The organism is Prescottella soli (genome assembly GCF_040024445.1).
Taxonomy (GTDB): domain Bacteria; phylum Actinomycetota; class Actinomycetes; order Mycobacteriales; family Mycobacteriaceae; genus Prescottella; species Prescottella soli.
Genome location: NZ_CP157276.1, coordinates 3,084,484 through 3,142,154, shown reverse-complemented (window position 1 = coordinate 3,142,154; position 57,671 = coordinate 3,084,484). Strand labels below are relative to the sequence as shown.

Genomic DNA, 57,671 nt, shown 5'->3' with positions numbered 1-57,671 from the left:
GCGCCGATCGTCGCCGAGACGTCACCGCGGATCCTCGCCGCCGGGATCGACTCGATCGATACCGCCGTCGACGTAGCGATCGATGCGCCGTCCATCGGACGCCTGGTGGTGTTCGACTACGACGACGGGGACGACGAGCAACGCGAACACTACGAGGCCGCGCGGGCCCGCCTCACCTACGCGGGCCGCACGGTGGAGGTCGGGTCGCTCTCCCACGACCTCGGCACCGGCCGCGCCCTCCCCGAGGTGCCCGCCTTCGTCGCATCCCCGGGCGACGACCCCCTGGCGTCGCTGATCTACACGTCGGGCAGCACGGGCACCCCGAAGGGCGCGATGTACACGGCCGACATGATGACGCGGCTGTGGCTGCGCCCGTCCAGCCCCACCGAGGACGTCGACGGCCGCCTGCCCGCGATCCACCTGCAGTACATGCCCCTCAGCCACGTCTTCGGGCTCGGCTGGCTGATCACCACGCTGGCGTCCGGCGGGACCGGCTACTTCGCCGCCCGCAGCGACATGTCCACGCTGTTCGACGACCTCTCGCTGGTGCGGCCGACGGCCCTCAACCTCGTTCCGCGCGTGTGCGACATGATCTTTCGCCGCTACCGCAGCGAACTGGACCGGCGGCACGCCGATGAAGACGATGCCGACAGCGTGAAACACGCTCTGCGCGACGACGTACTGGGGGGACGGGTGCTCGCGGCGCTGTGCGGCAGTGCGCCGCTGTCCACCGACATGCGCGACTTCGTCGAGTCCACCCTCGGCATCCCGGTCGCCGACGGCTACGGGGCGACCGAGACCAGCGGGGGAGTGATGCGCAACGGCACGATCCTGCGCCCACCGGTGACCGAGTACAAGCTCGTGGACGTTCCCGAACTCGAGTACCGCACCACCGATCGTCCGTACCCGCGTGGCGAGCTACTGGTCAAGTCCGCCAACCTGATTCCCGGCTACTACAAGCATCCCGAGATGTCGGCGGACATCTTCGATCCGGACGGCTTCTACCGCACCGGCGACATCATGGCGGAGGTCGCGCCGGACCACCTGGTCTACCTCGACCGGAGGAACAACGTCATCAAGCTCTCGCAGGGCGAGTTCGTGGCGGTGTCGGCACTCGAGGCCACCTACGCGACCTGCCCGCACGTCCGGCAGATCTTCCTCTACGGGAACAGCGAACACTCCTTCCTGCTCGCCGTGATCGTGCCCAATCCCGATGCCGCGGAACGCGATCTGCACACCCTGATCGCCGACGAGATGCGGCAGGTGGCGGAGGACCACGCCCTGAACCCGTACGAGATCCCGCGGGACTTCCTGATCGAATCCGAACCGTTCAGCCGCGCGAACGGGCTGCTCTCGGGCGTCGGCAAGCTGCTGCGACCGGCGTTGAAGGCCCGCTACGGGGAGCGGCTCGAGCACATGTACGCCGAGATCACCGAGGGCCAGGGTGCCGAACTGGACCGGCTGCGGGCCGAAGCCGCAACCCTCCCCACCCTCACGACGGTGCGGCGGGCCGCGGCCGTCACGCTGGGGCTGCCGATGTCGTCGGAGTTGTCCGACGACGTCCGATTCGTCGACCTGGGCGGAGATTCGTTGTCGGCGTTCTCGTTCGCCACCCTGCTGGGGCAGGTGTTCCAGGTGGAGGTGCCGGTGCAGACCATCGTCGGCCCCACCGCGAATCTGGCATCCATCGCGAACTACGTGGACCGCGAACGCCGTTCGGCGTCCACCCGTCCCACGTTCGCGTCGGTCCACGGCCGCGACGCCGAACTGGCCCGCGCCGACGACCTCGAGCTCGGCAAGTTCATCGACACCGCGACGCTGACCGCCGCGCCCGCCCTGCCGGCACCGACCGGCACCGTGCAGACCGTCCTGATGACCGGCGCCAACGGGTATCTCGGTCGCTTCCTGTGCCTGTCGTGGCTCGAGCGCCTCGCGCACAGTGGCGGCACGCTGATCTGCATCGCGCGCGGCGCCGACGCGGAGGCTGCCCGGCGACGCATCGAGGACGCGATCGACAGCGGCGACGCCGAACTGTCGGCGCACTTCCGGGAACTCGCCGACCGCCACCTCGAGGTACTCGCGGGGGACCTGGCCGAGGCGGACCTGGGACTCGACGGATCGACATGGGATCGCCTCGCACGATCGTTGGACCTGATCGTGCACTGCGCGGCGCTGGTGAACCACGTGCTGCCCTACAGCCAACTGTTCGGCCCCAACGTGGTCGGCACCGCCGAGATCGTGAAACTGGCGATCACGACGAGACTCAAGCCCGTCACCTACATCTCGACCGTCGCGGTGGCCGCCCTCCCCGGCGGCGGATCGATGACCGAGGACGACGACGTCCGGCAGGCGAGTCCGGTGCGGCCGCTGGACGATTCGTACGCGAACGGTTACGCGACCAGCAAGTGGGCCGGTGAGGTGCTGCTCCGCGATGCCCACGACCTGTGTGGGCTGCCCGTCGCGGTGTTCCGATCCGACATGATTCTCGCGCACACGCACTACGCCGGGCAGCTCAACGTGCCCGACATGTTCACCCGTCTCCTGTTGAGCGTCGTGGCCACCGGTCTCGCGCCGCGCTCGTTCTACCGACTCGACGCCGACGGCAACCGGCAGCGGGCACACTACGACGGGCTGCCCGCCGACTTCACGGCCGAGGCCGTCACCACGCTCGGCGCCGGCGCCACCACCGGCTACCACACCTACAACGTGCTCAACACGCACGACGACGGCATCTCGCTGGACCTGATCGTCGACTGGCTGATCGAGTCGGGACAGAACATCGAACGGATCGACGACTACGACGAATGGCTGCGCCGATTCCGGTCGGCGATCGAGTCGCTGCCCGAGGAGCAGCGGCGGAACTCGGTCCTCCCGTTGCTGAACGCGTACGCCGTTCCGGCACCGCCGACCGCGGGTGGGCAGATGTCCACCGAGAGGTTCCGTGCCGCGGTGCAATCCGCCGGGATCGGCGCGACGTCGGACGTCCCGCACGTGACGTCCCCGCTGATCGACAAGTACGTCGCCGACCTGAGACGCCTGAATCTGCTCTGATCGTGCGAAACCGGCACCGGCGCGGCCCTATTCGCCGGAAGCCAGCGCTGCGGCCCTGTCCATCAGCAGCTTTCGTTCCCGCTCGTTCCCGGTCAGCCGTGCCGCCGCCTCGAACTCGGCGCGGGCCTCCGTCGGCCTGCCCGCGCGGACGAGCAGTTCGGCGCGGGTGGCGGGCAGCAGCCGGTAACCGGCCAGGCGCCCGTCCGCGACGAGACCGTCGACGATCGCCAGCGCGGCGTCGGGTCCGGTCGCCATCGCGACGGCCACCGCGCGGTTGAGGTCGACGACCGGTGACGGGGCGAGGCGGCCCAGCGCCTCGTACAGGAGCACGATCCGTTCCCAGTCGGTGTCGTCGACCGACGCCGCGACGTCGTGACATTCCGCGATCGCCGCCTGCAGCCCGTACGCTCCGCGGCCGCGCCCGAGCGCGTCGGCGCGGGCCAGCGCGGTGCGTCCGCGCACGACGGCACCGCGGTCCCACCGCCGCCGGTCCTGGTCGGCGAGCAGCACCGGGTCGCCGTTCGCGTCGAGGCGCGCCGGGAAGCGGGCCGCGGTGAGTTCCATCAGCGCGACCAGACCGTGCACCTCGGGTTCGCCGGGCACGAGTTCGGCCAGGCTGCGGCCGAGGCGCAGGGCCTCGCGGCTGAGGTCGGGCCGCATCCACGCGTCGCCGGCACTCGCCGCATGCCCCTCGTTGAACACGAGATACAGCACCCCGAGAACGGCGCCGAGCCGCGCGCCGAACTCGGCACGGTCGGGCACTACGAACGGCACCTTGGCTGCGGCCAGCGTCTTCTTCGCCCGCACGATGCGCTGCTGCACCGTCGACGTCGGCACCAGGAACGCGCGCGCGATCTCCTCGCTCGACAGACCGCCGACCACCTTCAGAGTCAGTGCGACCCGCGCCTCCCGCGAGAGCACCGGGTGGCACGAGACGAACACGAGGCGGAGCACGTCGTCGTCGATACGGTCCGGGTCCCACGGCAATTCGTCGTACCCGTCGTCCGTCTCGAGCTCGTGCGCGATGGTCGCCAGTCGCTCGTCGTAGCGCTCCTGCCGGCGCCAGCCGTCGATCGCCTTGCGCTTCGCGACCGTCGTCAACCAGGCGCCGGGGTTGGCGGGCACGCCCGTCTCGGGCCACTGTGCGAGCGCGTCGGCCAGCGCCTCCTGCGCCAGGTCCTCGGCACGGCCGAAGTCGCCCACCGTCCGGGTGAGCGTGGCGACGATGCGCGCCGACTCGATGCGCCACACCGCCGTGACGGAGCGCCGCGCGGACTCCACCGGGTCCGTGCGGTGCTCCGTCGGGGAATCGCTCATGCGGTCACGCCTTGCGGCCGTCGAGCTCCTCGCGCCAGCCCTCTTCCTTCTGGACCCACTCATTGTCCTGCGGGAAGTCCTCGACACCGGTCACCCGGCGCACCTCGAGCTTCGTACCCGGGCCCAGCGGCGCCCGCTTGGCCCACTCGGCCGCCTCCTCCTTGGACGCGACCTCGAGGATCCAGAACCCGTTGAACAGTTCCTTCGTCTCCCCGTACGGCCCGTCGGTGACCAGCGGCGTCTCGCTGGAGAAGTCGACGACGAATCCTTCCTCGGCATCCGAGAGCCCCTCGCCGGCGAGCAGCACACCGGCCTTCATCATGGCCTCGTTGTACTTGCCCATGTCTTCGATGATCTGCTCGAACGGGATGTCCTTCGACGCCTCGATCGCCTCGTCGGTGACGCGCATGATCAGCATGTACTTCATGGAATCGCTCCTTCGTCCGGGTCGCGAATCGACCCTCTCACCCAGGACGTCGAACGGGAAGACGCCGGATCGACAGGTACGACGAAATTTCTTCGAGCGGCCGCTCGCACCTTGTCCTCGTGCGCGATCAACGCGTCCTCCGGGCCCGGCAGAGTCCACACCAGGACGCACAGCGAGATCGGCATGCCCGGCAGGGTCACCGGACATGGGTCGAGCCGGAAGGATCACGGCACGGTCGTTGTTGACGCCGACATGAACACCCCGGAGCACCACTCGCGCATCACCCGGGAACGCGCCGATGCCGAGCGTCGCATCGCCGCCCTGAATCGGCGTTTCCGAGAGATCGTCGAGGGCTCCGAGTTGACGACCGACGACGACGAGCACGATCCCGAAGGGTCGACCATCGCCTTCGAACGAGCGCAGGTCTCGGCGTTGTTGACAGACGCTCGACTCGAGATCGACGAATTGGACGACGCTCTCCGACGCGTCGAGGACGGCACCTACGGCGTCTGCATCCACTGCGGAAACGCGATCGCGGAGGCCCGACTCGACGCACTGCCCGCGACGCGCACGTGCATCGAGTGTTCGACCCGTAGGGGGCAGTGAGGAGGGTCGGACGGCGGGGCGGAACCACGCACTCGAAGCCGCCCACCCCAGGTCCCGGCGAGCACGGCGGCGCTCAGGCGGTCTCGGCGCCGGAACCCAGCCGGGGGAAGGGCGCCGTGGAGAACACGACCTCCACGGCGACCTCGAAGTAGGCGGCGATCCGCAACGCCAGGTGCAGGCTGGGGCTGTACTCGCCGCGTTCGAGGTAGCCCACGGTCTGATAGTGGACACCCGGCGCCTCGGCCAACTCCCGCCGCGAGACACCCCGCTCGGCGCGCAGCATCGCGATGCGCCGCCGCGGTCTCGACGTGTCGCCAGGACTCGCCGATCTCGACCGTCACCGCCTCGGACGGCAGCAGGACCGAACAAGAAGGACCCACGGCTCAAGGCGCGGCAGCGGTAGGCGGTGGTCGTCTTCACGCAGTGTGCTCGACGCAGCCCAGGCGGGTTGAACGGTGGCGGGTGCGGCGTGGCGATAGCGTCGTGTCGAGACACCTGAATGTGAGGAGAGCGCACGTGCGGTTCAGGCTGGACGATCTGTTGGCTGACGTGCCTGCCGAGCAGGTCGATGACGCTCGGAGCTTCTACGCCTCCAGGCCAGCCGGACGTGGCCCCAGCACTCTCGAGGAGTTGCGGGACGTACGGGCGAGAACGTCCACCCCTTCGCCCGCCGATCCGCCGGCGATCGAAGAGATGGTCGAAGCCACGGGAATGCGTGTGCCGGTGAGGATCTGCGCCCCCACCGACGGCCGGTCGCGGGGCGTCTACCTGGACATCCACGGCGGCGGCTTCTACATGGGCTCCGCAGCGGGAGACGACGTGCGGAACCGTGAGCTCGCAGACGCTCTCCGCATCGCCGTCGTCAGCGTCGACTACCGGCTGGCACCCGAGCACCCGTGGCCGGCCGCACCCGATGACTGTGAAGCGGCGGCGCTCTGGCTCGTCGAACACGCTGATGCCCGTTTCGGATCAACGCGACTCGTGATCGGGGGGCGATCAGCGGGGGCGACACTCGCACTGGCAACCCTGCTTCGGCTAAGGGACCGCGGAGCTGTCGGCAAGTTCACCGGCGCCGCACTGCAATTCGGCACCTACGACTCGAGCGCGCTGACTCCGGCCGGACGTCGGATCGCCGACGAGTACTTCATCCAGGCCTACGCCGGCCATGTGGAAGACCGCACCGTTCCGGACATCTCTCCTGTCTACGGCGACCTCCACGGACTTCCCCCGACGCTGCTGGTCGTCGGGGGCAAGGACGTGTTGCTGGAAGACAACCTAGCGATGGCAGGGCGACTGTCCGCCGCCGGCAACGACGTCGAGCTGCGGATCTACCCCGAGTCACCCCACGGGTTCACCGGCCACCCCACGGGGGTGGCCCGGACGGCGCTCGGCGGCGTCAATTCATGGCTGCTCGAACGGCTTTCCCGACCATAGGATCAGGATCCGACACATCCGGCCATCGCCGATGCACAGGCAACGGTGGTCGAGAGCGAGGGCATCACGCTGGTGCTCCGCCGCAGCGACACCGAGGCCCGCGGTCTCTCAACTGGTCCCGGTCGCCGGGCTCAGCTTTCGTGGTGGACGGTAATGGTGTCGTTCCGATCCCACACGGCGACAAGCAGCTGATCGGTGGGCTTGTCAGCGCCGATTGCGAAGTCGAGGGTGAGGACGCGTTCCGTCGCGGCAGGGTTGATCGTGATGCCGACGAGGACCAGGTGGTCGAGAAAGACCTCGTCGGTAACCACCTCACAGGTGTCGACGTCGAACAAGTCGCACACCATCTCTTCGGGGATGTCCTCGACATGAAACTCGCGAAACGACGACGTTGTCGACCGAGGATCGGTCAGCTCAGCAGTGAAAGCGACGAAGGCCGCAGCGACCAGGGTCTGCATATCGCGGAGAGCCGCTTCCGCCTTGTCGAGTTCGCTCTGGGTCAGAGCCTCATCACCGTGAATCCCATACCAGGCGCCCGATCCGAATCCGTGCACTCCAGCAGGTAGCACGGCACCCACCACAGAGTCGTCGCCGAAATCGAGGCGCCCTACGAACCGGCTGGTCAGTTGATTCATGATCCGATCGTGCCATCCATCAGGGACGCTCGGGACTCGTGCTGTCAGGGTGCGGCGAATCCTGCCGCGCCGAGGACCTTCTGGCCGGTCGGACCGGCAACCAGGTCTTCGAATGCCTTCGCGGTTGCCTGGTTGCCGGAATCGCTGAGCACCACGATGGGGTAGGTGTTGACCGCGCCCGACGATTCCGGGAACGCGACCGTGGTGACCTTGTCGCCGGCTCCGGCGGCGTCGGTGACGTACACCAGTCCGGCGTCGGCCTGGCCGGTGGTGACCTTGCCGAGGACGTCGGTGACCGACGATTCCTCGCTGACCGGGGACAGTGTGGTGCCGGTGGTGTCCTCGACCTTCTTCGTCGCTGCGCCGCAGGGAACCTGTGGGGCGCAGACGACCACGAGGGTGCCGGGCTTGGCGAGGTCGGCGAAGGACGCGATGTTCTTCGGATTGCCGGGCGGGGTGACGATCGTGAGCGTGTTGCTGGCGAAATCGGTCGGCGTACCGGCGGTCAGGCCGGCGTCGACCGCCTTGGTCATGTTCGCCTGATCGGCCGAGGCGAAGACATCGCCGTGGGCGCCCTGGGTCAGTTGGGACACGAGGTCGGAGGATCCGGCGAAGGTGAATTTCACGGCGGTGCCGGGGTTGTCGTGCTCGAACTGTTTGCCGAGTTCGGTGAAGGTCGCTTTGAGGGAGGCAGCCGCGAAGACGGTGATCTCGCCACCGACCGCACTGCCCGAGGCGGCGGCGGTGGTTGTCGCTGTTCCGCTCGAGTCCGAGCTCGAGCATCCGACGGCGAGGGAGGCTGCGGCCAGCGCTACCAACGCGCTGCGGAGAGCGTTCTTCACGATGTTTCTCCTCGGTTCAGTTTCCGAACGTGCGGCGTGGAGTACACCATAGGACAGCACGGGCGGGGTCAGCGCGCCATCGCCTCCGCTTTTGCGGTTTCGGTGCGATTTCGGCTGCGACGGCAGCGGGGTCGGCGTCGACGGTGACGTGCGCGCAACCGTGTCGAGGCTGCAGTGCGAGCCGACGCGCACGACCCCTGCGGCGTTCTCGAGCAGGTCGTAGTCGTTGACGTCGTTGCCGAAGTCGATGTAGGCGGTGTGCCGGACACCAGCACCGTACGGGTCATTCCGGTGTCCCTCACAGCGGAACCGATAGAGAAGTATCGACTGACCGAAGACTGAATTCAGGGGCCGCTCCGCATCGAATTTCGTTGTCGCGCTGCGATATCTTGGCTGTTCGGGCACGTTGCGCGACACCGCTGACGGTGAGTACGGTCGCCGTCAGCGAAGGGGAGTAGTTCCCACACGCCACGTGGTGGCGGATGCGGATGGTCGACACACTGGCGCCCACGGGCGCCCGGTCATCCACCGGACGCGGTGTCCGGCGAGCGAGACCTTCGGCCCGACACCATCGTTGTCGACCGAGGTCTCGCATCGCGATTGCTGTCGAGCGCGCTTCGGTCGCTGGCAAGAAGGACCCGTCATGACCACGGACACCTCGGCGCAGTCGCCCACTCGTGCCGAAGCGAATCGCCGCGCATTGACCCGGTCGTTGCTCGTCACCGCAGTGCTGATCATTCCGGCTCTGATCCTGCGCTTCGGAGGATTGCATCCGAATCCGGTTCTGGCTCTGGCGATCTACGGTGCCGCAGTTGTCGCCGCGAGCTTCCTGCTCGCGTGGGCGGCCGAGGCCGCGCAGATCGACGTCTCCGGCGGTCTGGCGATCGCGGCCCTCGCTCTGATCGCGGTGCTACCCGAGTACGCGGTCGACCTGTACTACGCGTTCACCGCCGGCAGTAACCCCGAGTACGTGCAGTACGCGGCTGCGAACATGACCGGATCGAACCGACTACTGATGGGCATCGGCTGGCCCCTCGTCGTCCTGGTCAGTCTCGCCGTCGCGAAGAAGGTCACCGGCAAGAAGGCGACTTCCCTCGCCCTCGAGCCCAGCAACCGTGTCGAACTCGGCTTCCTGCTGATCGCGGGCGTCATCGCGTTCGTCATCCCCGCGACCGGGCACATCCACCTCGTCCTCGGTGTCGCGCTACTGGCCTGGTTCGGGTTCTACCTCTACAAGCTCACCCGTGGCGATGTCGAGGAACCGGACCTGATCGGGACCGCCGCCGCGATCGGTGAGATGCCCGATCATGCCCGCCGCACCACCGTGATTGCACTGTTCGTGATGGCGGCCGGGGTGATCCTCGCCTGCGCGGAACCGTTCGCGAACAGCCTCATCGACGCCGGCACCGAACTGGCCATCGACCGGTTCCTGCTGGTGCAGTGGCTCGCCCCGCTCGCCTCCGAGGCCCCGGAGTTCATCATCGCGATCATCTTCGCCACTCGCGGCAAGGGCACCGCCGCGATCGCCACGCTGGTCTCGTCGAAGGTCAACCAGTGGACCCTGCTGGTCGGCTCACTCCCGATCGCCTACATGGCCGGTGGCGGCGGGGCGTCCCTCGCCCTCGACGGACGGCAGGTCGAGGAGGTGCTGTTGACAGCCACCCAGACCATGATGGGTGTCGCGCTGATCCTCGCGCTGCGGTTCGGCCGTTACTCCGCCTGGGCGCTGATGGCCCTGTTCCTGGTCCAGTTCCCGATCACCTCGACCCACGGCCGACTCATCCTCTGTGGCGTCTACGCCGCGATCGCGGCCGTGGCCCTCATCGTCAACCGCAAGCACCTGTGGCCGACCCTGCGTGCACCGTTCGTCGACCACGCGACCGTTCACGGCGGACCACTTCACACCAGCGAGCAACCGTTGCCCGCGAATCAGCAGCATGTCGGGTAGCCGAGATCGTTGATCCCGCTGGAAGGATCTTCACCATCCGGGGGAGAAACCTCACTTGACGATTCTCGAGTCCTGGGCGGACGATCAAGGCACTGGTAACTCCCAAAAGCGAGGAGTCAGGATGGCGTCGAGGCAGCCGGATCCTAAGCACTGACTTCGTTACCACTCAATTGGGAGTAGACAGTGAATGGTCAGGCGCGTACAACACTGCAACCAGGACTCGCGGGCTGGAACCGCACCCACTCACGTACGGGCCGACGAGTATCAGGGTGTCCAGTCGCCTATACGAGCACAGGTCCAGTATTCGGGTCGCGACTCGCATACTCAGTCGTGCGGGTGCCCTCTGCGCGCGCCTCTCCAGGAACTCGCGCACCGTCCAACAACATCAAGCGCGCCGCATTAGCTAAGTCCGGGTTTGCGGGTGGGTGCGGATAGTTCTGAGATCGAGTGCAGCACAACACCTCTGCTGATATGACCCGGTTTCGACGGTTCGCTCCATGAGCAGCCGTGCAACTAGGGGTAGGAGCCGCTGATCAATAGCCCTCGGTAGGCGGCCGCTCACACAGCGGCCCTACCTTCGATGGAGAGGAATTAATATGCGCGCCATCCAGATTGAACAGTTCGGCGATCCCGCGCAGGTGCTCCGCGTCGTCGACATCGAGGAGCCGCCGCCACCGGGTCCGCATGAGGTTCTGTTGGGCGTCGAGGTCTCGCCGTTGAACAAACATGACCTGCTGGTTGTCACCGGCATGCTGGCGCGACCGCCCCTGCCCCACGTACCAGGCGCAGAGGGGGTCGCCCGCGTGCTTGCCACTGGCGCCGAGGTCGATGGACTTCAAGTCGGCGATCTGGTCGTGATACCCCTGTATGCCGGTGCGTGGCGTGAGCGGCTCGTCGTGCCCGCCGAAGGCCTGTTCGCACTCCCCGCCGGCGGCAGCATCGAGCAGTACTCGATGCTGGGCAGCAACCCCCCGACGGCAGGGTTGATGCTCAGTGAATGCACCCCCCTGCAGCCCGGTGACTGGGTGGTTCAGAACGCCGCGAACTCCGGTGTGGGACGGTCATTGATCGCGCTGGCCAGACTTCGTGGACTGAAGACGATCAACCTGGTCCGCAACGACGCAACGTTCGCCGAGCTCACAGAGGCCGGGGCCGACGTCGTCCACGTCGACGACCCCGACGCGGTCGGCGATGTTCGAGCAGTGATCGGCGACGCGCGAGTGGCGCTGGCAGCGGAAGCCGTCGGTGGTCCGGGGGTGGCGCGGCTGCTCGAATTGCTTTCCGACGGTGGATGGTTGGTCAGCTATTCCTGGGCCAGGGACGAACCCATGTGGGTCGCCACCTCGACACTGGTCGGCAAGCACCTCACCGTCCGCGGATTCTTTATCGGCGACTTCGACTACCGCGACAAGGTCGTGCCCGTCATTCGTGAGGCGGCACCGCTGGTGGCCGACGGCGCCCTCGTTGTCCCCGTGGCGGGCGTGTACCCCCTCGAGGATATCCAGGACGCGGTGCAACATCTCCTCCGTGGCGGCAAGATCCTGCTGAAAGTGGCGGGGCGATGACGGCGACGAGCGCGCGACGCCTCGGCACGGTGCGTTGACAAGATGTTTACGTGACCAGCCGACCGGCTGAGGTTCCTCAGCCTGCATGAACACCCAACCAATCAGAGTGTCCAACGACTAAAGGCAACTCGCTGAACACAATCGGATACCTTCAGCTCTGCCAACTCACCGGACGACTCACGCCCTCGTTCATTCGCGAATGCGCCTAGCTCGGAGGAACTGAATACCGGAGGAGCGCTCGCTCATGGCGCCGTCGACCACACCCAATGTCGTTTTCATCCTCGTGGACAATTGTGGGTGGGGTGACTTCAGTTGTTACGGCGGGACCGTCCCGACGCCACGGATCGATTCGCTTGCGGCCGACGGAATGCGCTTGAACAACTACACCGTCGAGGCGCAATGCACCCCGACGCGGTCAGCGATCTTGACCGGCCGGCTGCCCGTGCGATCGGGGACCACGAAGGTGCCGCTGCCCGGCCAGGGCGATTCCGGGCTTGCGCCGTGGGAGTACACATTGGCCGAGTTGTGCTCCGACGCGGGCTACGCCACCGGCGCTTTCGGCAAGTGGCATCTGGGTGAAACGCCGGGCCGCTTGCCCACCGACCAAGGCTTCGATGAGTGGTTCGGGATCAAGAACTCCTCCGATGAAGCGGGTTATTCGTCATACACGCGCTTCGGCGAACTGGGCTATCCCGAGCCCCAGTGGTGGGAGGGCGTCAAGGACGAACCGGTAACGGCGGCCGGTGTCTTCGACCGGCAGGCCAAGGATCTGGGGGATGAGAAGATCACCGCGCGCACGGTGGACTTCATTCGGCGGCACGCCGAGGCCCAGAAGCCGTTCTTCGCGTATGCCGCACTTCTGCAGATTCATCCCCCCGTCGGCGTGCACCCGGACTTCAAGCACACATCCGGTGGGGGACTGTATGCGGATTGCCTGACCGAGATCGACTTTCGCGTCGGCGAGATTCTGGATGCGATCAACGCCGCGGGGATCGCCCAGAACACCATCGTCGTTTTCAGCAGCGACAACGCCACCAGTCCCCTCAAGTGCTCGGACGGCGGGTCGAATGGGCCGTGGCGGGGTGACTTCTTCAACCCGCCGTTCGAAGGCAGCTACCGGGTATCCGCCCTGATCCGATGGCCTGACCACATCCCCGCCGGACGACAGAGCCAGGAACTGCTCTCCGCGGTGGACTGGCTACCCACACTGGCCGGGCTGGCCGGGCAGTCACTACGGGTGCCAACCGACCGCCCCGTCGATGGTGTCGATGCCGCCGAACATTTGTTGGGTAAGCAGGACACCTCGGGGAGGGATGCGGTCCTGTATTTCGGTCTCGACGGCCGGCTGATGTCGGTGAAGTGGAAGAACTTCAAGGTCGTTTTCCGCAAGTCCGACGCCATCGGTGAACCAATCACCGACGTACAGCTCCCGATGGTATTCAACCTCATCGGAGATCCCGGGGAGCGCTTCAATCTCTGGGAGGTGTCAATGGACATGGGCTGGGTGATGCGCCCGGTATTGGAACAGATCGCGCAATTTCAGCAGAGCGTGGCCGAGTACCCCAACATCGCGACAGGCGAAGACTTCAAGGGCTATACATCACCGCCGTGACGGAATCGCCTGGCCGCCGTCGGGAGTGCGGCCAGTCTGCTACGGCCGCTAAAGTAACGCTGCTCCGCCGCTGTTCAACTAGCTCGCGAGGCCAGCAGAGCGAGCTGTCGGCTCCGGATCTACTTGTCCAATTGTCCTGAGACTTTCAAGATCTTCCATGACACTTGTCCCCGAACTTCCGTGCGAAGATGTCCGTTTCCACAGACCGCTTCGAGATCGCTCCGAGAGGTTGCTATCCGTTGGCGATTGCCCCTGCTATTTCGCGCGCGAGGGCGCGTTCACCGTCTGTATTCGGATGAACCGGTACCGGCTGCGCGGAGTAGACCAGTGGCTCGATCCACCTCTCTCCCAATGGCTTACAACCGTCGTGCCCTTCCGACACCTGAGCCGTGGCGACGAACGCCGTGCCCGTTTCGGTGGCCGCTCGCGCGATCGCGTCGTTGAGCGTGGCCTGGAGGTCACGCAGATACGGGACGTCGCCCGGTGCAATCGGATACTGCGGGAAGCAGCCGTCGGCCGCCGGCAGCAGCCACGGATATCCGACAACGATCACGTGGGCTCGCGGCGCGCGGGCATGGACGTCGTCGAGAGCCTGGACGAGAGCCGGGTAGGTCTGGCTGACAATCGGTTCGGACAGGCTCGCGCCGTATCGGGACTTGCACGGCTCAAACGCGCCGGGACTCGCCGCGAAGGCAGCGACGCAGGTTGCCATTGCGCCGACGAAGGTGTTGTTGTTGTTCCCGCCGATCATGACGGTCACAAGCTCGGTCGACGGGGACAGCGCGTCGAGTTGGGGCCGCATGCCCGAATACTGTGGCCGGTAGAAGTCTTCGGTCTTGGCGCCGCCGCAGCTGACGTCGGTGAGTCGATAGCCTGATTCCGCAGCAATGATGTGCGCAAAGTTCTGTTCGGACTGCCAACACTGGGGCAGCTGTCCGGACGCCATCGGAGCGACGCCCGATCCCGCGCTGAAGCTGTCGCCGAGATTCACATACTCGATACCGCGGGGAAACGCGGCGGCCGGCGCCGCCAGGGCGACAGCGTGAGTCGCCATCCCTGAAGCGGCGGCAATCGCGGCCGCCATCGCCTTCAATCGTCTGCCTGTGGTTCTTGGTGCCATTGTGTGTCTCTCCCATTCGGATCCGATCTGCCGGGACGACTGATCGGATGGACTCGCGCGCACCGGCTGCCACCCCAGATGATGACCGCATACGGCACACAACGTTCTGATCGCAACGCCTGAGGGAACTGGTCGAGCTGGACTGCTACTCCACTATCTCGATCCGCAGAGTGAGGGGACGATCAGCGGACGACGGGCCGACCTGAAGGTCGTACGACCCGGGTCGGTGAGCCCACGATCGGCGGCTCTCGTCCCAGATTTCGAAGGCCCGGCGCGGCAGCGTGATCGTCGCGGTGGCGGTGGCGCCGGGCGATGCCTCGACGGTCGCGAAGCCTACGAGCGCCCTGGCCGGCCGCCCCGCCTCCGCATCGACCGGGGCGAGATAGACCTGCACGACCTCGCGGCCGCGACGAGATCCGGTGTTGCGGACAGTCACGCTGATGGCGTCGCCGTCCCGCTCGACGCCCTCGTACGCCCAGCTCGTGTAGCCGAGGCCGTGCCCGAACGGGTACGCGGGCACGGCGTCGGACCGATCCCACGCGCGGTAGCCGATGAACAAGTCCTCGGTGTAGACGAGCTTGCCGTCGACGGGCGTGACGTCGGTGACCGGACAGTCCGCGAGCGTGGCCGGCCAGGTCGTCGGCAGCCGGCCGCCGGGCTCAGCAAGCCCGACCAGCACGTCGGCGAGTGCGGCGCCGGCCTCCTGCCCGGGGAACCAGCTCAGCAACACAGCCGCAACGTCGTTGCGCCACGGCATCTCCACCGGCGAACCCGCATTGACGACGACGACGGTCCGCGGGTTGGCGGCTGCGACGCGTGCCACCAATTCGTCCTGACGCCCCGGCAGGTTCAGCGTGGTGCGATCGAAGCCCTCCGACTCCACCTGTTCCGTGGTGGCGACGACGACGACGGCGACGTCGGCCTGCTTCGCGGCCTCCACCGCCTCGGCCATCAGCTGCTCCGGGTCCTGCTGCGGCTCGCGGTGTCCGAGACTGAAACTGACGATGTCGATGGGCGAGCCCTCCATCTTCACCGGCGTGTGCTTCAGGACCACCTCGACGGGTGTCCCGGCAGCCAGTTCGACGGCGCCGCGATCCTTCGGCGCACCGAAGAACAGCTCGAAGGGATCTGTGCTCTCGAGCGCCTGGTCGCCCTCGAACAGGGTCTCGTCCCCGACCGTCAGGGTGAACTGTCCGAGACCCTTGGTGCCGAAGCGGTGCGAGCCGCTCGCGCGCGGCGTGAAGGTGCCGAGCACCTCGATCGTGTGCAGCGCCGCGTAATCGATGCCTTCGGGGAGGGTGCCCATCCACGTGACCATGCCGCTGGGCAGGTCAAGTTCGCGGAGCAGTGTTCCGTCGGCGTCGTAGCACCGGGCGCGCAGCTCAAATCCCCTTTCGGCCGCGCCCATCTCGTCGCTCAGAGTCGCGCCGACGCTGTAACTGAGCGCCCCTTCGGGCAGCGCGGCCGTCAGCCCGTCGAGCGGGGAGATCACGGACTCGGGGAAGACCATCGCAGAACCGCCGCCGAGGACGCGGGCGTCACGGGCAGCTAGTCCGATCAGGGCGACAGTGGTGTCGGCCGCGTCGATCGGCAGGACCGGCGCATCCCCGCGTGCGTCATTGCGTGCGAGGACGAAGGAACGGCGCGCGATGTCGCGCGTGAGCGCACGACCGTCGACCGCGGCGGGGAACTCGGTCACCGCGGCAGGTGCGCCCTCGAGCACGCCTGCCCTCGCCGCCAGCAGCAGGACGCGGCGCACGGCGTCGTCGACCACCGACTCGTCGACCTCGCCGCGATCGACCGCCGCGGCCAGCAGCTCGCCGTAGATGGAGCGAGGGCCGGGCATCGCGATGTCGAGACCGCCCAGAATCGCGCCCACGGTCGAGCGCGTCCCCATCCAGTCGGAGACCACGCAACCGTCGAATCCCCACTCGCCGCGGAGTATCCCGTTCAGCAGCTCGTCGTGCTCGCTCATCGTGGTGCCGTTGACGCTGTTGTAAGCGGACATGATCGCCCACGGTCGGGCATCCCTGACGATCGTTTCGAAGGGGGCGAGGTAGAGCTCGCGCAGTGCATTCGGGGAGACGATGTTGTCGACGAAGAAGCGGTCGGTCTCGGCATCATTGGCCACGAAGTGCTTGACAGTGGTGCCGACTCCCCCGGACTGCACACCGCGAACGTAGGCGGACCCGATTGCACCGGTGAGGAACGGGTCCTCGGAATAGGCCTCGAAGTGCCGGCCGCCGACCGGCGTGCGGTGCATGTTCACGGTCGGGGCGAGCAGCAGGTGCACGCCCTTGCGGCGCGCCTCCTGCGCGAGCAGCACTCCCGCCCGGGCGACCAGTTCCGGATCCCAAGTCGCGGCCATAGCGGTGGGCGAGGGCAGCAGGATGGACGGGTCGTCGGGGCTCCAGAACACTCCGCGCACGCCGACCGGCCCGTCGGACATCACCAGGGAGTCGAGTCCGATCTCGGGGAGGGCGGGCAGCGACCACATGTCTTGCCCCTGGAGGAGGCGGGTCTTCGCATCCAGGTCGAGCTTGACGAGCGCCGATTCGACGGCCTCGAGTGTAGCTTCGTTCTCCATCATCAATTCCTCGTCGTCGAACGGTCACGGCAACCGCCGATCCGGCACCATCAGCGTGAAACTGTTTGGCGAACCGATCAATTCGCCGATATCGGCGCGGATGCTGCCGGCGGGGTGCAAGAAGCGCCGAGCCCCCGATCTCGCGATCGCACGACGCGGGGGTTGCGGTGTGGCGGCAGGGTGGCGCCGCGGCGGTTCGATACTGACACGATCGCCTAATTAGAGATAGGTGTTGATATACGACCGTTACATTTCTCGCCGAGAGACTGCAGGACGACAGCGCCGGCGAGGCTCCGAGGAGGAATGAAGTCACACTCGGCAGATGCCTGGTGCGGCAATCTCAGCGACGCACGTCGCGTCGAACACCCCTCAATGAGAGGTACGCACCAGCTGTAGTTCCCTAGTGCCGGGCGGCGTCGTCCCCGGTACGGTCACCGGCGGCGAGCAGGGCTACGAAGTCGCGGAAGGCGGCGGGCATGTCCACGTCGTCGGGAGCGAGGAGCCACTGGATCTGCAGGCCGTCCATGACGGCGACCAACAGCGGTGCCGCCTGTTCCGGCTCGAGCCCGCCGGGCAGCCGGTCGCCGAATTCCCTCCGCAGCAAATCGGCGAACACCTCGCGGGCACCGGCATAACGCTCGGTGAAGAACTCCCGCGCCGGATGCGCACCGATTGCACTCTCCGCCGCCAGCGCGGTGAAAGTCTGTACGACACCGGGGCGTTCGGCGTTGTACTCCACGACCTGCTCGAGGTGCGACAGGTCGGCATTCGCCGCCCCCGCGAGGACTGCCGCCACATCCCACCGGTCACGAGCCTCGAGAACACCGATCAGGAGGTGCTCCTTGCTGGGAAAGTAGTGCAGAACGCCCGGCTGGGTCAGTCCGACGCGCTCCGCCACCGCGCCGAGCGTCGTTGCCCGATAGCCCCGCTCGGCGATCACGGTCATCGCCGCGTCGAGGATGGCCTCGCGCCGCGCTTCGGCCTTGGCTGCCCGACCGCCCCGCTGTCGCTCCGTCACAAGACGAGCCTAACGACGGAGGCATTCGACCTGTCGGGTGGCTGGCGAGCGCAAAAATTATAACGATAAAGTCACAAACCCTAATCCGAGCTAAGCGAACCGCCTATCCTCTCGATCCATGACAAGTCGCTTGCGTCAATGTCTCGTCGTCCTCGTGACCGCGATCACGGCAATGGTCGCGTCGGGTGTCACGGCGCAAGCCGGTGGAATCCCTGCGTCGGCCGCGGGGCCCACCAGCACCGTCGAATCCACGTTCTCAGCGCCCGGACCGTGGGAAGTGGCTAAAGAGAAGGGGTTCAGCTGCTGCGACTCCTCCGGCAACCGGTTCGACATCTGGTACCCCACCGACCTCGGTGCGAACGGGGTCCGGCACCCGATCATCACTTGGGGCGACGGCACGTTTGCGCATCCCTACCAGTACGACTACCTGCTCTCGCATCTGGCATCCTGGGGTTTCGTGGTGGTAGCACCCGACAACACCAACACCGGTTCCGGCCAGGAGATGCTGGAAGCAGTCGACTTCCTCGTTCACCAGAACAGTGACCCGTCGAGCATCTTCTACCAGAAACTGGACACCGACAACATCGGTGCGATGGGACACTCCCAGGGCGCGGTCGGCACCCTCAACGCCGCCATCCGTGCCGGCGGCACCATCAGGACCGCGGTCCCGATCGAACTCCCGGGCCAGTACATGTGCACGCTCGGCCTACCGAAGCCGGAGGGAATGACCATTTGCACGGACCCCCGGCAACTCACCACCGGCTCGGTCCTCTATGTCAACGGCTCCGGCAGCCCCATCTCGCCGTCCACCCAGCCGCTCCCCTGGGAGCAGATCGGACCGCAGTCCGCCGAGGGCTACTACGGCGCCACCCCGGACTCGGTGGAGAAGGCGCGGGCGACTCTGAACGGCCCGAACCACAACGATATTCAGGGCCAGCCCGGCTGCCCCCCGAACGACCCGGGCTGCGTCAGCGGTGTGCAGGGGTTCCTCGGCGTTCTCACCGCCTGGAACATGGACAAACTGCGCGGCGATGCGCACGCACACAGCGCCTTCGTCTCCGGGACCGGTGAGCTCTTCAGCCAGACCACGTGGAGCAACCAGGCGAGCAACATCACCGGCTGATACCGGACGCGTCAGTGTTGCCGGCGCCGGAGATCGGCGAAACCACATGATGCCGCGGGCGGATGTGGCCCAGATCTGCGCACCGAAACCCCCGCGTGCGCACCAACCCAAATCTGACCCGCGCCGCCACCGGGACATCGAAGTCCGGGGCCTCCGTCCCGGGCGGACGCAAGATCTTGATGTTCCTCGGCGCCGCGAGCCGAGACCCGCGCCGATCCGAGTCCGGCCCAGTGGGCGACATTCATATCCTGCTCCCAGCCATGTCCCAAGAGTGGGGCAGGCCGTTCGGAAGTCAGAAGTTGGCCGATGGCCGTGACGAACCCGCGTCGAGCTCGGCCCGGTTCACCGTGACCAGTAGCGCCAACGAGTCGGCGATACGGGCGCAGAATGCCTCGGCGTCGACAAGTCCATTCGTGAGGCCACGCACAATGGTGACGGCAACCAAGAGGTCGAAGGCAGTGTCGGCGGCCGCGGTGATCGCCTCGATGGAACGGCCGGGGAAGGCAGCGGCCACCCGTTCCGTGAGGGCCACTCGCGCAGGATGCTCGGATCTGCGGACGAGACGCTCGTAGGCGCCGTCATCGTGGTGGTAGGCGGACAGCAGGCCGGGGATGGCCGCACGGGTGGCAGGTTCCGCGATCTGGGTGAGGAACCACCCTGTCCACGTAAGCAAGTCGTCGCGCAGGTTCGCGGTGGTGGCGGGCAAGGAGGCATCCTGAATGCCGAAAACCGCGTCCTCGATGATCGATTCCTTTGTCGCCCATCGGCGGTAGATCGCCGACGTGCCCACCCCCGCGCGGCGGGCGATCGCAGTGATGGTCGTCTTCTGGTATCCGGTCTCGACCAGCAGTTCGCGGGTTGCAGCGAGGATGGAACGGTCCACGTTGGGGTCACGCGGACGCCCCACACCGACTGCGCTGGTCCGGCGATCGCTGCGTTCGTTCACAAATCCGGACAGTACCGGACGAGTTTCACCGAAACCATTACGTTGCGGAGCGCTCCGCAATAGATTCCGAGTAGGTCAGTCAGCCATCCACCGAAAGGACGACATCCGATGATCACCCCGCACGACGAATTGCTCATCCACCAGCTCCCCACCACCCTCGACCACGTCTCGCAGAGCGACCTGCGCTGGACCGAGCGCATCGTGATGTACGGCTTCGACAAGTCCGGCGAGATCAGCATCATGACCGGCCTGGCGAAGTACCCGAACCGCAACGTGCTCGACGCCTACGCGATGGTCACCCGCAAGGGCGAACGGGCCCGCGTCGTCCGGATGTCCACCGAGCTGAACCCCCAGACCGGAGCCCTGAACGCGTGGAGCGTCGGGCCGTACACGTACGAAATCGTCGAGCCGCTGCGCAAGGTGCGCTCCACCGTCGAGTCCAACGAGCACGGCCTGAGCCTGCAACTCGACTTCACCGGCGACTTCCCGGTCTACGAGCAGACCGCGGCCTTCCACCGCAGCCGCGGCCGGGTCCGCGAGGACGCCCGCCGCTTCTACCAGAACGGCACCATCACCGGCTGGATCGAGATCGACGGCGAGCGCATCGAGATCGACCCCGACAGCTGGTGGTTCGGCCGCGACCACTCGTGGGGCGTGCGCCACGGCGGCGGTGGCGGCAGCCTGCCCGAGGGCGGCAACATGCAGCCCTCGGAGGTGCCCGCCGGCGTCTTCTACTACATGGGCATCTTCCAGTTCGACGACGAGGTGGTGCACTTCGCGCAGCGCGAGACGCACACCGGGGAGCGCTGGCAGTTCGAGGGCGAGGTGCTGTTCCCGATCGACTCGGGCAAGGACCCGCTGCCGATCATCGACGTCGAGCACGACCTGGACTTCCGCGACGACCTCCGCGTCGTCAAGTCCGGCACGTTCACGGTGCACCGCGCCGACCGCTCGACCGACGTCATCGAGGTCAAGCCCGTGTGCGACTTCTGGCCGGGCCTGGCCGGCTACGACGAGTACAACGGCTACGCGTCGGGCATGTACCGCGGCAAGGACTTCAGCGACAGCTTCGACGTCGACATCACCGACGTCGACGAGATCCGCAAGGTGAGCATGCTCAGCGAGACCCTCTGCGAGGTCCGGATGGGCGACAAGGTCGGGCACGGACTGGTGGAGATGGTGTTCATGGGCGTGAACCCGCGCTACGGCTACACCGACTGGAGCGCCAACCGGTCCGGCGTGAACAATGGCTGAGCGAGTCGCGCCGGAGGATCTGGCGGACGCCCTCGAACCAATTGTCCAGCAGCGCATTCCGGGCGCACAGGACGCGAAGATCGTCAACTGGAAGCGAACCGAGCGCGGGTTCTCCACCGAGACCTACCTGTTCGACCTCGAGGGCGCCGAACACGAGTCGGCCGGGTACGTCTTCCGGCGCCCGCCCGAGGTCTCGCTGTTCCCCGACTACGACCTGCGGCGCCAGTTCCTGGTCACGGAGCGGCTCGCACCGACCGCTCTCCCGGTCCCCGCCGTCAGGTGGATCGACGCCGGCGACAACCCGCTCGGCACCCCGTACTACGTGATGGACCGCATCGGAAATGCCGAGGCGCCCAGCGACTTCCCTTCCTACCACACCGCCGGCAACTACTTCGATGCCGACGAGCAGGGCCGAGCGAGGATGTGGTGGGAGTGCGTGGAGACGATGGCGCGGGTGCATCTCCTGGACCCCGACGAGCTCCGACTCGGGTTCCTGGCGATGCCCAAGTTCGGGGACAAGCCGGTCGAGCAGATCGTGAACTACCTCGACTGGGCCGTGCGCTGGGCGGCGCCGGAGCTGCCCCCGGTCATGGACCGGGCCCTGGCCTGGCTCCGTGAGAACGTCTACGAACCGGAACATGTGACGCTGGTGTGGGGCGACGCCCGCATGTCGAACATCCTGTACACGCCGGACCTTTCGGTCGCCGGCGTACTCGACTGGGAGATGGCGTATGTGGGCGACCACGAGGCCGACCTGGCCTGGGTGCTGTTCCTGGACTGGGCCTGCAGCGAGTACGAGGGACACCCGAGCCTGCCCGGAACCCCGACGCGGGAGGAGACCGTCGCCCGCTACGAGGAACTGACCGGCTGGAAGGTGCAGAACCTGCGGTACAACGAGGTACTCGCCGCGGTGCTGCTCTCGGTGCCCTTGCTGCGTCTCTCCACGCATCTGCAGCTCGGCGAGAACGTGAGCATCACCGGCTTCTGCATGCACCGCCTCGAACAGCTACTCGCTGACGTCTGAAACCATGTAAGCCGTTGTGCACGTTCTCCGATGCGCGGCTGATGGTCGAGGGCACCGTGTACCCGACCGACGCGGAATCGTGTGGCGTGACGCACCGGAGGGTGTTCGGTGGCAGACGATCTGGACCGTCGGCATTGATGCCGTCCCGCGGGACGAATGGTCATTCGAGACGAAGGGTTCCATTCTGGCCGAGGTTCGTCGATTCGTCAGCCTCCTGGGGTGCGCGCCCCAGGAGGCTAGCCAGAAGGGCGGATCTTGATGAAGCGCACCCACACGAAGCCATCGATCGGCCAGTCGAGCATCCGCTGGAGACCGGCATCGTCACCGTCACGCGCCACCTCAACGCGCAGAAGTCTTCCGAGTCGATGAACTAACCACGCGCAAGCGTGCGTGCAATGTGGCCGGGTTCCTCATTATCGAGAACGAGGAACCGGCCCGGCAATTCATGGCCTGGAACACACCACGCACCTCCTAAGAAAGAACACCTCGTTGAATACCCATCAGGCAGCACGCGGCAACCGTAAGAAGATGATCGTGCATGCAGGTGAATCGGATGTGGCGCCGACCGCAATGCTCGAACGGCTCACACTGCTACTGGACGCGTTCAACGACACCAGGAGTATGACTCTCGCCCAGATCGTCGATCGGACAGGGCTGCCACGATCATCGGCGCACCGAATGCTCGGACGACTCGTCGACATGCAATGGCTGCACCGCCATGGGCATGAATACCAGCTGGGTACCCGACTGATCGAGCTCGGCTCAATCGCACTCCACCAGAACTCCCTCCGCAGCGCTGCAGCTCCAATTCTCCAGGAACTGCACCGCTCAACCGGCTACCTGATACACCTCGGTGTACTCGATGGCAAAGACGCGCTGTACCTCGACAAAATCGGGGGTCGACTCACCACAGAATTACCCACTCGCGTCGGCCAGCGCTATCCAGCCCACACCTCTGCACTTGGCAGAGTCTTGCTCGCACACCCGCCGAACGATTCCGGCAACACTGCTCGGCTGGATCCTGGCCTGCGGAGAATCCGCGAAGCTGGCGTCGCATACGAACTCAGAAGGGCCGGCAGCATCGCAACGATTGCAGCCCCGATCGGTCGAGCGGGCAGCGTTGTTGCAGCCCTGTCGATTTGCGGACCTTCGACACACCTCGAGTTCGATCATCGGCATGCCGCACCGGTTCGCGCGGCAGCCAGTGCCATCATGCAAACCCTCAACGGACACCGAGGAATCGCTGCCCCGATCCCCCTGGGCAGTCGAGCACGGGCGACGGACACCACGAACCCCAATCACTATCTGCGGTTCGCATGATCCATGCTCATTGAACCGCCAGGATGCAGGTTCAGGAAAAGATCAAATAGCGTTCCAATCGTGCTTCAGGAAAGTAGTCGAGGCGACTCACGCGAGCTTTGGCACACCATCGCGAGGCAGTCGCCGCGCAGCACCCTTAAAGCGGCTCTTCCGACTTGATGGGGGTCTGGCATGACCGACCTGGATCGTGTCGGTGATTGATTGAGGGCTCGCGCCCTTGTTAACTGGGTATTCTCTACGCATCCAGCATCAGCAAAGGCGCGCGCATGCCCCGCGATAGTTCACGCCTGCTCGGGCTCGACGGCATCACCGTCGCCTGCACCCGTCAGTCACGATGGGCGCCATCCAGGGCCAGAAACTGCTAAATCGCAAGAGCCGGTTAGGCGTCCGGCCTGTCGCGCGACAGCCTGAAGCGTCGTCGTGGATGCTGACGACGCGGTAGGGGAAGTCGGACACGCTCGCACCGCGCAGGTGAACCGAAGACAATAGTAGGCCGCGAAGAAGAAGGGCGACTTGATTATGGGAATCTTCTTGAAGATCACTTATGATTCACAAGGAGGGAAGACGGCAGAAAAGGCCACTATAAACCAGGACATCCTGGACGACGTTCTCAATAGCCTGAATGACTACGCCTGGCAGGATCGAATTGCTCCCCAATTGCGGAACCTTGACGCCCAGTTCAGCCACATTGCACTCGGCCTGATCCTGCGGTTCTATCACAAGATCAATGTCGAGAAGGGCAACCTGAGGTCGCTTGCTCGGTATATCAAGAAGGACGACAAGCTTCTGGTCGATCAGATGCTCGTCGTAGACGAGTATGAGGATCTATCGGAAGGGGAGACGAGGGCACAGCTTTGCGACGATATCGTGAGTCATCTCGAGCAAGCCCTCATGAGGTACAGGGGCCGCTTCCAAGACTTTGATGCCGTTGCGTTCATTCCGTTGCTCAGAGAGAGATTTGAAGAGATCAAGCAGCAAGGAAATCGCTAGCCGCCGTGACCAACACCGCCCGTGACGTGATGATCGAAGCCGCCGCCCGAGCAACGTACGAGGACGCCGTCGTCGACGCCTCGACCTGGCTCGACCGGGAAGGATTGGGGGCTAGGCAGATTGGGGGCTGGGCAGGAAGTGTGGCGAGAGGCCGTGATCACTGTCGTCGACGCGATCCTCGCCGAGCCGATCGTCTACCTCGCGAATCCGGCGACGTTCCGCCCGCGGCTCTCAGACGTACTCAGCGAAGCACTTCGCGACGCCGGACTGTCGGTGACCGTCAAGACGCTCCGGGAGATCCCCGGCGACAAGCTGCCGTCCGGCGTCCACGACCCCGGCACTCATGATCGGGCCCCTGGCCCGCGAGCACACCGTCTCGGTCGCCTTCACCGACGTGGATCGCAGCGCCCTGCGCCCGCTGTTTGGTGACGGCCCGCCACGCAGCGCCCGGTCCTGCGCCAGCGCTGCGCCAACCTTCCCCGCAAACGACAGATGAGGAAGAAGAACCGATGAACGACCTGCACCTGCCCGCCTGCGGACTGTTCAGCAAGTGGGGATTCCACGACGGCGGCGTTGTCTGGGAGTGGATCGGCGACGCCGAGGACTCCGGACTCGTCGAGCCGAATCAGCTCGACGTCGACACCCACACGGTGCTGATCCAGCTCGTGACCGAGCACCTGCTGCCTCTGTTGCCCGGGCCGTTCACGACCTGCCACATCGACACCATCCACAACCCGATCCGTGTCGCCACCTGGCGCGGTGAGCAATGGGACGACTACGCCGAGAACGCGCCCCCCGAGGTCGCCGACATCACGGTGACCGTTCCCGGCCGGCTCGTGCTGCGGGCGCTCGTCGAGCACCTGGACGGCCCGGTCCCGGACGAGGTGATGCGCGCGCTGCTCGGCCTGCCCGACGTCCGCCATCTTCTATCGAGGTCGATTTGCAGCGAAGATTGACAGGACGCGCCCGTGCACTTCGACCGTGGTCGGGCATGTCGGACGCGCCTGTCAATGTAGGTGTGTCACCGAACCCAGAGGCAAGTCGTCGCATCCGTCAGGATGTGAGCATGGAACACGCGCAAACGCACGCGGACCGGATCGCCGAGATCCTGACCGGCCTCGACCGACTACGAGCAGCCGATCTGAAGACCACTGTCGTCTCGCTCGGCGATCGCGAGGTCATCGGCTACAGCTGCCGCATCCACGGGGCAGCCGTGCATCGCTACGAGCTCGCTGCTCCCGCGGACCCCGCCGCGCTCGCGGCATTCGAGAACCGACTCGGCGTCGGACTTCCGGCCGACTACCGCGCGTGGATCACCCGGGTGGGCGACGGCGGAGCCGGACCGATGCTCGGGCTGTTCCCGCTGGCGCAGGAGGCCGAGGACGCCGCGATCGACTACGCCTCGAACTTCCCCTTCACCGCCGAGCGACCCTGCGCGCCCGCCGCCGAGGACTCCGAGTTCCAGTGGTCGGAGAACATCCGCATGATCCACCGCGGTGCGACCTTCCTCGCGAACGAGGGAGACGGCATGTACAACCTTCTGATCCTGCGCGGCCCGGCCGCGGGGCAGGTGTGGTGGCACAGCTACGAGCACGCCGCCGCGCTGCCGGTGCTCCACCCCGACACCCGCGAACCGCTGACGTTCCTCGACTGGTACGAACTCTGGCTCGCCCGCGCCCTCGATCCGGACGTGGACGAGGTGGGGAGCTTTGCCGAGTTCGCCAATCACGGCACGAACCACGCCTGAGGTGTCGCCTTCCCGCCCTTCAGCGCGGTTGCGACGACGATCGCCGGGTGTCCTTCGTGCTGGTCCATGGGCGCTCGTCGTTGGATCTGGCCGAGTGTGGCCCTCAATGGGGCGCCCCATATGCCGACCGATGACCGGTGCATCCTGATAGCCGGCCATTGACCGGGACTCGCTGATCTGGGTATCCGCGGTCTAGTGTCGATCCCGAGCCTGGGCGCTGAACGGAGCGTAGGACGTAGCCCCTTCGCATCCTGCCTAGTTGATCCAGCGACGCGTTTCGCTAATCATCGCCGCATCTCGACAATGCGTTAGCATCTGTAGGTTCCGGATCAACTTGTCCAACGTTCCTGCGACTTTCAAGATCTTCCACGAGAAATGTCCCGCAGATTCCGGCCGCAGATGTCCATTCCCTCCGATCCTGGCTATTCAGGTGCCCAAGGTCACGGTCTCGACCACCTGAAGAGTGATCGTTGCCGGACCTTCACCGGACTAGGGCCCTCTGAACTGGTGAACGTTGGCGGAGCAGCAGGCGATAGCGGTCGGGAGGACATGCACCGGCTGCGGAGCTTTCTCGCGTCGTTCACAGTCCTGCACAGAGACCTAGGCGAGGAGGATCTCCAACCGGCGCAAGGGTATTGATTCCGCTGACGATTGACGGATTCGGCGGTTGTTCAGCCGAGTCGGCTGCCCGATTCACCTTGCCCCAGGCCGCACCCGATGACCGGTAGCGTCCGGCCAGGGGCCGCGTGCGTTGGCCGCGACGCAGGTGATCCGCCACCCGTCGGAATCGGTGAGGCAGAGCTGCGCACCGGGATGCGGGCATTCACGGCGGATGATCACCCGCATCCCGTCCGTCCGGTCCTGCGGTCCGGGGCGGGTGGCGCCGGTCGGGTCCGGCATCCACGCGCTCAGCTCCGCGAGATGCGAAATCCCGAGACTAGGCGATCGCTCCAGCGGCCGCGGCCGCGACCGTGTCTAGTGCCGGGTAGATGGGGTACTCGACGCCTGAGAGGTACTGGACGGTGCGAACCACCTGGCAGGAGTAGCCGAACTCGTTGTCGTACCAGACGTACAAGATGGCGGTGTCGCCGTCGACGATCGCGGCGTTCGCGTCGACGATGCACGCCGCACGCGAGCCGATGAAGTCGCTCGACACGGCGTCGGTTGCTGAGGTGTAGTCGAGGTTCCGGCTCAACGCTCCGGTGAGCGATTCCTGGTGAAGGTGCTCCAGCACTTCTTCTTTGGTCGTCTCGCGACCGAGCTGAAGGTTGAGGATCGCGACGGACACATCCGGCGTGGGCACGCGGATCGAGTTGCCGGTGATCTTGGCCTTCAGGTCGGGAAGCGCCTTCGCAATCGCGGAGGCCGCGCCCGTCTCGGTGAGGACGAGGTTGAACGGCGCCGATCGGCCACGCCGGTCGGCCTTGTGGTAATTGTCCAGCAGGTTCTGGTCGTTGGTGAACGAGTGCACGGTCTCGACGTGGCCCCGCACTACACCGAACTCGTCGTCCATGGTCTTCAGCGGCGGCACGATGGCATTCGTGGTGCATGACGCACACGACACGATGCGTTCGTCCGGATCGATGTCACGGTGATTGACGCCGTGCACGATGTTGGGCACGTCACCCTTTCCGGGCGCGGTCAAGACCACCTTCGCCACACCGGGGCGCAGGTGCTGCGACAGCCCGTCGCGGTCACGCCAGATACCGGTGTTGTCGATCAGGATCGCATTGTCGATGCCGTACTCGGTGTAGTCGACACTCGTCGGATCGTTGCTGTAGATGAACTTGATGACGTTGCCGTTGGCGATGAGCGTGTCGTTCTCCTCGTCGACCTTGATCGTGCCGTTGAACTGGCCGTGCACGGAGTCGCGGCGCAGCAGTGATGCGCGCTTGACCAGGTCGTCCTTGCCACCCTTCCGGACCACCACGGCACGCAGGTTCAAGCCGTTGCCCGAGCCGGCCTTCTCGATGAGCAGTCGCGTGACGAGTCGACCGATACGCCCGAATCCGTAGAGGACGACATCCTGGGGCTGCGCGGGGCTCGCCTGGGCACCACCGACCAGGTCGGCGAGGCTCTCCGCGACGAACTCGGGGATCGGCATTCCGCCACCGTGGGCCTGGTAGGCGCTCACCAACAGGCCGAGGTCGATCTTCGACGGCCGCAGATCGAGGTCGGTCAGCGCCTCGAGGAACGGGAACGTCTCCTCGACGGACAACTCGTCGCCACGGATCTGTCGGGCGAAGCGATGGGTCCGCAGGATCTTGATGACCGACCTGTTCACCAGCGAGCGACTGTGCAGCAGGATGGTCACCGAATGCCTGCGGTGCAGGCCGCCGATGATCGGGATCATCGCTTCCGCGAGAGCTTCCTCGGAGTTCCAATGGGTAAGTTCCGTTGTGCTCACTGCGTTCCTCTGGCTTCCTTGCTCATTGGCGTGCTCGTAGGTCGGACGCCGGACTGGATGAGACGCACGTCATACACCATGTTCCGGAGAGCGACGTGCGCACCACCAAGCATATGGAAGCGCATCCTCGCGGCTACAAGCACCAGGCATCAGGCACGCAACGGTTGCCGCTGCCGCTGCCGCTGTTGGGGAGATGCAGGAAGACCTGCGAGACACGCCGTTGCACTTCGACGAGTCTCGGCCGTGCCGTCAAGGACGTCGCTCAACGCCTACTACTCAAACACCGAATCGGCGAACCAGTCAGCTACACAACACAATTCAGTCATAAAACCGAAAGCCGACTACCTCGCCGACGCGAAGAGCAGTACCTACCGGATATCGGCCGGAATGACCTGCGGCGCACAAGCCAGTTACTCGCTCTCGCCGCGTCCAGCGCCGGCGACCCCGAGGAGCTTGTCCATCTCGCTCTTGCTGGCGAAATGATCACCGCCTTCCGGCTGTGCCGATTCGTCGATAGCGCCCACTGCAAAACTAGTCCTGCAGCCGCCGCTGTGTTCGGCATCAGGCGAACCCAGGTCAGCCGTGAAGGCAAATACCTTGCCACGCCAGGTCACTGGGAACGGACATCTACACGAAGGGCGCGAGGACCAGGCCGCGGGACCTAACAGCAACCGGCATCGCCCTCTACAACCTCGCACGGGCGAACGTGGACCGCCGCCGCCAGATCGCTACGAATCCCCCAGGCAGACGAACCCGACCAGCGCAGGCCGCCCCCTCGACTGTTGGCCTGCGCACATCAGGACACTGAGCGAAGCCGACACCAGTCCGAGTCCGCCGCAGCTCTCCTGCAGTCGCGTCTCGTACGCCGATGGGTTCTCTCATCGGAATACGGAACAGGTGCTTGTCTCATATTTCGGCGATGGCGACGACGACGACTGTAGGTTCCGGATCTACTTGTCCGAGCCACCTGGGATTTTCAAGATCTTCCACGACACTTGTCTCACGTAACTCCGCGCGAAGATGTCCTTTTCCACAGCTCTGCTCCGAGTCGATGACAGATCATCACGGCCACGCCTACCCTCAGTCTCCACCGTCACCGTTCCGCAGCCCCACGGAACCACCACCGCGGACGCCGCCGGCACTCGGTGCCGGTTCCTGCCACCCGATCCGTGTCTCGGGCAGCCCGGCGATCGACGCGAACGCGCCGACTTCCGGTTTATACGGCGTGGCGGCGCGCACTCGAGCCGACGTTCCCCTGAACTGGGGTTATGCATGTCTTTGAGCAGTCGACGGTGCGCGGGAGATGTCTCGTTCTTCGTGCCGCCCCGCTAGCCGGGTGCACTTCACGCGGTGGTGTCACCACGGTGCGGGCGGCGACCGATCCGCCCGAGCGGTTCCGCGACTCCAAGGGCACAGATCCCTGACTGCGCCGTCTCGTGCCCCGATTGTGCGTGTGGACCGAGACCGGAAGCGAAGCGCGGTTTTGACCGGCCCCGGGTTCGATGGGCTTCGCTTCGGCCGGGATAGCGCTTCAGGTTCGCAGACGTCCGTCGGCGCGGAGGACACCGGCAGTCATGGACTGCTTGTTCGGACCGCTCTGTCCTGCGGCGGGCCCCTTCCTGTGAACACGGCCAATCACCAACGTATCGGGGGATAGTCGATGTGAAGCATGCGCGGACTAAGCCATTCGACTCGGGTCTGACGTGGAACACGAACCATCGGCCGGCCGCGTCGATGACAATGCGGGCATGCGCGAGGAATGTGCCGAGTGCGGATTCTCCTATTCCCGCAGCCAGGCCCTCGCGTCTGGCCGACTACTCGGGCTCCTCCTGGCGGACGCCCGGTGAAGCGCTCCTCGGTGACCTTGGAGGTCGGAGGCGGGCGGAGGGCGAGGCGCCAGGATGCCGGGACGAGATGCGCACGCGAAGGACTACCGGGCGAATGGCGAACCTGAGCGTTGGACTCAGCACCACTGATTCACCGTCGATACCCGCGTGCACGGGCGCGGAGGCGAAGACCTCAAAGTCCGTTGCGCTCCAGGCGCGCCCTGGAGGATGCCGCCCACTGTCCGGTGCGTCGAGAATGACGATGCCCAGAAGGCCCTCACCGAGCGAGGGGCGAGTGCCGAGGACAGGAGGGTCCAACGCGTACGGGTTGTTCGACACCAGCACGACGGCGAGCTGAGCGTGCTGGCGCCCTACGTCGTCGACGAGGCGCAGCGCCGGAGTCCTTGCACCGGGGCCGACCACCCGCTTGGCGGTCTCCACGAGGGTGCGCATTTTGGCGTCGCGATAGGCCGGATGGCGAACCGCCTCACCGTAGATCCCGAGAGAGACGTTGTTCACAAACGCGCGGCCGTTCACTTCTGCCAGGTCGATCCGCCGCTCTACCCCGTCGGTGAACGCGTCGAGCGCGCCCGCCACGTCCTGCCGGTCCACTCCGAGGTCGAACGCGAAGTGGTTGCGCGTCCCGGCCGGGACGCAGATGAACGGCACCCCCTGCGCGGCTGCGGCGGCTGCCACGACCGCCAGAGACCCGTCACCACCAGCCATCCCCAGCGCATCCGCGCCCTGCTTCACCGCCTCGTCGACGCACTCCATGAGGCTCTGGCCCGGCTCGAGGACGACCACCTCGATCCCGCGATCCCGTGCCCGTTCAGCAACCCTCGCCCGGCCCGCCGCACCATCTCCCGATCTTGGGTTGACAAACAACACCGGCCGTAGCGGCGGATTGGCTGCACTCCAGCCATATCGGGTCAATCTCTGCTGGGACGGACCACTACCCGGCCGGGGAAGCGGGGGCATGATCATGACGCCGTTCCCCGAAAGCCACCAGCTACCGACTCCAGCCCCATGCCGCCCTCGTGGAGCCCGCCGCCGGTCGGATCCCGCGACGGACCGTTGACCGCTCGTCGGCATCGGACTGGCACGTCGAGCCCCCTTGGCGGTTTGCTGACCGTGACTACCTACCTTACGTCTCGCGTCTCGATTCCACGGTGATCGATGCCGCCGACAACCGAGGCTCGTGCAACAGCACGACTGCAGGGGCGCGGTCGGGGCCGACTGCCAGCAGTCCGGCGGCGCGAACGGCCGCGTACGTCAGCGGCCGTGACACCCTCCCCACAGACGGCCATGTACGGCCCCACTGACGGCCAGAGATGTCTCCCCGGTGATGTCATGGCTTCGTTCCGTAGGGTGACGGCGCCGCTGTCTGGCTGCCCGAGGCCGCCGCGGCCGGGGTTCGCCGCATTCGCGCCAGGATGCCCGAAGCGGTCACCCTGGCCAAGCCACATCCACCCGACGAGGTCGATCGGACGCTCGGGATCGCTGTGGTCGCAGGGCGTTTCGCCCAGACATGATCCGCAGCCTCGTCACAACCTCGGCCGCGAAGCCGGTGAACCGGCACGCGCCCCACCCAGGACGCGCTGCTTCAAACGCCACTTCCGCGAGGCTCTCGGACACGTCGCCGTCCAAGCCTGCCTCACCGTCGCCCGGGTGATCCGCACCGACCGCGTCATCGTCAACGACATTGGGCATTGGCCGTGAGCCCCAGTGCGGCAGGAGGTATTACCGGTTGGTCGACGCCGCATACGAGCGGCGGGCCCTGGCCGTCTCCAGCAACCGGCGCCTGTCGGGATGCGACGAAAGCATGCCCAAGGCCCTGGCCCAAGCCACCAGCGGACACGGGGTGAAGCCTCTGCGTTGACCAAACCTCGTCGAGTCAGCCAGCCTCGGTGCCGTCGACCCTTACCGCGAAATTACCTGGCCACGGGGAAACAAGTGGCCGGCGCTGTGGCCCGCAACTGGCCGCCAGCGGCGAGTGTCGGATGGCCGTCGAAACACTTACCATGGAGATGCAGCGGAAAGCGTCCAGCGACCTCCGAGACTTGGGAGAAGTCGATGAGTAGTCCGCATACTCAGTCGCCAGACACCGCATCACCGCCTACCGACTCGGCGCAGAGTGACGCGCTCCGTGCGGGTCTGGCGCGGTTCGTGGGTCCATGGTGGATCTTTCTCTTGACCGGGATCGCATGGCTGATCATCGCAATGGTGGTGCTGCGCTTTACCACGACTTCGGTGGTCACCATCGGGGTTCTCATGGGGGCAATCTTCCTCGGGGCGATGATGAACGAGTTCCTGATTGCGGCGGTGTGGTCTCCCTGGCGGTGGGCACGCGTGCTGATGGGTGTCCTGTTTCTCGCCGGCGCGATCTGGGCGTTCGTCAGCCCGCTCGACGCGTTCTGGGCTCTGGCGTCCGTCCTCGGCGTGCTTTTCATCCTGCAGGGAGCTCTCGTTCTGATCTCGTCCATCGAGTCCCGGGTCGTGAACAGTGTCTGGTGGCTTGGGGTGGCCGCCGGCGTCCTCGAAATTCTCATTGGTTTCTTGGTCTCGCAGCAGGTGATCGCGGTGCGCGCAGCGCTACTGATCTTGTACGTCGGGTTTTTGGCACTCTTCCGGGGATTCACAGAGATCGTGGTCGCGTTCGAGTTGAAAGGCGCACAGAAGGACCGTTCTGGCGCAGCGATCGGTGGGCCCGCTCTAGGCGACCGAAGCCACGCCACATCGTGACCCCTGCACACCCGAGCGAATCCGCTACGCGGGTGGGCGAAGGACGCCAGCTCCGAGCTGGCGTAGGGAGAGGGACCGTCCTCGATACCAACTCGCCGATCCCCTTGTCAGGTCGGGCTTCCGGCCAGGCTTCCGCTGCCAAGCGTCAACAGGTTCAGATGAAGACCGTCGTCAAATGATTCAGTCGAAAGGAGTAACCAGAATGGCTCTGTCAGAAGCACTAGCGGCCATGACAGCAAAAGCAAAGGAGGCAGAGGACGACTTCCACACCTCGCAGACCGCCCAGCACGCCACGTTGGAAGAGCAAGTCGCAAGAGCGCGGGCCTCGGCCCAGGAGCGCAACGATGAACTTCGGGCCCGCGCCGACGAGGCCAAGTCGGATGCCTCGTCGTGGTGGCGTGACGTCCAGCAGCAGTGGGACCAGCAAGTCCAGCAGATCCGGTCCAACATCGAAGCGAAACGCGAAGAGCAGGACGCCAAGCGGGCGGCTGTCCGGGCCGACAGTGCCGAGGACGACGCCGCGTTTGCCATCGACATCGCCATGGCCGCCATCGAGGAGGCGGACTACGCCGTCCTCGAAGCGGTTCTCCGGCGCGAGAAGGCGAACGAACTTGCCGCAGCGCACTGAGCGCACCCAGCCGGCCAGGGGGTTCGTTCGCGCGCGCGGCGAACCCCTGTTGGGCCTGACCAGTTCCGCGGAATCAGGCGGCAACTTCTGCCACGCCCCTGGACGTGGTCGGGCGCTCGATCAGAAGAGGTGTCCGGTCAACGAAACGCCGATGACATGTTCATCCGGGGTCACCACAGCAAGAATCGCTCTTCCCCACGGTCTCACCTAAGTTGAGGCCGAACGACATGACATCGAGTTATCCCCGCGCCATGTCCACGAACCGCGAGTAGTGCAGTTGGTGCGCGACGGTGATGGTCGCGGTCGGACCGCCACGGTGCTTGCCGAGGATGATGTCGGCCTCGCCGCCGCGCGGGTCGTCGCGCTCGAAGGCGTCGGGGCGGTGCAGCAGCATGACCATGTCGGCGTCCTGCTCGAGCGAGCCGGACTCGCGGAGGTCGGAAACCTGGGGGCGCTTGTCGGTTCGCTGCTCGGGACCACGGTTGAGCTGACAGATCGCGATCACCGGGACCTCGAGTTCCTTGGCCAGCAGCTTGAGGCTGCGGGAGAACTCCGAGACTTCCTGCTGGCGGGACTCGACCTTCTTGCCCGACGACATCAGCTGCAGGTAGTCGATCACGATCAGCCGGATGTTGTGCTTCTGCTTGAGCCGGCGGGCCTTCGCGCGGATCTCCATCATCGTCAGGTTGGGGGAGTCGTCGATGAACAGCGGAGCCTCGCTGATCTCGCTCATCCGCCGCGCCAGACGGGTCCAGTCGTCGTCCGACATCTTGCCCGAGCGCATGTCCGAGAGCTTGATCTTCGCCTCCGCCGACAGCAGACGCATCACGATCTCGGTCTTGCTCATTTCGAGCGAGAAGATGACGCTGGCCATGCCGTGCTTGATGGAGCACGAACGCATGAAATCCATTCCGATTGTGGACTTTCCAACGCCCGGACGAGCCGCGACGATGATCATCTGCCCGGCGTGCATGCCGTTGGTGATCTCGTCGAGCTCGCTGAACCCGGTGGGCACGCCGAGCGAGATGCCGCCGCGGCTGGCGATGGAGTCGATCTCGTCCATCGTGGGCTGCAGCAGCTCCTCGAGCGGCATGAAGTCCTCGGTGGTGCGGCGCTCGGTGACCTCGAAGATCTCCGCCTGCGCGCGGTCGACCACCTCGGCGACGTCCTGACCGTCCGAGCCGGCGTAGCCGTACTGGACGATGCGGGTGCCGGCGTCGACGAGACGGCGCAACACCGACTTCTCCGCGACGATCTCCGCGTAGTAGGCGGCATTCGCGGCGGTGGGGACCGTCTGGGTGAGGGTGACGAGGTAGGGGGCGCCGCCGATACGGCGCAGCTCGCCTCGCCGATCCAGTTCCGCGGACACCGTGACCGGGTCGGCCGGCTCACCGCGGCTGTACAGGTCGAGGATCGCGTCGTACACCGACTGATGGGCGGGGCGGTAGAAGTCGCCCGGCCGCAGCACCTCGAGGACGTCGGCGATCGCGTCCTTGCTCAGCAGCATGCCGCCGAGCACCGACTGCTCCGCGACCATGTCGTGCGGAGGCTGCCGACCGAACTCCTCGCTCGGCTCCTCCGGGGGTCCCGGGTACTCGGAATGACCACGATCATCTACAACCGCCAACGCGACCGCCCTTCCACGCGACGAAGTCCGACGCCGCCCCGCCTAACGCGACGGACGTGCGGAAGACGTCTTTCACACTCTTTGTACCCGTGCACCCCGACAAAACTGTGCCGCCTCGCGGGCGGCTCGAGAGACACGCTCGCGACGACGTTAGGGGTCGGACAACCCGCCCACCAAACCCACCTGTGTACACAGTTGTGGATGAAGTGGGGACGCACCACGCCAGGATGTTAACCGGCCTGGGGAAAACTGGGGATAACCTGGGGACAGACGAACATCACACTGAACAACTTGCAGGTAGATGGGCGTTTTTCGTTTCACAGCCCTGTGGATGGAAACTCATTCGGCGTGTCGCTCCGGTTGACAGCCCGGGCGTGTTCGGTAAATACCCACCCAACAGGAGCATGTCCCAGCTCACAGAATTGACACTGAGTGGTGCATCTATCCACAGCCCGTCCCCAGAGCGCGAACGGCCCCACGGACTCGAAGTCCGCGGGGCCGTTCGATCGAACGCGTCGACTAAGCGGCGACGACGTTCAGGTGGAACTTGGCGGCAACCTCGGGGTGCAGGTTGACCACGATGAGGTGCTTGCCGGTGGCCTTGATGTGGGCCTTCGGCAGCTCCAGGTTGCGCTTGTCGACGACCGGGCCGCCGGCAGCCTTGATGGCGCCTGCAACGTCGGCCGCGGTGACGGAACCGAACAGCTTGCCCGAGTCACCGGCGGTCTTCACCGACAGCGACACACCCTCGAGGCCCTCGATGGCGGCCTTGAGCTCCTTGGCGTGATCGAGACCACGGACCGCGCGCGCTTCCTGCGCACGGCGGATGCCCTCGACCTGCTTCTGAGCGCCACGGGTGGCAACGATGGCCAGGCCGCGGGGGAGCAGGTAGTTACGGCCGTAGCCGTCCTTGACCTCAACGGTGTCGCCGGGCGCACCGAGGTTGTCCACGTCAGCAGTAAGAATCAGCTTCATGTCGTCCCTCCCTTTCCTTAGCGAGCCGTCGAGACGTAAGGCAGCAGAGCAACCTCACGCGAGTTCTTCACGGCGACCGCGATGTCCCGCTGGTGCTGGACGCAGTTGCCGGTGACACGGCGGGCACGGATCTTGCCGCGGTCGCTGACGTACTTACGCAGCAGCGTCGTGTCCTTGTAATCGATCTGCGTGTTCTTTTCCTTGCAGAACGTGCAGACCTTCTTCTTCATAACCTTGTCGCGCAGCGGCGGCTTCGGCATGTCTATCTCCGTTTTCTGGATGTTCCGATTCGGTACGGATCAGAACGGCGGTTCGTCGTCCGAGCCCTGGGAGCCTCCGAAGGAGCCCGCCTGCGGCGCGCTGCCCCACGGATCGTCTCCGCCCTGGCTGTAGTTACCGGACGCCGGACGTCCGCCGCCGGATCCGCCGGAGGAGCCACCGAAGCCGCCCCCGCCACCACCACGGTTGGCCTTGTTGACCTTGGCCGTGGCGTAACGGAGCGAGGGGCCGATCTCGTCGACCTCGAGCTCGACGACAGTGCGCTTCTCACCCTCACGGGTCTCGTAGGAGCGCTGCTTGAGCCGACCGCTCACGATCACTCGCGAGCCGCGGGTCAAGCTCTCCGCAACGTTCTCCGCCGCCTCACGCCAGATGTTGCAGCGCAAGAACAGCGCTTCGCCGTCCTTCCACTCGTTCGTCTGACGGTCGAAGGTGCGGGGCGTGGACGCGACGGTGAAGTTCGCGACCGCTGCACCCGCGGGGGTGAAACGAAGCTCGGGGTCAGCCGTCAGGTTTCCGATGACGGTGATGACGGTGTCGCCTGCCATGTGGTTCCTCCTGCTGTGTGTGGAGTTCCTGTTGGTCCAGAGCCTAGGTGCTGGTACCGACTACCAATTCCTGCGCCCGGATCAGACGGGAATCACTTGCCGTGGCGCAGGACCTTCGTGCGAAGCACCGACTCGTTCAGACCCAGCTGACGGTCGAGCTCCTTGACGGTGGCCGGCTCGGCGGTGATGTCGATGACCGCGTAGATGCCTTCGGCGTTCTTGGCGATCTCGAACGCGAGACGACGCTTGCCCCACACATCGACCTTGTCGACATTGCCGCCGTCCTTACGGACGACATTGAGGAACGTATCCAGCGACGGGGCGACAGTGCGCTCGTCCAGGCTGGGGTCGAGGATGACCATCAATTCGTAATGACGCATAAGACCTCATCACCTCCTATGGACTGTGAAACGGCCACGGACTGTCCGTGGCAGGAGGGTCGTTGCGTCAGCAACCTTTGCAGGGTACACGAGTGGCCTGTGACCAGGGAAATTGATCTGTCGGCCGACGTCCACGGGCAGTCGCCGATCCCACACCGCGCCCCGGATCGTCTTACGCTGGAATGCATGCGGGCGGAGGCGGGCTTCCGAGCCGGAACCATGGTCACGATCCTCACCGCCTGCCTGCTCACACTCGTCATCGCGTACCTGGACAAGGCCCGCTGCGCCGGCCCGCCGTTCGCCGCCGACGGGCGGAGCCTGATCTTCGACCGGATCAGGGACCGCGACGTCTGCTACTCCGACATCCAGTTCCTGTGGCTGGGCCGCGGCATCGACCAGCACCTGTTCCCCTACACCGGCGGCATCACCGGTGACGGCGCGCTCGTCCCGGGCACCGTCGAGTACCCGGTGCTGAGCGGCCTGCTGATGTGGATCGGCGGCCTCGGCGCGCACACCGACGCCGCCTTCCTGCTGCACTCGGCGCTACTGCTGGCGCCGTTCGGGCTGCTCACCGCGTGGCTGCTGGGCCGGCTCGCGGGCCGGGCCGCGCTGCTGTGGGCGGCCACACCGCCACTGGTGATGTACGGCTTCCACAACTGGGACCTGCCCGTCGTCGCGACATCGGTGGGCGCGATCGCCGTCATGGCGTCGCAGCGGTGGTCGCTCCGCACCCGCGGGGCGCTGGCCGCCGTCCTGCTCGGTGTCGGGTTCTGCCTCAAGCTCTATCCCGGACTGTTCGTGCTGCCACTCGCGCTGTACGTCCTCACCGCCGGGCGCACGCGCGGCCGTCTCGACGTTCGCGGCGCGGTCACGGTGATCACGGCCGCCGCCGGGACAGTCGTGGCGATCAACCTGCCGTTCGCGCTCGCGGACTACACCGGTTGGCGCGCGTCGTTCACGTTCCAACTGCAGCGGCAGGCCGATCTCACCAGCAACAGCATCTGGTACTGGGGCCTGCGACCGCTGATGGGCGGCGGGCTGCGGGGCTCCGACGCCTACCACCACCTCGTCGGCATCGTCTCGCCGGCGCTGCTGTTCGCGGCGCTCGGGCTCGCACTGTGGCTGGGCTGGAAACAATTCGAACGGGAGGGCGTCTACCCGTGGATCGGCGTCAGCGGCGCGCTGCTGTGCGCGTTCATCCTGCTGCACAAGGTGCATTCGCCGCAGTACACCCTGTGGTTGATCCCGTTCCTCGTCCTGCTGCGCGTGCCCTGGCCGCTCGTCGGCGCCTACCTCGCGGCCGACCTGGCCCTGGGCATCGGCGTGTTCCGCCTGTTCGACGCCCTCACCCGATCCGACACCGCCGCAACCGAATTCGTCGTCAATCTCGGCGTGTGGAGCCAGGCGGTGCTGCTGGTGACGTTCTTCGTCCTGCTGCTGCGAGCGCCTCCGCGCGGCGTCGCCGGGGAGCCCGCGGCGGCGGTCCGGTCACCGTCCGACGCGCGACTCCTCGTGGGGCGCACCGGCTGAAGCCTGTTCGGGGATCTTCGGTCGCAGCCACCCGGGCAGCCACCGCGGCGGCGCGTCCTCCGCCTGGTCCAGGACGCCGCCGCCGGGGTCGTCGATGAAGCCGAATCGCACCAGGTCCTCCGACGGCCGGTAGATCTGCCGCAGCACCAGCACGCACAGCACGACGACGGCGAGGTCCCGGATCAGGACCGTCCCGGTGAACCACTCCTGGGGCAGACCCTTGTTGGCGACGCCGAGGTAGTACATCATCCGCGGTACCCAGACGAGGGCGTCGATCGTCATCCACGCCAGCAGGATCCGACGGTGGGGGAGGGCGAGGACTGCCAGCGGGACCAGCCACAGCGAGTACTGCGGACTCCACACCTTGTTGGTGAGCAGGAACCCGGCGACCAGCAGGAAGCACAGCTGTGCCACCCGCGGCCGGCGCGGGGCGGTGAGCGCGACGTACCCGATGCCGACGCAGACCGCGACGAACAGCAACAGCGTCACGGCGTTGAGCACGGACGGCGACTCACCGGGTGCGAGCGGGCCGTCGAACCCGGCCCATCCGGTGAACGACGCGATGACGTTGTAGATCGAGTCGGGGTCGGCGCCGCGTTCGGAGTTGAGTCGGAAGAACTCGGCCCAGCCGCGCGGGAACAGCAGCGCGATGGGCAGATTCACCACCAGCCAGGCAGCGGCCGCGGCGAGCGTCGCCTGCGTCCAGTCGCGCATCCGACCCGACCGCAGGCACAGCACCAGAAGCGGGCCGAGCAGCATCAGCGGGAACAGCTTGGCGGCGCCGCCGAGGCCCAGCAGGACACCCGCGAGCACCGGCCGTTTACGCGCCCACGCCAGCAGTCCACCCATCGCGAACGCCGTAGCGAGCGGGTCGAAGTTGGTGAACGCGTGCACGATCACCAGCGGCGAGCACGCGACGAGCGCGGCGTCCCACACGCGTCTGCCGGCCAGCAGCGCGCTCGCCCACACCGTGACCAGCCACGCGATCGCCAGCCCGAGCGCGACCACGTTGAAGTAGATGACCACCTGCAGGCCGCCGGGCAGCCACGGCGTCGCGTGCCACGCCTTCGCGACCACCATCGAGCCGTACTGGTACAGCCCCGACAGCACCGGGTACTCCATGTAGCGGCGCTGCACCGAACCGTCGGATCGGGGCTCCTCCCACCACTTCTTGTACGGGAAGGCACCCTCGTCGAGGTGCTCGGCGCCGTAGAGCGGGACGGTGTCGGAGTAACACATCGCGACGTACTGACGGTTGCCGCCCCAGTCCAGTCCGAGGGCGCCGTTGGCGCCGACCGGGCCCTGCTGGATGCAGCCCGCCTTGCTGAACCAGCCGAGGCTCAGGAAGACGACGGCCAGCAGCAGGATCACCCGCATCGGCGTGAAGAAGCGGGTCCGGCCGATCAGCGCGTGCCGACCGACCGGACCACCGATCGTGGACGTCAGCCGCGCGGTCAGCGGATCCGTGTGACCGGGCACGTCCCGCCAGTCCGCGGACCGTCGATCGGCGGCGAGCGGTGCCGGTGACACCAACTCGCCGCCGTCGCGGGTATCTGTGCTGCCCGTTGTGTTGTCGGCCACTCCGCGAGGCTACCGGGAACGCCTACCCGACGGGCACCGGCTGCGGCGCTCGGCGCTGCTGGCCCGGCGGCACCTGACCGGCCGGCGGAACTTGCTCCTCCGTGGTGGTCGAGCCCGGCGTCTGCGTCGGCGTCGACTGGGTGGTCCGGCCCGGTCCGACGCCCGGGATCGGGATCGTCACGCCCGGCAGGATCTCCACGTTGCTCGTGGTGATCTCGAGAGACGGCGGCGTCGTGGTCGGCTGCGTGGTGCTCGTCGGGGCCGCGGCCGTCGTCTTCGGCGCGGCCGGTGCCGAGTACTCCGGCACACCGGCCTGTCCCGCGATGGGTTCGGGCGTCGGGAACTTCTCGACGTCGGTGCCCTTCAGCGCACCGTCCATCGTTCCCTTCCAGATGTCCGACGGCAGACCCGAGCCGTAGACCATTCCGCCGTAGCTGTTCACCAGCGGGAGACCCTGTTCGGTGCCGACCCAGACCGCCGTCGACAGCGACGGGGTGAACCCGACCATCCAGGCGTCCTTGTTGGAGCCGGTGTCGCCGAGCTGCGCGGTGCCGGTCTTCGACGCCGACGGGCGTCCCCCGGCCAGTCCGTGTCCGCGCGAGTACGCGGCGATCGGGGTCATCGCGGCGGTGGTGTTGTCGGCCACGGCGGCGTCGATGCGCTTCTCGCCGACCGGCGTGCCGCGGTCGAGCAGGACGGTGCCGTCGGAGGTGACGACCTTCTGCACGAAGTACGGCTTGTGGTACTCGCCCGACGCGGCGAGCGTCGCGTACGCGGACGCCATGTCGAGCGGCCGCGACTGGTACTGGCCCAGCACGATGCCGTTGTTGGGGCCGACGCCGCCCGGCTCGGTGAGCGACGGACCGACGCCCGGGATGTCCTCGGGGATGCCGGCCTTGTGGGCCATGTCCGCGATGGCCTGCGGGCCGTCGTCCATCTGCAGCATCTGCCGGTAGAAGCTCGTGTTGAGCGACCGCTTGAGCGCCTCGGCGATGGTGCACGTGCCGCAGGACTCGCCCTCGACGTTGCCGATCGAGATGCCGTTGACCGTGAGCGGGCTGCTGTCGTACATCTGCGACAGCGGGATGCCCTGATCCAGCGCGGCCGCGAGACCGAACACCTTGAACGACGACCCGGTCTGCAGGCCGGCCTGCGCGAAGTCGTAGCCGGTTCCGTCGGTACCGCCGTAGTAGGCGCGGACGGCGCCGGTGTGCGGGTCGACCGACACGACCGCGGTCCGCAGCTCGGACGGCTCGCCGTCCATGTACTTCTCGACCGAGTCGAGCGCGGCCTGCTGCGCCTTCGGGTCGATCGTCGTGGTGATCTGCAGGCCCTCGGTGTTGAGGTCCTGTTCGCTGATACCCGACGCCGACAGCTCCTGCAGGACCTGCTGCTTGATCAGGCCCTCGGGACCGCCGCCGCCGTTGCCGTTGTCGACATCGGCGAGCGGGACCACGGGCGGGAACTCCATCGCGGCGCGGTCGGCGGCGCTGAGCGTGCCGCTGTCGACCATGCCGTCGAGGACGTAGTTCCATCGCGTCTGCGCACCGGTCGGGTTGGTTTCCGGATCGAGGCCCGACGGCTGCTGGATGATCGCCGCCAGCATGGCGCCCTGGGCGACGGTCAACTCCTCGACCGGCTTGCCGTAGTACGCCTCGGAGGCGGCGGCGATGCCGTAGGCACCGCGGCCGAAGTAGATGGTGTTGAGGTACGCGGCGAGGATGTCGTCCTTGGACCACTGGCGGGCCATCTTCGACGAGATCACCAGCTCCTTCATCTTGCGGGTGAGGGAGCGCTCGGAACCGACCAACGCGTTCTTGACGTACTGCTGGGTGATGGTCGAACCACCGCCGGCGCTGTCGCGGCCCAGCACGTTGTCACGCAGGGCGCGGGCGAAGCCGCTCACCGAGAAGCCGGGGTTGGTGTAGAACTTGCGGTCCTCGGCCGCGAGCACGGCGTTGCGCACGTGGACCGGGATCTGGTCGATCGAGACCTCGGTGCGGTTGCCCTCCGGCGGCACGACGCGGGTGATCTCCGTCGTCCCGTCCGAGGCGAGGATCGTCGCCACCTGGTTGGACTTCATGTCGCCGGGCTTCGGGACGTCCGCGGCCACGTACGCGACCATGAACGCCAGCATCGGCAGGATCAGCCCCGCGGCGACGACCGCATACGCGGTGCGGCGGATGACCTTCCACCGACTGGACTTGGTCTTCTTCGGCGGCTTCGGCGGCTCACCGCCCGAGCCACCGCCGGGCTTGCGGGCGGTGGGCGGCGGCCCGGCCGGCGGACGGCCACCCGGTCCGCGTCCTCCACCCTGCGCCGGACGTGCGCCCCCCGAAGCGGGCTGCCCCTGCGGGGGACGACCGCCTTGAGGCGGACGGCCACCCTGGCCCTGCGGCGGACGGCCACCCTGCGGTGGGCGACCCCCCTGTCCCTGCGGCGGACGCCCGCCCTGACCCGGTACGGGTCCGGGGCGGCCTGCCGGCGGCGGGCCGGGGTTGCGGCGAGGAGCCGGGCCACCCATGGGACGGCCGGGCTGCTGCCCGGCCGGTTGTCCACTCTGCTGGGGCCCGCTGGGCCGGCGTGGTCCTGTGGGACGGCCGCCTGGCGGGTTGTTGGGGGAACTCACGTACGAATCTCCAGTAGTCGGGTGACTGCGGGCAGTCCTCGGTGACGTCGTGCTGTGGGCACAGCTGTCGGCTTCCTACTACTCACTCGCGGTGCGTCGGCGGGGAGAGCGAGTCGAGGAGGATCTCCTCGGCCGCTTCGGCGCCGGCACCGCACCGAGTACGTAGGACTGGACCAGATGGTTCCAGCTGCATGTGCGGCACACCTCGACCACGTGCACCGAGAATTCCTCCTCGGTTGCGGCCAGACGAACCAGTTCCTCGGGTGTCCGCGCCGAGCCCGAGACCGGGCCCAGTTTGTCACCGAACACCCAGGACACGATGGTCAACTCTTCCTTGCGGCAGATCGGGCACATGACCTCGCTGCGGCGGCCGTGGAACTTCGCCGCGCGCAGCAGGTACGGGCTCGCATCGCAGACCTCGCTCACGCCGGTCCGCCCCGAGTAGACCTCGGCGAGCAGGGACCGGCGCTGCAGCGCGTAGTCCACGACCTGCCGCTGTATCCGCACGGAGACCAGAGTACGTGCGTCGGCCGCCGGCGGGGTGCGGTGGGAGTATGCGCACGTGGGGACCGACACAAGGTCTTGACACGTCGCCACTGGATCGGTTCGGATGCCGTGGCTCAGCATTCCGAACGGTTTCCTAGGATCACGAACGTGCCCGAGCAGGTTTCCTCCAGAACTCGCGCGCGCGACATCGATCGTGCCCAGACGTGCGGGCTGCTCGACGCCGGCTACGGCGAGGGACAGCTCGACCCCACCGAGTACGAGTCCCGCACCGCCGCGGCGATGAAGGCCAAGACGCTCGGTGAACTCGACGGGCTGGTCTCGGACCTGCAGATTCCCGCGCACCTCGTCGAGACCGCACTCCGGTCCGCAACGGCAAGCCGACGGCCGCGTCGTGGTCCGGTGATCGCCGCGGCCGTCGCCGCCGTCGCCGTCGTGATCGGTGCCGTGTTCTTCGTCGCACGAGGCGACGACGAGGCCGCGCAAACGGCCGACGCCGCGGAGGGCGTTGCCGCTGCCGACGAACCCGCGCCGCTGCCGGCACCGATTCCGGGCGAGCCCGACGCGATCGTGATCGATCCGATCGACACGACCACCGTCGAGGGGATCCGAACTTTCATCGACCGGTACCGCGTCAAGTTCAAGGACACAGTCGTCGATCGCGCCATCTTCTACCCCGATCGTGTGGATGTGACACGCGCGGTCGACGGGGCTCCACATCTGAACCAGCGATACATCTTCATGAACGGGTTCAAACCGTCGATGACGCCCAGCCCACGGGGCGGCAATCCCCAGTCGATCGACCTCGCGGCGATCGATCTCGACCGGCTCGCGGCCAACCTCGCCACGGCACCGGATCGGGTACAGCTCTCGACCGGCCGGATCAGCGACGTCGACGTCCGCGGCACCGGCGGCGAGGTCGAGGTGGTCATCGGCGTCGACAGCCCCGACAAGCGATCCGGCAGCGTGCACACGACACTCGGGGGCGACGAGGTCGACGTCCGAACGGCGGACACGTGACGCCGACCGAACGCCGAAGCATCGCGGACTCCCTGCGCGTACGCGACCGGGGCATGCGGTGGATCGCCGCTCTCGGTACCGCGGCCGTGCTCGCGGTGGGCGGGGCCGCGGTCGTGACTCAGTCGGGCGACGATGCGCCCGCCGGCGTCGCCACCGCCGAGGCGGAATCGGCCGACCTGCTGACACTCACCGAGATGACACGCCTGTTCGACACCCTCGAGCAGAAGCTCGGCAGCCTGGAGGTCGACGAGCTGCGCGTGTACCCCGAGCGCGCCGACATCGAACGCCCCGTTCCGAGAAAGCCTGGCCGGAGCGAGCGGTACAGCTACAAGATCGACTCCGGGAGTCCCACCTTCAAGGGTCCCGACGACGCCGGAACCCGCACACCCACCGTTCCGGTCGACCTCGCGGAACTTCGACCGAACCTGCCCAAGCTGATCGGCTTGGTCCGCGGGATCGAGCAGAGCGTCGGAGTACCGAACCCGGACTCGGTGTATCTGTCGATCGACCGCGATGACGACATACCGGCCGTCGAGATCCTGGTGTCCAACCAGGACATCGCCGCCCACGGGTCAATGATCATGGGCTTCGACGGCGAGATCCTGGAAGTCCGCAGAGCCGACCGGTAGGTGCCTCACGACCGATCTTCTGCACCCGCGCAGTCGGTCGGTCCGGACGTGGTTGCACAACATTCCGAACGGTTTCCTAGGATCACCGACGTGTCCGCCCCTGTCTCTGCCAAAGCTCGCGCGCGCGACATCGATCGCGCCCAGACGTGCGGGCTCCTCGACGCCGGATACGCCGAGGGGCAGCTCGACCCCACCGAATACGAGTCCCGCACCGCCGCGGCGATGACGGCCAAGACGCTCGGGGAGCTCGACGGGCTGGTCTCGGATCTGCAGATTCCCGAACATCTCGTCGAAGCCGCCCGCGCTTCCGCCCCGGCGCCACGCAGGCGCATTCCGGGCCGCGTCGTGGCCGCCGGTGTCGTCGCGGCCGTGGCGGTCGTCGGGACGGTCGCGTTCATGACCCGAGGCCACGACGCGGCACCCGCGACGGTCGTCGGGGCCGAACCGGTTCCGGCGCCCGTCGCTCCCGGCGAGCCGCAGCCGATCGTGATCGAACCGATCGACCCGGTCTCCGCCGACGGAGTCCGCGACTTCGTGCGTCAACTCGCGGTGAAGTTCAACGGGGATCTGCGGGTGGACCAGGTCACCTTCTACCCGACCTACGTGTACTTCACCCGGATGCTGCAGGACCAACCGCATCGCGAACAGGATTGGAGCTACCGGGGCGGCTTCTCCCCGGTGCGGACGCCGGAGTCACGTCCCCTCGACACCACGACAGTCGATCTCGCGGCCCTCGACGTCGACCGACTCGCCGAGGTGATCGCGACGGGTGCGAATCGTGTCGGGGTGCCGACGGGAAAGGTGGAGGACATCTTCGTGCGCGCGGATTCGTCGACCGGCGAGGGTCTGGTCAGCGTCTTGTTCGAGGACAAGGACGAGCGACGGGGAATGGTGGACACGCGACTGGACGGCTCGATCGTCGAGATCTCGAAGCCCGAGGGGCGGTGACCATGCCGAACAGCCGGCGACCCCGGACCCCGACATCGCGGCTGCGCGCCCGCGACGTCGAACGCGATGCGGTGCGTGACGTCCTGGACGCCGCGTACTCCGACGGCCAGCTCACTGATGTGGAGCACCGGAATCGGACAGAGGCGACCCGGTCGGCGCGGACGCTCGCCGATCTCGATCGACTGGTACGGGACCTGCAGGTGGCTCCGGATCTGCGGGATGCCATGCCGACACCGCCACCCTCGCGGGACACCCGCTGGGCCGTCGCACTCTCGGCTGCCGTGGTCCTGGTGTGCGGCATCGTGGTGGTCACGTCGGCCCGGGACAACGACGAGCCAGCCACCGCCGCCGCGGCGACGACCACGGAGTTGACCACCGCGGCGGGTTTCGGGCGGATGCTCGACGAGATAGCCCGCCAACTGCACGATTCGCAGGTCGACCAGCTGACCGTCTACCCCGAGTACGCGACGTTCTCCCGCCAGGTGCCCGGCAAACCCGGCCTCGCGCAGCGGTACGAGTACCGGGTCGGAAAGGGACAGGCCCAGCTCACGGAAAACGGGACGTCGTCCAATCGCACCGAGGGCGTGCCCGTCGACCTGGCGGAGCTACGTCCGAACGTCCCGCGGGTGATCGGGCTGCTCCACGGCGCCGATCGCACGCTTCGTGTGGACGACCCGACCCGGATCTTCTTGGACGCGAAGCGCGGCGACGACGGGCCGGTCGTGAGCATCCACCTGTGGAACGAGGACGCGGGCACGCAGGGCTTTCTGACGGTCGGGTTCGACGGGGCCGTCCGCAGCGTCTACCGAGCCGACCAGTAGGTCTCCGACCCGCGATTTCCGGAAACAAGTGTGTCCGTATATATCGGTGCGATATAGTTGGCAATCGCATCTATCGGTTATGTTCGGGACACTCAGGGGGTGTGATCATGCTCGAGCTGGCAATTCTCGGGCTGCTCCTCGAGTCGCCCATGCACGGATACGAGCTGCGTAAGCGGCTGACCGGGCTGCTCGGTGCGTTCCGCGCCTTCTCCTACGGTTCGCTGTACCCGACGCTGCGTCGCATGCAGTCGGACGGCTTGATCGTCGAGGGCGAGAACGAGGACGGCACCGTGAAACGCCGGGCGCGCCGCGTATACGAGCTGACCCCCGCCGGCCGGAAGCGCTTCTCCGAGCTGGTGGCGGACACGGGGCCCCAGAACTACACCGACGACGGGTTCGGCGTGCACCTTGCCTTCTTCAGCCGCACCCCCGCCGAGGCGCGGATGCGAATTCTGGAAGGCAGGCGACGTCAGGTCGAGGAGCGCCGGGAAAGCCTCCGCGACGCCATCGGGCGGGCCACCGGCTCGCTCGACCGCTACACCCGCCAGCTCCATCAGCTCGGTCTCGAGTCGAGCGAACGGGAAGTGCGGTGGCTGAACGAGCTGATCGCCGCCGAACAATCATCAACAGCAACAGCACCCAAGAAAAACGAAGGAGAACCCGACCATGGGTGAGAACAGCACCGCGGTGCGCGTAGCCATTGTGGGCGTGGGTAACTGTGCCTCGTCCCTGGTCCAGGGCGTGCAGTACTACAAGGACGCCGACGAGAACTCCACCGTCCCCGGCCTGATGCACGTCAAGTTCGGCCAGTACCACGTCCGCGACGTCGACTTCGTCGCCGCCTTCGACGTCGACGCCAAGAAGGTCGGGTTCGACCTGTCCGAGGCGATCAACGCCAGCGAGAACAACACCATCAAGATCGCCGACGTCCCGCCGCTGAACGTCCCCGTCCTGCGCGGCCCGACGCTCGACGGCATCGGCAAGTACTACGCGCAGACCATCGAGGTCTCCGACGCCGAACCCGTCGACGTCGTCAAGGCCCTGAAGGACGCCAAGGTCGACGTCCTCGTGTCCTACCTGCCGGTGGGCTCGGAGGAGGCCGACAAGTTCTACGCACAGTGCGCCATCGACGCCGATGTCGCGTTCGTCAACGCGCTGCCCGTCTTCATCGCCTCCGACCCGGAGTGGGCCGAGAAGTTCCGCGCGGCCGGTGTCCCCATCGTCGGCGACGACATCAAGTCGCAGGTCGGTGCCACCATCACCCACCGCGTGATGGCGAAGCTGTTCGAGGACCGCGGCGTCGTGCTGGACCGCACCTACCAGCTCAACGTCGGCGGCAACATGGACTTCAAGAACATGCTCGAGCGTGAGCGCCTGGAGTCGAAGAAGGTCTCCAAGACGCAGGCCGTCACCTCGAACCTCAACGGCCCGCTGGCCGGCAAGGTCCACGACCGCAACGTCCACATCGGCCCCTCGGACTACGTCGAGTGGCTCGACGACCGCAAGTGGGCGTACGTCCGCCTCGAGGGTCGCGCGTTCGGTGACGCCCCGCTGAACCTGGAGTACAAGCTCGAGGTCTGGGACTCCCCGAACTCGGCCGGCATCATCATCGACGCCATCCGCGCCGCGAAGATCGCCAAGGACCGCGGCCTCGGTGGCCCGATCCTGCCGGCGTCGGCGTACCTGATGAAGTCCCCGCCGGTCCAGATGGCCGACGACAAGGCTCGCGCCGAGCTCGAGGCCTTCATCATCGAAGCCTGATCGCTTCCGAACATCGCTGTGGCGGTGGGAGAGTCCCCGGACTCACCCACCGCCACAGGCGTTTTCACGGGAAGTGTTTCCGAATAATCACTGGGCGGACGAACCGTCCGGTGCTATGGTGACTTTCGTGGGCACTCTGAATCACTAGATCGGGACGCCGCGTCGAGCATGCTCCGCGGCGGGTCCTGAGCGCGCATCCCCTCCGCCCGAATCGTTCGGGTCGATTGCGCGAGGGCACCTTTCCCCGATCGGCCCGGATCTCCTCCGGGCACAAGGAGTACGCCCATGCCCGTCTCACAACTCTCCCTTCGTGCCGCCTCGAAGCGCTACGGCGACCGCATCGTCCTCGACGATGTCGACCTGCCGATCGCGCCGGGCGAGAAGGTCGGCGTCGTCGGCGACAACGGTTCCGGCAAGTCCACCCTGCTGGCCCTCATCGCCGGTCGCACGCGCCCCGACAACGGGGACGTCCACGTCGTCACGCCGGGCGGCGTCGCCTACGCCGCTCAGTCGCTGGATCTACCCGACGGCGCGACGGTCCAGCACGCGATCGACCACGTCCTCCACGATCTGCGGGCGCTGGAGTCGCGGATCCGCGACACGGAGCGGCAGATGTCGCGCGCCGCGGCCGACGAACTGGGCACAGTACTCGACGAATACACCCGACTCACAAGCCTTTTCGAGAGTCGGGATGGCTACACCGTCGACGACCGGGTCGACGCCGGACTGCACGCGCTCGGGTTACCGGACCTCGATCGGTCGCGTCCGTTCGCGACGCTCTCGGGCGGGGAGCGTGCCCGGCTCGCGCTGGCGGCGAGCCTGGCGTCGAACGCCGAGCTGCTCCTGCTGGACGAGCCGACGAACGACCTCGACGACGAAGCCGTGGCGTGGCTCGAGGACCGTCTGCTCGCACACCGGGGCACCGTGGTGGCGGTGACGCACGATCGCGTGTTCCTCGACCGGTTGACACCGGTGATCCTCGAGGTCGCCGACCGAGGCGTGCGTCGCTACGGCGACGGCTACGACGGTTACCTCGCCGCGAAGGCCACGGAGCGACGTCGCCGACTGCGTGAGTACGAGGAGTGGCGGCTCGAACTCGACCGCAGCGCACACCTGGTCGACGCCAACGCGGCGAGGCTGGAGGCGATTCCCCGCAAGCAGGAGAAGGCGGGATTCGGTCACGGCGCGTTTCGGGCGCGCGGACGCGATCACGGGGCGATGGGGCGAATCCGCAACGCCAAGGAGAGGATCGATCGCCTCACCCGGAACCCGGTCGCGCCGCCGCCGGAACCGTTGCGGTTCACCCCTTCGCTGTCGGCGGCGACCGCGCGGGCGTCCGACGGGCCGCTCGTGCGTCTGCGGGACGTGCGGGTGGCGTCGCGGCCGGCGATCCCCGAGCTGGAGGTCCAGCTCGGCGGGCGTCTGCTGGTGACCGGCCGCAACGGCGCGGGAAAGACCACCCTGCTGAATGTCATTGCGGGCGTGGTCGTTCCAGATGCCGGGACGGTGTGCGCACCGGTGCGAGTCGGGTACCTACGGCAGACGGCAGGTGCGTGGCCGCTCGCGGCGACACTTCTGCAGGCATACACCAGCCGACGGCCGGTCGGTCCGGACGACGCGGCCACCGAACTGCTCTCGCTCGGGCTGTTTCGCCCCGAAGACCTGGACCGTCGAATCGTGGACCTGTCGTTCGGACAGCGCCGACGCCTCGACGTGGCGCTGCTGGCGACGTCGGGCGCCGACCTGCTGCTACTGGACGAGCCCACCAATCACCTGTCGCCGGCGCTGGTCGAGGAGCTCGAGGAGGCGCTCGACGCGTTCGCGGGTGCCGTCGTCCTGGTCACCCACGACCGTCGGATGCGGCAGCGCTTCCACGGTGATCACCTGGCGCTGTGATCACCACGTCGGGGCGACGCCGTTGCTGCGCAGCCACACCTGCGGATCGACCTGCCGACCGCTGGGATCCCAGACCTCGAAGTGCAGGTGCGGGCCCGTCGACTGGCCGCGGTTGCCGACCGTCGCGATCTGCTGTCCCGCCGCGACGCGCTGGCCGACGCTCACGACGTAGGTGTCGACGTGGCCGTACACGGTGATGGTGCCGTCGTCGTGCTGCACGCGCACCCACTGCCCGAACCCGGAGGCCGGACCGGCCGAGATCACGGAGCCGGCGGCGGCCGAGTAGATCGGCGTGCCGAGGCTTGCACCGATGTCGATGCCGTTGTGGTGGCTGCTCCCGCGCGGGCCGTATGGCGACGTCAGCACACCGGAAACCGGTTGGACCACAGTGGAACTCGAACCCAGGCGGTGGACCGATCCGGCAGCCTGAGCGGGTTGCGGCGCCGCGGTCGCGGTGGCGACGCCGAGCTGCGCCCCTCCGACGAGGAGGGCGCCGGCGATGGCCGCGACCGCCGCCGCCTTCAGGGGTCCTCGATGGGGGCCGGACTTCGACTGGATGGAATTGCGAACGAAACGGTGCGATGGCTGGTGGTGCTTGCCCACGGGTGTTACCTCAATTTGTGTCTTGCTCATCGGCCCCAGGGAGCGGCGCTCCCATGAGGGACCGTCACAAAAGAGTAACGAAACGATATCAATCCGTCGAGCGTTATCGAATTTTTATCTCACCCGGATATGAACCGACCGGTATTGCGCAAACGTACAGGTCAGGGCGCTTTCTGCGTGCGGGCCACCGGTCGGCGGTGGAATCGCGCTAGGCCATCTTCGAGACCACCGACAGCGGCAGCACCTTCATCGCCATCGACAGCGGCGCCCACGGCCACGTCGGGACGTACGCCTTGTTCGGCTCCTTCTCGATCGCGGCGGCCAGGGCCCGGCAGCCGGTCTCGGTGTCGACGATGAACGGCACCTTCTTCACCTTCTCGTTGATCTCCGACCGGATGAAGCCGGGGAAGATGGTGCTGACGCCGATGCCGGTCTTCGCCAGGTCGGCGCGCATGCCCTCGCCGAGCGCCGCGACACCCGCCTTGGACGCCGCGTACGTCGTGAGGTTGCGCGGCATGCCGCGCACCGCGCTCACCGACGAGATCAGTACCACGTGGCCGGCGTTCCGCGGCCGGAACAGCTCGAGCGCCGCCTCGCTCTGTGCCAGCGCGCCGAGGAAGTTGGTGCGGGCGGTCTGGGCGTTGGCACGAAAGTAGCCCGTACCCAACGGCTGCCCCTTACCGAGGCCGGCGTTGACGATCACCCGGTCCAGGCCGCCCAGTTCCTCGTCGAACTCCCGGAACACGGTGAACACCTGCTCGTGGACGTCGACGTCGAGCCGCCGGATCACGACCGTGATGTTCGGGTGTGCTGCCAGGAGTTCGTCGCGCAGTTCCTCGAGCCGCTCGGTGCGCCGGGCGGCGAGTGCGAGATTGCTCCCCCGGGAGGCAAATTCGCGTGCCATGCCCCGTCCGAGGCCCGAACTCGCGCCCGTGATGAGAATGTTCCTGCGCGTGGTACGGCTGCTCACTACTTGCCCTCCGTGTCGATCAGTTCGTTGCAGCGCGTGTCCAGGTAGCCCACGGCGATCCAGAAGTGCTCGAACGCCGGATTGGTGGTCTGCCCGTGGTGGTAGCGGTAGTAGATCTGCTGCGCGATCACCGCGAGCCGGAACAAGCCGAACACCTCGTAGAAGCGCCAGTTGTCGACCGGCAGACCCGTTCGCTCGCCGTAGTATTCGACGATCTCGCGCCGGGTGAGCATGCCCGGCAGGTCCGACGGCTGACGCTTGGTGGCCAGCATCATCGGGTGGTCGTCGGCCTGCACCCAGTACGCCAGGCTCGACCCGAGATCCATCAGCGGGTCGCCGATCGTCGCCAGCTCCCAGTCCAGGACAGCCCGCGGCCGCAGGTCGTCGCCGAGCACGACGTTGTCGAGCCGGAAGTCGCCGTGGATCACCCGCGAGGCGACGTCGGCCGGCTGGTTGTCGGCGAGCCACCTCGTCACCCGGGCGAAGTCGGGGACGTTGTCGGTGCGGGCGGCGGCGTAGCGCTTGGTCCAGCCCGCGACCTGGCGGGCGACATAGCCGGTGCCGCGGCCGAACTCGTCGAGCCCCGACGACGCCGGGTCGACGCCGTGCAGTTCGATCAACAGGTCGATCACACGCAGGCACAGCTCCCGCGTGTTCTCCGGGGTCAGCCCCAGTTCGGCCGGGGGAGCGGACCGCAGAATGGTGCCCTCGACGCGTTCCATGACGTAGAAGTCGCTGCCCAGCACCGACGGATCGGTGCACAACCCCACCATCGCCGGCACGTGTGGGTACACCGGCGCGAGCAGGGACTGGATGCGGTACTCGCGGACCATGTCGTGCCCGGACGACGGCTTGGCCCCCGCCGGGGGTCGACGCAGCACCAGGTCGCGGTCCGGGTAGCGCAGCAGATACGTCAGGTTCGACGCGCCGCCGGCGAACTGGCGCACCTCGGGAACACCGCCGAAATCCCCGGAGGCGTTGTGCTGCAACCACCGCGCGACGGCGTCGACGTCGAAGGCGTCCTCGTCGCGGACGGTTCGCGCGTTGTCGGGCAGCTGGGCGGTCACAGGTACTTGCCCAACTCGAAGCGGGCCACCAGGCCCTGGTGCACCTCGTCCGGTCCGTCCGCGAGCCGCAGCGCCCGCGCCGCCGTCCACGCACCGGCGAGCGGGAAGTCGTCGGACAGCCCACCGCCGCCGTGGATCTGGATCGCGAAGTCGATCACCTGCTGCGCCACCCGCGGCGCGGCGACCTTGATCTCCGACACCGCCGACCGCGCACCCGCGATGCCCGCGGTGTCGAGGAGCCACGCGGTGTTGAGCACCAACAGCCGCAACTGGTTGATGGCGATGCGGGCGTCGGCGACGCGTTCACGGTTGCCGCCCAGGTTGATCAGCGGCTTGCCGAAAGCGACGCGCTCGGTGCCGCGGCGGATCGCGAGCTCGAGCGCCGCCTCCGCGAGGCCGACCAGGCGCATGCAGTGGTGCACGCGCCCCGGCCCGAGTCGACCCTGCGCGATCTCGAATCCCCTTCCGGGACCGGCGATAATCGCGCCGAGCGGCAGCCGCACGTTCGTGAACGACACCTCGCCGTGCCCGCCGGGCTCGTCGTAGAAGCCCATGGTCGAGAGCATTCGCTCGACCTTCACACCGGGGGTGTCGATCGGTACCAGCACCATCGAATGCCGCTGGTACTTGGGCGCTTCCGGATCGGTGAGGCCCATCAAGATGAGAATCTTGCAGTCCGGGCTACCGATGCCGGTGCTCCACCACTTGCGCCCGTTCAGCACCACCTCGTCACCGTCGACGACGGCCGTCGCGGCCATGTTGGTGGCGTCGGACGACGCGACGTCGGGTTCGGTCATGCAGAACGCGGAACGGATCTCGCCGTCCAGCAACGGCTTCAGCCACCGCTCCTTCTGCTCCGCACTGCCGTAGTGGTAGAGCACCTCCATGTTGCCGGTGTCGGGGGCGTCGCAGTTGAACACGGCGGAGACGAAGGGGGAGCGGCCCATCTCCTCGGCGAGCGGGGCGTAGTCGACGTTGCTCAGGCCGGCGCCGAGTTCGGTGTCCGGCAGGAAGAGGTTCCACAGGCCCCGCGCGCGGGCCTCGGCCTGCAGCGCGCGGAACTCGTCGGACACCTGCCACATCGCCGCGCCGGAGACGTCGGCGCGCTGCGCGAACGGCGCCACCCGCTCGGCCCGCAGGCGCGCCTCGACCGGGGCGACCTCGGTCGCGATGAACTCTCGCAACCGGTCGAGGTACTCCTTCGACCGGGCGCTCTGGGCGAAATCCATGCCAGCCTCCGTGACGTCGCGACTAACTGAGCATTGCTCAGTTAACCTAAACGTAGACTTGCCCCGCAATCAAGATCCTGGACGGTGTCATCTCGTGTCGACCGAAACCGCAGCCCCCGGGCCGGCCACCGCGCGGCGGCGGCTGCCCCCGGAGGAGCGCAAGCGGCAACTCGTCGCGATCGGCCTGCAGGAGTTGGCGACGCGCCCCATCCATGCGCTGTCGATCGACCACGTGGCCGAGAAGGCCGGCATCTCCCGCGGACTGCTGTTCCGGTACTTCCCGACCAAGCAGGACTACTACGTCGCGGTCGTGGGCGCGGCCGCGCGGCGCCTGCTGCGTGCCGCCGTGCCGGACGCGGCCGACCCAACCGCCGACCAACTGCGGGCGATCGTGCACGCGTTCGTCTCGTTCATCGACCGGCACGGCGCGAACTACCAGTCGTTCTTCCACGGCGGTTTCGGCGCCGACCCGCAGATCCGGGAGATCCGCGAACACATGAAGAACACCATGGTCCACCGGACCCTCGAGGCCACCGGCACCGAACCGACCCCCGCGACCCGGATGCTGCTGCGCGGCTGGTGGTCGATGGTCGAGAGCCTCGCCATCGACCGGACCACCGAGCCGACCTTCACCGTCGACGACGTCGTCGACCGCGCGATCGCGGCGCTGCCGATTCCGCACGGCCGCTAGGCCTGTCCGACAGATCGGGCGGCGGCGCGGCGGGACAGGCTCTAATGTCCTCGCCTGTGACCGAATCCTCCCCGCATCTCCGAGGGACAGCCGAGGCCTGCGACGCCGTGGCCGTTCGTTACGCCGAACTCGCCCGCAACGAGCTCGATACGCTGCCGCTGGACCGCGCGGCGCTCGCCGCGTTCGCCGAACTCGCACGGGCCACCGGCTCGGGACCCGTCGCCGAACTGGGCTGCGGCCCCGGACGTGTGACCGCGCACCTGCGGGACCTGGAACTGGAGGTCTTCGGCGTCGACCCCCGGTGATGGTCGGTCTCGCCCGCGAGACCTACCGCGACCTGCGGTTCGAGGTCGGATCCATGGATGCGCTGGATCTCGCCGACGGGACGTTGGGCGGCATCGTGGCCTGGTATTCGATCGTCCACGCCCCACCCCAGGACATGCCCTCGTATTTCGCCGAGTTCCGGCGGGTACTCACGCCCGGCGGCCACCTCCTGCTCGCGTTCTTCGAGTCGGAGGGCGCGCCGGTCACGACATTCGACCACCAGGTGACGACGGCCTACCGGTGGCCGATCGACGACCTCGCGGGGCTGGCCGTCGAAGCCGGATTCATCGAGGTCGGCCGGATGCTGCGGGCGCCGCGTGCGGCGGAACGGTACCGCCGCGGCCACCTGCTGATGCGCAGCGGCAGCCGACTCCCGTGATCAGCGCACGACCAGATCGGTGTCGGTGGCGCTCAGGCTGATCGGAGCAATCCGCTTGTCGCGCATCCAGTCCCGCGCGAAAGCCTCGAGCGCCGGATTGCCGCCGCGGGAGTCGAACGCCGACTGCGGGATCTCGATCGCACCCACGAGATGCCGTGGCTGCGAATCCAGTCCGGCTCCCCGCGGGGCGAACCGCAGACCGTCCGCGGTGTGCACGACCACCGGGATCCGCGTCCCGTCCGGCGCCGTCACCGTGGCCGCGCGCGTGGTCGCGACGGGATCGAAGTGATCGATCGACAGGCGGTACCCGGACGGACCGGCGTGCAGCCCCACCTGGTCGAGCAGCCGCGGATCGAGGATCGAGTACGGCAGCACGCTGTCCACCAGCACCTGACCGTCCACCCACGCGTCCCGCGACGGCAGGGTGGTGGACAGGTTCCACGGCGCCGGTGGCGCCAGCGTGTCGGCGGAACGGTCCCGCGGCGAGTTCTCGAGCGGCGTCCCGGGTAGGTCGGCCCGGGTCGCGGTGAACTCCCACGCCGGCGCGTTCAGCTGCTTGTGCCAGAAGCCGGTGACGCCGTCCCGACGGCCGGCGACCCTGAGTTCGCGTGCGTCCGGACCGATTCCGGTGGAATGGACGCTGATCGCCGACGTGATGTCGCCGGGGATCTTGGGCTGGCGCTTCCAATCCTGCGCCGGCAACTGGATCGCGGCGTATCCCTTGAACCACGACTCGAACGCCGAGTTCGGTGCGGTCGGCTTGCCGGACTGGTCGTCCCAGTTGTAGCGGAAGAAGATCGAGTCCGATCCCGACGCGTCGGGATCGAAGTTCCGCGTGTACATGTCGCCGTATTTGTTCACCACGAACGTCGTAGACGCAGACGACGACAACGCGACCGACCGGAACCGGCCACCGAGCGGACCACCGATCTCGTAGCTGTCGTCGATGGGCAGCCACGGGTCGGCGTACGTGATGCGGCTGCCGTCGCCGGTGAGCGACGGCACCATCGTCATCTTCGCCAGGCCGTAGTAGTGCAGGCGGCCTGCGACGTCCGCGTACGTCTGGTTGTCCCACGGCGACGCGACGCTCAGCGCCCACTGCCCGGGCGCG

At 67.0% G+C, this 57,671-nt stretch carries 51 protein-coding genes and 2 pseudogenes (2 of these 53 only partly in view); 29 read left to right on the top strand and 24 right to left on the bottom strand.

Features of this window, described 5'->3' with window-relative positions; all coding sequences use genetic code 11:
• Nucleotides 1–3,051: the 3' portion of a carboxylic acid reductase gene (gene car, locus ABI214_RS14660; protein ID WP_348603255.1), read on the top strand. The gene continues 456 nt to the left of window position 1, outside the view; only the last 3,051 of its 3,507 coding nucleotides appear in the window; the start codon falls outside the window, past its left edge; it ends in the stop codon at nucleotides 3,049–3,051.
• A 27-nt stretch (nucleotides 3,052–3,078) separates the two neighbouring features.
• Here car and ABI214_RS14655 read toward each other — a convergent pair whose 3' ends face one another.
• Both ABI214_RS14655 and ABI214_RS14650 read right to left on the bottom strand, forming a co-directional pair.
• Nucleotides 3,079–4,368 carry an RNA polymerase sigma factor gene (locus ABI214_RS14655; protein ID WP_348603254.1) on the bottom strand — a complete coding sequence of 430 codons (1,290 nt, stop codon included), beginning with the start codon at nucleotides 4,366–4,368 and terminating at the stop codon, nucleotides 3,079–3,081.
• Between the two features lie 4 nt (nucleotides 4,369–4,372).
• Nucleotides 4,373–4,795 (bottom strand): YciI family protein, encoded by a 423-nt coding sequence (locus ABI214_RS14650; protein ID WP_348603253.1) that lies wholly within the window; start codon nucleotides 4,793–4,795, stop codon nucleotides 4,373–4,375.
• Nucleotides 4,796–5,047: 252 nt separating this feature from the next.
• On the opposite strand from ABI214_RS14650, the gene ABI214_RS14645 reads away from it, so the two are divergent.
• A complete protein-coding gene (locus ABI214_RS14645) occupies nucleotides 5,048–5,401 on the top strand; it encodes a TraR/DksA family transcriptional regulator (protein WP_348611651.1) in 354 nt (117 codons plus the stop codon).
• 73 nt (nucleotides 5,402–5,474) lie between these two features.
• Here ABI214_RS14645 and ABI214_RS14640 read toward each other — a convergent pair whose 3' ends face one another.
• Nucleotides 5,475–5,684, bottom strand: coding sequence for a helix-turn-helix transcriptional regulator (locus ABI214_RS14640; RefSeq protein ID WP_348603252.1), 210 nt, complete (start codon nucleotides 5,682–5,684; stop codon nucleotides 5,475–5,477).
• A 233-nt stretch (nucleotides 5,685–5,917) separates the two neighbouring features.
• Here ABI214_RS14640 and ABI214_RS14635 point away from each other — a divergent pair, with 233 nt between their 5' ends.
• Nucleotides 5,918–6,835, top strand: coding sequence for an alpha/beta hydrolase (locus ABI214_RS14635; protein ID WP_348611648.1), 918 nt, complete (start codon nucleotides 5,918–5,920; stop codon nucleotides 6,833–6,835).
• Nucleotides 6,836–6,966: 131 nt separating this feature from the next.
• Here the strand turns inward: ABI214_RS14635 and ABI214_RS14630 are convergent, their stop codons facing one another.
• Nucleotides 6,967–7,470: a DUF2004 domain-containing protein gene (locus tag ABI214_RS14630; RefSeq protein ID WP_348603251.1), complete on the bottom strand. Its 504-nt coding sequence runs from the start codon at nucleotides 7,468–7,470 to the stop codon at nucleotides 6,967–6,969.
• 44 nt (nucleotides 7,471–7,514) lie between these two features.
• Nucleotides 7,515–8,312, bottom strand: coding sequence for a molybdate ABC transporter substrate-binding protein (gene modA, locus ABI214_RS14625; RefSeq protein WP_348603250.1), 798 nt, complete (start codon nucleotides 8,310–8,312; stop codon nucleotides 7,515–7,517).
• A 643-nt stretch (nucleotides 8,313–8,955) separates the two neighbouring features.
• Between modA and ABI214_RS14620 the strand changes: the two genes are divergently transcribed.
• The 3 genes from ABI214_RS14620 (at nucleotide 8,956) to ABI214_RS14610 (ending at nucleotide 13,437) form a co-directional block, all read left to right on the top strand.
• Nucleotides 8,956–10,260, top strand: coding sequence for a sodium:proton exchanger (locus ABI214_RS14620; RefSeq protein ID WP_348603249.1), 1,305 nt, complete (start codon nucleotides 8,956–8,958; stop codon nucleotides 10,258–10,260).
• 596 nt (nucleotides 10,261–10,856) lie between these two features.
• Nucleotides 10,857–11,825: a zinc-dependent alcohol dehydrogenase family protein gene (locus ABI214_RS14615; RefSeq protein WP_348603248.1), complete on the top strand. Its 969-nt coding sequence runs from the start codon at nucleotides 10,857–10,859 to the stop codon at nucleotides 11,823–11,825.
• A 244-nt stretch (nucleotides 11,826–12,069) separates the two neighbouring features.
• On the top strand, nucleotides 12,070–13,437 hold the full coding sequence (locus ABI214_RS14610; RefSeq protein ID WP_348603247.1) for an arylsulfatase: 1,368 nt from the start codon (nucleotides 12,070–12,072) through the stop codon (nucleotides 13,435–13,437).
• Nucleotides 13,438–13,669: 232 nt separating this feature from the next.
• Here the strand turns inward: ABI214_RS14610 and ABI214_RS14605 are convergent, their stop codons facing one another.
• The 3 genes from ABI214_RS14605 to ABI214_RS14595 form a co-directional block, all read right to left on the bottom strand.
• Nucleotides 13,670–14,521, bottom strand: coding sequence for an SGNH/GDSL hydrolase family protein (locus ABI214_RS14605; RefSeq protein WP_348603246.1), 852 nt, complete (start codon nucleotides 14,519–14,521; stop codon nucleotides 13,670–13,672).
• Between the two features lie 181 nt (nucleotides 14,522–14,702).
• Nucleotides 14,703–17,147, bottom strand: a complete 2,445-nt coding sequence (locus ABI214_RS14600) for a beta-glucosidase family protein (protein ID WP_348603245.1) — start codon at nucleotides 17,145–17,147, stop codon at nucleotides 14,703–14,705.
• Nucleotides 17,148–17,544: 397 nt separating this feature from the next.
• Nucleotides 17,545–18,162 carry a TetR/AcrR family transcriptional regulator gene (locus ABI214_RS14595; protein WP_348603244.1) on the bottom strand — a complete coding sequence of 206 codons (618 nt, stop codon included), beginning with the start codon at nucleotides 18,160–18,162 and terminating at the stop codon, nucleotides 17,545–17,547.
• Between the two features lie 118 nt (nucleotides 18,163–18,280).
• Here ABI214_RS14595 and ABI214_RS14590 point away from each other — a divergent pair, with 118 nt between their 5' ends.
• Nucleotides 18,281–19,285, top strand: a complete 1,005-nt coding sequence (locus ABI214_RS14590) for a hypothetical protein (protein WP_348603243.1) — start codon at nucleotides 18,281–18,283, stop codon at nucleotides 19,283–19,285.
• Nucleotides 19,286–19,577: 292 nt separating this feature from the next.
• Here the strand turns inward: ABI214_RS14590 and ABI214_RS14585 are convergent, their stop codons facing one another.
• The gene (locus tag ABI214_RS14585) at nucleotides 19,578–20,291 is read right to left on the bottom strand and encodes a TetR/AcrR family transcriptional regulator (RefSeq protein ID WP_348603242.1); all 714 of its coding nucleotides are present in this window, start codon (nucleotides 20,289–20,291) and stop codon (nucleotides 19,578–19,580) included.
• Between the two features lie 48 nt (nucleotides 20,292–20,339).
• On the opposite strand from ABI214_RS14585, the gene ABI214_RS14580 reads away from it, so the two are divergent.
• From ABI214_RS14580 to ABI214_RS14550, 7 genes are all read left to right on the top strand, one after another.
• Entirely contained in the window at nucleotides 20,340–21,485 is a 1,146-nt protein-coding gene (locus tag ABI214_RS14580) for a hypothetical protein (RefSeq protein WP_348603241.1), read from the top strand.
• Complete coding sequence (locus ABI214_RS14575) at nucleotides 21,478–22,509, top strand: phosphotransferase family protein (RefSeq protein ID WP_348603240.1); 1,032 nt, start codon at nucleotides 21,478–21,480, stop codon at nucleotides 22,507–22,509. The genes ABI214_RS14580 and ABI214_RS14575 overlap by 8 nt, the downstream gene beginning before the upstream one ends.
• 528 nt (nucleotides 22,510–23,037) lie before the next feature.
• Nucleotides 23,038–23,829 (top strand): IclR family transcriptional regulator, encoded by a 792-nt coding sequence (locus tag ABI214_RS14570; protein ID WP_348603239.1) that lies wholly within the window; start codon nucleotides 23,038–23,040, stop codon nucleotides 23,827–23,829.
• Nucleotides 23,830–24,348: 519 nt separating this feature from the next.
• Entirely contained in the window at nucleotides 24,349–24,819 is a 471-nt protein-coding gene (locus ABI214_RS14565; RefSeq protein WP_348603238.1) for a hypothetical protein, read from the top strand.
• A 153-nt stretch (nucleotides 24,820–24,972) separates the two neighbouring features.
• Nucleotides 24,973–25,248, top strand: a complete 276-nt coding sequence (locus ABI214_RS14560) for a hypothetical protein (RefSeq protein ID WP_348603237.1) — start codon at nucleotides 24,973–24,975, stop codon at nucleotides 25,246–25,248.
• 80 nt (nucleotides 25,249–25,328) lie between these two features.
• Nucleotides 25,329–25,775 (top strand): hypothetical protein, encoded by a 447-nt coding sequence (locus ABI214_RS14555; RefSeq protein WP_348603236.1) that lies wholly within the window; start codon nucleotides 25,329–25,331, stop codon nucleotides 25,773–25,775.
• Between the two features lie 110 nt (nucleotides 25,776–25,885).
• Nucleotides 25,886–26,566, top strand: coding sequence for an SMI1/KNR4 family protein (locus tag ABI214_RS14550; protein WP_348603235.1), 681 nt, complete (start codon nucleotides 25,886–25,888; stop codon nucleotides 26,564–26,566).
• Nucleotides 26,567–27,503: 937 nt separating this feature from the next.
• Here ABI214_RS14550 and ABI214_RS14545 read toward each other — a convergent pair.
• Together ABI214_RS14545 and ABI214_RS14540 are read right to left on the bottom strand one after the other, a co-directional pair.
• A complete protein-coding gene (locus ABI214_RS14545) occupies nucleotides 27,504–28,973 on the bottom strand; it encodes a glyceraldehyde-3-phosphate dehydrogenase (RefSeq protein ID WP_348603234.1) in 1,470 nt (489 codons plus the stop codon).
• Nucleotides 28,974–30,787: 1,814 nt separating this feature from the next.
• Entirely contained in the window at nucleotides 30,788–31,777 is a 990-nt protein-coding gene (locus tag ABI214_RS14540; RefSeq protein ID WP_348611645.1) for a diacylglycerol/lipid kinase family protein, read from the bottom strand.
• A gap of 389 nt (nucleotides 31,778–32,166) precedes the next feature.
• Between ABI214_RS14540 and ABI214_RS14535 the strand changes: the two are divergent.
• The 4 genes and pseudogenes from ABI214_RS14535 to ABI214_RS14525 all read left to right on the top strand — a co-directional run.
• Nucleotides 32,167–32,322: pseudogene (locus tag ABI214_RS14535) on the top strand (IS21 family transposase); the annotation flags it as partial.
• A 218-nt stretch (nucleotides 32,323–32,540) separates the two neighbouring features.
• Nucleotides 32,541–32,648 (top strand): annotated as a pseudogene (locus ABI214_RS25505) (ATP-binding protein); the annotation flags it as partial.
• A gap of 341 nt (nucleotides 32,649–32,989) precedes the next feature.
• The gene (locus ABI214_RS14530) at nucleotides 32,990–33,541 is read left to right on the top strand and encodes a DUF308 domain-containing protein (protein ID WP_348603233.1); all 552 of its coding nucleotides are present in this window, start codon (nucleotides 32,990–32,992) and stop codon (nucleotides 33,539–33,541) included.
• Nucleotides 33,542–33,743: 202 nt separating this feature from the next.
• Nucleotides 33,744–34,169 (top strand): hypothetical protein, encoded by a 426-nt coding sequence (locus ABI214_RS14525; RefSeq protein ID WP_348603232.1) that lies wholly within the window; start codon nucleotides 33,744–33,746, stop codon nucleotides 34,167–34,169.
• 238 nt (nucleotides 34,170–34,407) lie between these two features.
• On the opposite strand, the gene dnaB is transcribed toward ABI214_RS14525, so the two are convergent.
• The 5 genes from dnaB to rpsF all read right to left on the bottom strand — a co-directional run bounded on the left by dnaB (nucleotide 34,408) and on the right by rpsF (nucleotide 37,978).
• Nucleotides 34,408–35,796 (bottom strand): replicative DNA helicase, encoded by a 1,389-nt coding sequence (dnaB, locus tag ABI214_RS14520; protein ID WP_280763023.1) that lies wholly within the window; start codon nucleotides 35,794–35,796, stop codon nucleotides 34,408–34,410.
• A gap of 519 nt (nucleotides 35,797–36,315) precedes the next feature.
• Nucleotides 36,316–36,771, bottom strand: a complete 456-nt coding sequence (gene rplI, locus ABI214_RS14515) for a 50S ribosomal protein L9 (protein WP_280763022.1) — start codon at nucleotides 36,769–36,771, stop codon at nucleotides 36,316–36,318.
• A gap of 17 nt (nucleotides 36,772–36,788) precedes the next feature.
• Nucleotides 36,789–37,031, bottom strand: a complete 243-nt coding sequence (rpsR, locus tag ABI214_RS14510; RefSeq protein WP_127917760.1) for a 30S ribosomal protein S18 — start codon at nucleotides 37,029–37,031, stop codon at nucleotides 36,789–36,791.
• 39 nt (nucleotides 37,032–37,070) lie between these two features.
• Entirely contained in the window at nucleotides 37,071–37,598 is a 528-nt protein-coding gene (locus ABI214_RS14505) for a single-stranded DNA-binding protein (protein ID WP_348603231.1), read from the bottom strand.
• Nucleotides 37,599–37,690: 92 nt separating this feature from the next.
• Entirely contained in the window at nucleotides 37,691–37,978 is a 288-nt protein-coding gene (gene rpsF, locus ABI214_RS14500; protein ID WP_348603230.1) for a 30S ribosomal protein S6, read from the bottom strand.
• A 186-nt stretch (nucleotides 37,979–38,164) separates the two neighbouring features.
• Here rpsF and ABI214_RS14495 point away from each other — a divergent pair, with 186 nt between their 5' ends.
• Entirely contained in the window at nucleotides 38,165–39,508 is a 1,344-nt protein-coding gene (locus ABI214_RS14495; protein ID WP_348603229.1) for a glycosyltransferase 87 family protein, read from the top strand.
• Here the strand turns inward: ABI214_RS14495 and ABI214_RS14490 are convergent.
• From ABI214_RS14490 to ABI214_RS14480, 3 genes are all read right to left on the bottom strand, one after another.
• A complete protein-coding gene (locus ABI214_RS14490) occupies nucleotides 39,467–41,089 on the bottom strand; it encodes a glycosyltransferase family 87 protein (protein ID WP_348603228.1) in 1,623 nt (540 codons plus the stop codon). The two genes, ABI214_RS14495 and ABI214_RS14490, sit on opposite strands and share 42 nt — an antisense overlap.
• A gap of 22 nt (nucleotides 41,090–41,111) precedes the next feature.
• A complete protein-coding gene (locus ABI214_RS14485; protein ID WP_348603227.1) occupies nucleotides 41,112–43,613 on the bottom strand; it encodes a transglycosylase domain-containing protein in 2,502 nt (833 codons plus the stop codon).
• A gap of 183 nt (nucleotides 43,614–43,796) precedes the next feature.
• Nucleotides 43,797–44,225 carry a DUF5318 domain-containing protein gene (locus ABI214_RS14480; protein ID WP_280763017.1) on the bottom strand — a complete coding sequence of 143 codons (429 nt, stop codon included), beginning with the start codon at nucleotides 44,223–44,225 and terminating at the stop codon, nucleotides 43,797–43,799.
• Nucleotides 44,226–44,333: 108 nt separating this feature from the next.
• On the opposite strand from ABI214_RS14480, the gene ABI214_RS14475 reads away from it, so the two are divergent.
• From ABI214_RS14475 to abc-f, 7 genes are all read left to right on the top strand, one after another.
• Nucleotides 44,334–45,242, top strand: coding sequence for a DUF1707 SHOCT-like domain-containing protein (locus ABI214_RS14475; RefSeq protein WP_348603226.1), 909 nt, complete (start codon nucleotides 44,334–44,336; stop codon nucleotides 45,240–45,242).
• A complete protein-coding gene (locus ABI214_RS14470; RefSeq protein WP_348603225.1) occupies nucleotides 45,239–45,871 on the top strand; it encodes a hypothetical protein in 633 nt (210 codons plus the stop codon). The genes ABI214_RS14475 and ABI214_RS14470 overlap by 4 nt, the downstream gene beginning before the upstream one ends.
• A gap of 90 nt (nucleotides 45,872–45,961) precedes the next feature.
• On the top strand, nucleotides 45,962–46,819 hold the full coding sequence (locus ABI214_RS14465) for a DUF1707 SHOCT-like domain-containing protein (RefSeq protein ID WP_348603224.1): 858 nt from the start codon (nucleotides 45,962–45,964) through the stop codon (nucleotides 46,817–46,819).
• A gap of 2 nt (nucleotides 46,820–46,821) precedes the next feature.
• A complete protein-coding gene (locus ABI214_RS14460) occupies nucleotides 46,822–47,640 on the top strand; it encodes a DUF1707 SHOCT-like domain-containing protein (protein ID WP_348611642.1) in 819 nt (272 codons plus the stop codon).
• A gap of 107 nt (nucleotides 47,641–47,747) precedes the next feature.
• Complete coding sequence (locus ABI214_RS14455; protein ID WP_348603223.1) at nucleotides 47,748–48,314, top strand: PadR family transcriptional regulator; 567 nt, start codon at nucleotides 47,748–47,750, stop codon at nucleotides 48,312–48,314.
• Nucleotides 48,307–49,401 carry an inositol-3-phosphate synthase gene (locus ABI214_RS14450; protein WP_348603222.1) on the top strand — a complete coding sequence of 365 codons (1,095 nt, stop codon included), beginning with the start codon at nucleotides 48,307–48,309 and terminating at the stop codon, nucleotides 49,399–49,401. The genes ABI214_RS14455 and ABI214_RS14450 overlap by 8 nt, the downstream gene beginning before the upstream one ends.
• A 285-nt stretch (nucleotides 49,402–49,686) precedes the next feature.
• The gene (abc-f, locus tag ABI214_RS14445; RefSeq protein WP_348603221.1) at nucleotides 49,687–51,297 is read left to right on the top strand and encodes a ribosomal protection-like ABC-F family protein; all 1,611 of its coding nucleotides are present in this window, start codon (nucleotides 49,687–49,689) and stop codon (nucleotides 51,295–51,297) included.
• Here the strand turns inward: abc-f and ABI214_RS14440 are convergent, their stop codons facing one another.
• From ABI214_RS14440 to ABI214_RS14425, 4 genes are all read right to left on the bottom strand, one after another.
• Nucleotides 51,298–51,900, bottom strand: a complete 603-nt coding sequence (locus ABI214_RS14440) for a M23 family metallopeptidase (RefSeq protein ID WP_348603220.1) — start codon at nucleotides 51,898–51,900, stop codon at nucleotides 51,298–51,300.
• Between the two features lie 208 nt (nucleotides 51,901–52,108).
• Entirely contained in the window at nucleotides 52,109–52,870 is a 762-nt protein-coding gene (locus tag ABI214_RS14435; protein WP_348603219.1) for an SDR family oxidoreductase, read from the bottom strand.
• Nucleotides 52,870–53,937 (bottom strand): phosphotransferase family protein, encoded by a 1,068-nt coding sequence (locus tag ABI214_RS14430; protein WP_348603218.1) that lies wholly within the window; start codon nucleotides 53,935–53,937, stop codon nucleotides 52,870–52,872. The genes ABI214_RS14435 and ABI214_RS14430 overlap by 1 nt, the downstream gene beginning before the upstream one ends.
• Nucleotides 53,934–55,166, bottom strand: a complete 1,233-nt coding sequence (locus tag ABI214_RS14425; protein ID WP_348603217.1) for an acyl-CoA dehydrogenase family protein — start codon at nucleotides 55,164–55,166, stop codon at nucleotides 53,934–53,936. The genes ABI214_RS14430 and ABI214_RS14425 overlap by 4 nt, the downstream gene beginning before the upstream one ends.
• A gap of 94 nt (nucleotides 55,167–55,260) precedes the next feature.
• Between ABI214_RS14425 and ABI214_RS14420 the strand changes: the two genes are divergently transcribed.
• From ABI214_RS14420 to ABI214_RS14410, 3 genes are all read left to right on the top strand, one after another.
• Nucleotides 55,261–55,857 (top strand): TetR/AcrR family transcriptional regulator, encoded by a 597-nt coding sequence (locus ABI214_RS14420; RefSeq protein ID WP_348603216.1) that lies wholly within the window; start codon nucleotides 55,261–55,263, stop codon nucleotides 55,855–55,857.
• 107 nt (nucleotides 55,858–55,964) lie between these two features.
• Nucleotides 55,965–56,162 (top strand): class I SAM-dependent methyltransferase, encoded by a 198-nt coding sequence (locus ABI214_RS14415; protein ID WP_348603215.1) that lies wholly within the window; start codon nucleotides 55,965–55,967, stop codon nucleotides 56,160–56,162.
• Nucleotides 56,162–56,560, top strand: coding sequence for a class I SAM-dependent methyltransferase (locus ABI214_RS14410; RefSeq protein WP_348611639.1), 399 nt, complete (start codon nucleotides 56,162–56,164; stop codon nucleotides 56,558–56,560). The genes ABI214_RS14415 and ABI214_RS14410 overlap by 1 nt, the downstream gene beginning before the upstream one ends.
• Here the strand turns inward: ABI214_RS14410 and ABI214_RS14405 are convergent, their stop codons facing one another.
• Nucleotides 56,561–57,671: the 3' portion of a hypothetical protein gene (locus tag ABI214_RS14405; protein ID WP_408586951.1), read on the bottom strand. 560 nt of this gene lie beyond the right edge of the window; 1,111 of the gene's 1,671 nt are visible here — the last part of the coding sequence; its start codon lies beyond the right edge, outside the window — the gene reads right to left on this strand; it ends in the stop codon at nucleotides 56,561–56,563.

Coding starts and splice junctions, on each gene's coding strand:
- ABI214_RS14655 (WP_348603254.1), bottom strand. CDS start 4,368: ATGAGCGATTCCCCGACGGAGCACCGCACGGACCCGGTGGAGTCCGCG.
- ABI214_RS14650 (WP_348603253.1), bottom strand. CDS start 4,795: ATGAAGTACATGCTGATCATGCGCGTCACCGACGAGGCGATCGAGGCG.
- ABI214_RS14645 (WP_348611651.1), top strand. CDS start 5,048: ATGAACACCCCGGAGCACCACTCGCGCATCACCCGGGAACGCGCCGAT.
- ABI214_RS14640 (WP_348603252.1), bottom strand. CDS start 5,684: ATGCTGCGCGCCGAGCGGGGTGTCTCGCGGCGGGAGTTGGCCGAGGCG.
- ABI214_RS14630 (WP_348603251.1), bottom strand. CDS start 7,470: ATGAATCAACTGACCAGCCGGTTCGTAGGGCGCCTCGATTTCGGCGAC.
- ABI214_RS14620 (WP_348603249.1), top strand. CDS start 8,956: ATGACCACGGACACCTCGGCGCAGTCGCCCACTCGTGCCGAAGCGAAT.
- ABI214_RS14615 (WP_348603248.1), top strand. CDS start 10,857: ATGCGCGCCATCCAGATTGAACAGTTCGGCGATCCCGCGCAGGTGCTC.
- ABI214_RS14610 (WP_348603247.1), top strand. CDS start 12,070: ATGGCGCCGTCGACCACACCCAATGTCGTTTTCATCCTCGTGGACAAT.
- ABI214_RS14605 (WP_348603246.1), bottom strand. CDS start 14,521: ATGGCGGCCGCGATTGCCGCCGCTTCAGGGATGGCGACTCACGCTGTC.
- ABI214_RS14600 (WP_348603245.1), bottom strand. CDS start 17,147: ATGATGGAGAACGAAGCTACACTCGAGGCCGTCGAATCGGCGCTCGTC.
- ABI214_RS14590 (WP_348603243.1), top strand. CDS start 18,281: ATGACAAGTCGCTTGCGTCAATGTCTCGTCGTCCTCGTGACCGCGATC.
- ABI214_RS14580 (WP_348603241.1), top strand. CDS start 20,340: ATGATCACCCCGCACGACGAATTGCTCATCCACCAGCTCCCCACCACC.
- ABI214_RS14575 (WP_348603240.1), top strand. CDS start 21,478: ATGGCTGAGCGAGTCGCGCCGGAGGATCTGGCGGACGCCCTCGAACCA.
- ABI214_RS14570 (WP_348603239.1), top strand. CDS start 23,038: ATGATCGTGCATGCAGGTGAATCGGATGTGGCGCCGACCGCAATGCTC.
- ABI214_RS14565 (WP_348603238.1), top strand. CDS start 24,349: ATGGGAATCTTCTTGAAGATCACTTATGATTCACAAGGAGGGAAGACG.
- ABI214_RS14555 (WP_348603236.1), top strand. CDS start 25,329: ATGAACGACCTGCACCTGCCCGCCTGCGGACTGTTCAGCAAGTGGGGA.
- ABI214_RS14550 (WP_348603235.1), top strand. CDS start 25,886: ATGGAACACGCGCAAACGCACGCGGACCGGATCGCCGAGATCCTGACC.
- ABI214_RS14540 (WP_348611645.1), bottom strand. CDS start 31,777: ATGCCCCCGCTTCCCCGGCCGGGTAGTGGTCCGTCCCAGCAGAGATTG.
- ABI214_RS14525 (WP_348603232.1), top strand. CDS start 33,744: ATGGCTCTGTCAGAAGCACTAGCGGCCATGACAGCAAAAGCAAAGGAG.
- rplI (WP_280763022.1), bottom strand. CDS start 36,771: ATGAAGCTGATTCTTACTGCTGACGTGGACAACCTCGGTGCGCCCGGC.
- rpsR (WP_127917760.1), bottom strand. CDS start 37,031: ATGCCGAAGCCGCCGCTGCGCGACAAGGTTATGAAGAAGAAGGTCTGC.
- ABI214_RS14505 (WP_348603231.1), bottom strand. CDS start 37,598: ATGGCAGGCGACACCGTCATCACCGTCATCGGAAACCTGACGGCTGAC.
- rpsF (WP_348603230.1), bottom strand. CDS start 37,978: ATGCGTCATTACGAATTGATGGTCATCCTCGACCCCAGCCTGGACGAG.
- ABI214_RS14495 (WP_348603229.1), top strand. CDS start 38,165: ATGCGGGCGGAGGCGGGCTTCCGAGCCGGAACCATGGTCACGATCCTC.
- ABI214_RS14485 (WP_348603227.1), bottom strand. CDS start 43,613: ATGGGTGGCCCGGCTCCTCGCCGCAACCCCGGCCCGCCGCCGGCAGGC.
- ABI214_RS14460 (WP_348611642.1), top strand. CDS start 46,822: ATGCCGAACAGCCGGCGACCCCGGACCCCGACATCGCGGCTGCGCGCC.
- ABI214_RS14455 (WP_348603223.1), top strand. CDS start 47,748: ATGCTCGAGCTGGCAATTCTCGGGCTGCTCCTCGAGTCGCCCATGCAC.
- ABI214_RS14450 (WP_348603222.1), top strand. CDS start 48,307: ATGGGTGAGAACAGCACCGCGGTGCGCGTAGCCATTGTGGGCGTGGGT.
- abc-f (WP_348603221.1), top strand. CDS start 49,687: ATGCCCGTCTCACAACTCTCCCTTCGTGCCGCCTCGAAGCGCTACGGC.
- ABI214_RS14425 (WP_348603217.1), bottom strand. CDS start 55,166: ATGGATTTCGCCCAGAGCGCCCGGTCGAAGGAGTACCTCGACCGGTTG.
- ABI214_RS14410 (WP_348611639.1), top strand. CDS start 56,162: ATGGTCGGTCTCGCCCGCGAGACCTACCGCGACCTGCGGTTCGAGGTC.